Annotated in this window: 54 protein-coding genes (2 of these 54 only partly in view); 35 read left to right on the top strand and 19 right to left on the bottom strand. The window is 65.4% G+C overall.

The genetic code is table 11. The features are described from left to right. The 6 genes from U0042_RS29625 to U0042_RS29600 all read right to left on the bottom strand — a co-directional run. On the bottom strand, positions 1–140 hold the 5' portion of the coding sequence (locus tag U0042_RS29625; RefSeq protein ID WP_114811238.1) for an anti-sigma factor family protein. Its footprint begins 700 nt before the window's first position; 140 of the gene's 840 nt are visible here — the first part of the coding sequence; its start codon is at positions 138–140; its stop codon lies off the left edge, out of view. Further along, positions 137–670, bottom strand: coding sequence for an RNA polymerase sigma factor (locus U0042_RS29620; RefSeq protein ID WP_114811239.1), 534 nt, complete (start codon positions 668–670; stop codon positions 137–139). Before U0042_RS29620 ends, U0042_RS29625 begins: the two co-directional genes overlap by 4 nt. A 209-nt stretch (positions 671–879) precedes the next feature. Next, positions 880–1680, bottom strand: a complete 801-nt coding sequence (locus U0042_RS29615; protein WP_114811240.1) for an ATP-binding cassette domain-containing protein — start codon at positions 1678–1680, stop codon at positions 880–882. Next, positions 1680–2678, bottom strand: a complete 999-nt coding sequence (locus U0042_RS29610; RefSeq protein WP_114811241.1) for an ABC transporter permease — start codon at positions 2676–2678, stop codon at positions 1680–1682. The genes U0042_RS29615 and U0042_RS29610 overlap by 1 nt, the downstream gene beginning before the upstream one ends. Continuing rightward, entirely contained in the window at positions 2678–3769 is a 1092-nt protein-coding gene (locus U0042_RS29605; RefSeq protein ID WP_114811242.1) for a sugar ABC transporter substrate-binding protein, read from the bottom strand. The genes U0042_RS29610 and U0042_RS29605 overlap by 1 nt, the downstream gene beginning before the upstream one ends. A gap of 493 nt (positions 3770–4262) precedes the next feature. Continuing rightward, positions 4263–5315 (bottom strand): aldo/keto reductase, encoded by a 1053-nt coding sequence (locus tag U0042_RS29600; protein WP_114811243.1) that lies wholly within the window; start codon positions 5313–5315, stop codon positions 4263–4265. A 180-nt stretch (positions 5316–5495) separates the two neighbouring features. Between U0042_RS29600 and U0042_RS29595 the strand changes: the two genes are divergently transcribed. The 8 genes from U0042_RS29595 (at position 5496) to U0042_RS29560 (ending at position 11680) form a co-directional block, all read left to right on the top strand. After that, positions 5496–6410 carry a LysR family transcriptional regulator gene (locus U0042_RS29595; RefSeq protein WP_114811244.1) on the top strand — a complete coding sequence of 305 codons (915 nt, stop codon included), beginning with the start codon at positions 5496–5498 and terminating at the stop codon, positions 6408–6410. 444 nt (positions 6411–6854) lie between these two features. Further along, positions 6855–7694: a transporter substrate-binding domain-containing protein gene (locus tag U0042_RS29590; RefSeq protein ID WP_114811245.1), complete on the top strand. Its 840-nt coding sequence runs from the start codon at positions 6855–6857 to the stop codon at positions 7692–7694. A gap of 33 nt (positions 7695–7727) precedes the next feature. Then, on the top strand, positions 7728–8453 hold the full coding sequence (locus tag U0042_RS29585; RefSeq protein WP_114811246.1) for an amino acid ABC transporter permease: 726 nt from the start codon (positions 7728–7730) through the stop codon (positions 8451–8453). A 13-nt stretch (positions 8454–8466) separates the two neighbouring features. Beyond that, complete coding sequence (locus U0042_RS29580; RefSeq protein ID WP_114811247.1) at positions 8467–9114, top strand: amino acid ABC transporter permease; 648 nt, start codon at positions 8467–8469, stop codon at positions 9112–9114. Continuing rightward, positions 9111–9863 carry an amino acid ABC transporter ATP-binding protein gene (locus U0042_RS29575; RefSeq protein WP_114811248.1) on the top strand — a complete coding sequence of 251 codons (753 nt, stop codon included), beginning with the start codon at positions 9111–9113 and terminating at the stop codon, positions 9861–9863. Before U0042_RS29580 ends, U0042_RS29575 begins: the two co-directional genes overlap by 4 nt. A 76-nt stretch (positions 9864–9939) precedes the next feature. Then, entirely contained in the window at positions 9940–10722 is a 783-nt protein-coding gene (locus U0042_RS29570; RefSeq protein ID WP_419150482.1) for an IclR family transcriptional regulator, read from the top strand. A 34-nt stretch (positions 10723–10756) separates the two neighbouring features. Then, positions 10757–11158, top strand: coding sequence for a RidA family protein (locus U0042_RS29565; protein ID WP_114811406.1), 402 nt, complete (start codon positions 10757–10759; stop codon positions 11156–11158). 99 nt (positions 11159–11257) lie between these two features. Then, complete coding sequence (locus U0042_RS29560) at positions 11258–11680, top strand: hypothetical protein (protein ID WP_114811249.1); 423 nt, start codon at positions 11258–11260, stop codon at positions 11678–11680. Positions 11681–11714: 34 nt separating this feature from the next. Here the strand turns inward: U0042_RS29560 and U0042_RS29555 are convergent, their stop codons facing one another. Both U0042_RS29555 and U0042_RS29550 read right to left on the bottom strand, forming a co-directional pair. Further along, positions 11715–11876, bottom strand: a complete 162-nt coding sequence (locus U0042_RS29555; protein ID WP_232833392.1) for a hypothetical protein — start codon at positions 11874–11876, stop codon at positions 11715–11717. Positions 11877–12202: 326 nt separating this feature from the next. Further along, the gene (locus U0042_RS29550; RefSeq protein WP_114811251.1) at positions 12203–13150 is read right to left on the bottom strand and encodes an SAM-dependent methyltransferase; all 948 of its coding nucleotides are present in this window, start codon (positions 13148–13150) and stop codon (positions 12203–12205) included. A 317-nt stretch (positions 13151–13467) separates the two neighbouring features. On the opposite strand from U0042_RS29550, the gene shiA reads away from it, so the two are divergent. Continuing rightward, a complete protein-coding gene (gene shiA / locus U0042_RS29545) occupies positions 13468–14772 on the top strand; it encodes a shikimate transporter (RefSeq protein WP_114811252.1) in 1305 nt (434 codons plus the stop codon). Positions 14773–14842: 70 nt separating this feature from the next. Continuing rightward, the gene (locus U0042_RS29540; protein ID WP_114811253.1) at positions 14843–15613 is read left to right on the top strand and encodes an IclR family transcriptional regulator domain-containing protein; all 771 of its coding nucleotides are present in this window, start codon (positions 14843–14845) and stop codon (positions 15611–15613) included. A gap of 116 nt (positions 15614–15729) precedes the next feature. Here the strand turns inward: U0042_RS29540 and U0042_RS29535 are convergent, their stop codons facing one another. Beyond that, on the bottom strand, positions 15730–17754 hold the full coding sequence (locus U0042_RS29535; RefSeq protein ID WP_114811254.1) for a putative bifunctional diguanylate cyclase/phosphodiesterase: 2025 nt from the start codon (positions 17752–17754) through the stop codon (positions 15730–15732). Positions 17755–18319: 565 nt separating this feature from the next. On the opposite strand from U0042_RS29535, the gene U0042_RS29530 reads away from it, so the two are divergent. The 9 genes from U0042_RS29530 to mctP all read left to right on the top strand — a co-directional run bounded on the left by U0042_RS29530 (position 18320) and on the right by mctP (position 30421). Continuing rightward, positions 18320–19897: an ABC transporter substrate-binding protein gene (locus tag U0042_RS29530; protein ID WP_114811255.1), complete on the top strand. Its 1578-nt coding sequence runs from the start codon at positions 18320–18322 to the stop codon at positions 19895–19897. Between the two features lie 171 nt (positions 19898–20068). Further along, entirely contained in the window at positions 20069–21022 is a 954-nt protein-coding gene (locus U0042_RS29525; protein ID WP_114811256.1) for an ABC transporter permease, read from the top strand. Positions 21023–21075: 53 nt separating this feature from the next. Further along, entirely contained in the window at positions 21076–22011 is a 936-nt protein-coding gene (locus U0042_RS29520) for an ABC transporter permease (RefSeq protein WP_114811257.1), read from the top strand. A gap of 1 nt (position 22012) precedes the next feature. Beyond that, positions 22013–23908, top strand: coding sequence for an ABC transporter ATP-binding protein (locus U0042_RS29515; RefSeq protein ID WP_114811258.1), 1896 nt, complete (start codon positions 22013–22015; stop codon positions 23906–23908). Between the two features lie 70 nt (positions 23909–23978). Next, positions 23979–26036 (top strand): hydantoinase/oxoprolinase family protein, encoded by a 2058-nt coding sequence (locus U0042_RS29510; protein WP_114811259.1) that lies wholly within the window; start codon positions 23979–23981, stop codon positions 26034–26036. A 31-nt stretch (positions 26037–26067) separates the two neighbouring features. Continuing rightward, positions 26068–28071 carry a hydantoinase B/oxoprolinase family protein gene (locus tag U0042_RS29505; protein WP_114811260.1) on the top strand — a complete coding sequence of 668 codons (2004 nt, stop codon included), beginning with the start codon at positions 26068–26070 and terminating at the stop codon, positions 28069–28071. A gap of 77 nt (positions 28072–28148) precedes the next feature. Then, positions 28149–28319: a hypothetical protein gene (locus U0042_RS29500; protein WP_198665318.1), complete on the top strand. Its 171-nt coding sequence runs from the start codon at positions 28149–28151 to the stop codon at positions 28317–28319. A gap of 396 nt (positions 28320–28715) precedes the next feature. Continuing rightward, positions 28716–28928, top strand: a complete 213-nt coding sequence (locus U0042_RS29495) for a DUF3311 domain-containing protein (protein WP_017777364.1) — start codon at positions 28716–28718, stop codon at positions 28926–28928. Continuing rightward, on the top strand, positions 28925–30421 hold the full coding sequence (mctP, locus tag U0042_RS29490) for a monocarboxylate uptake permease MctP (protein ID WP_114811261.1): 1497 nt from the start codon (positions 28925–28927) through the stop codon (positions 30419–30421). Before U0042_RS29495 ends, mctP begins: the two co-directional genes overlap by 4 nt. Before the next feature lie 105 nt (positions 30422–30526). Here mctP and U0042_RS29485 read toward each other — a convergent pair whose 3' ends face one another. From U0042_RS29485 to U0042_RS29460, 6 genes are all read right to left on the bottom strand, one after another. Continuing rightward, the gene (locus U0042_RS29485) at positions 30527–31516 is read right to left on the bottom strand and encodes a M14 family metallopeptidase (RefSeq protein WP_232833393.1); all 990 of its coding nucleotides are present in this window, start codon (positions 31514–31516) and stop codon (positions 30527–30529) included. A gap of 64 nt (positions 31517–31580) precedes the next feature. Continuing rightward, positions 31581–33062: an NAD-dependent succinate-semialdehyde dehydrogenase gene (locus U0042_RS29480; protein WP_114811262.1), complete on the bottom strand. Its 1482-nt coding sequence runs from the start codon at positions 33060–33062 to the stop codon at positions 31581–31583. Between the two features lie 94 nt (positions 33063–33156). Then, positions 33157–33639 carry an Lrp/AsnC family transcriptional regulator gene (locus tag U0042_RS29475; RefSeq protein ID WP_017777368.1) on the bottom strand — a complete coding sequence of 161 codons (483 nt, stop codon included), beginning with the start codon at positions 33637–33639 and terminating at the stop codon, positions 33157–33159. A gap of 172 nt (positions 33640–33811) precedes the next feature. Beyond that, entirely contained in the window at positions 33812–35194 is a 1383-nt protein-coding gene (locus U0042_RS29470; RefSeq protein ID WP_114811263.1) for an aspartate aminotransferase family protein, read from the bottom strand. Positions 35195–35422: 228 nt separating this feature from the next. After that, positions 35423–36358, bottom strand: coding sequence for a 2-hydroxyacid dehydrogenase (locus U0042_RS29465; RefSeq protein ID WP_114811264.1), 936 nt, complete (start codon positions 36356–36358; stop codon positions 35423–35425). A 42-nt stretch (positions 36359–36400) separates the two neighbouring features. Further along, positions 36401–37222, bottom strand: coding sequence for a GNAT family N-acetyltransferase (locus U0042_RS29460; protein WP_114811265.1), 822 nt, complete (start codon positions 37220–37222; stop codon positions 36401–36403). A 360-nt stretch (positions 37223–37582) separates the two neighbouring features. Here U0042_RS29460 and U0042_RS29455 point away from each other — a divergent pair, with 360 nt between their 5' ends. The 7 genes from U0042_RS29455 (at position 37583) to U0042_RS29425 (ending at position 44836) form a co-directional block, all read left to right on the top strand. Beyond that, on the top strand, positions 37583–39064 hold the full coding sequence (locus tag U0042_RS29455; protein ID WP_114811408.1) for an aldehyde dehydrogenase family protein: 1482 nt from the start codon (positions 37583–37585) through the stop codon (positions 39062–39064). A gap of 464 nt (positions 39065–39528) precedes the next feature. Then, the gene (locus tag U0042_RS29450) at positions 39529–40197 is read left to right on the top strand and encodes a haloacid dehalogenase type II (protein ID WP_114811266.1); all 669 of its coding nucleotides are present in this window, start codon (positions 39529–39531) and stop codon (positions 40195–40197) included. 52 nt (positions 40198–40249) lie between these two features. Beyond that, positions 40250–41527, top strand: coding sequence for an NAD(P)/FAD-dependent oxidoreductase (locus U0042_RS29445; RefSeq protein WP_114811267.1), 1278 nt, complete (start codon positions 40250–40252; stop codon positions 41525–41527). A gap of 33 nt (positions 41528–41560) precedes the next feature. Next, positions 41561–41869 (top strand): (2Fe-2S)-binding protein, encoded by a 309-nt coding sequence (locus U0042_RS29440; RefSeq protein WP_114811268.1) that lies wholly within the window; start codon positions 41561–41563, stop codon positions 41867–41869. Beyond that, positions 41851–43296: an NAD(P)/FAD-dependent oxidoreductase gene (locus U0042_RS29435; protein WP_114811269.1), complete on the top strand. Its 1446-nt coding sequence runs from the start codon at positions 41851–41853 to the stop codon at positions 43294–43296. The genes U0042_RS29440 and U0042_RS29435 overlap by 19 nt, the downstream gene beginning before the upstream one ends. After that, on the top strand, positions 43293–44465 hold the full coding sequence (locus tag U0042_RS29430; RefSeq protein ID WP_114811270.1) for an NAD(P)/FAD-dependent oxidoreductase: 1173 nt from the start codon (positions 43293–43295) through the stop codon (positions 44463–44465). Before U0042_RS29435 ends, U0042_RS29430 begins: the two co-directional genes overlap by 4 nt. An 8-nt stretch (positions 44466–44473) precedes the next feature. Further along, positions 44474–44836, top strand: coding sequence for a helix-turn-helix domain-containing protein (locus U0042_RS29425; protein WP_114811271.1), 363 nt, complete (start codon positions 44474–44476; stop codon positions 44834–44836). Positions 44837–44915: 79 nt separating this feature from the next. Here U0042_RS29425 and U0042_RS29420 read toward each other — a convergent pair whose 3' ends face one another. Beyond that, positions 44916–45704 (bottom strand): aldolase, encoded by a 789-nt coding sequence (locus tag U0042_RS29420; protein ID WP_114811272.1) that lies wholly within the window; start codon positions 45702–45704, stop codon positions 44916–44918. Between the two features lie 358 nt (positions 45705–46062). Between U0042_RS29420 and U0042_RS29415 the strand changes: the two genes are divergently transcribed. The 9 genes from U0042_RS29415 to U0042_RS29375 all read left to right on the top strand — a co-directional run bounded on the left by U0042_RS29415 (position 46063) and on the right by U0042_RS29375 (position 55600). After that, positions 46063–47157, top strand: a complete 1095-nt coding sequence (locus tag U0042_RS29415; RefSeq protein ID WP_114811273.1) for an HlyD family secretion protein — start codon at positions 46063–46065, stop codon at positions 47155–47157. A gap of 30 nt (positions 47158–47187) precedes the next feature. Continuing rightward, positions 47188–48762 carry a DHA2 family efflux MFS transporter permease subunit gene (locus U0042_RS29410; protein WP_114811274.1) on the top strand — a complete coding sequence of 525 codons (1575 nt, stop codon included), beginning with the start codon at positions 47188–47190 and terminating at the stop codon, positions 48760–48762. Positions 48763–48772: 10 nt separating this feature from the next. Further along, positions 48773–50254 carry an efflux transporter outer membrane subunit gene (locus tag U0042_RS29405; RefSeq protein WP_114811275.1) on the top strand — a complete coding sequence of 494 codons (1482 nt, stop codon included), beginning with the start codon at positions 48773–48775 and terminating at the stop codon, positions 50252–50254. Positions 50255–50268: 14 nt separating this feature from the next. Beyond that, positions 50269–50703 (top strand): MarR family winged helix-turn-helix transcriptional regulator, encoded by a 435-nt coding sequence (locus U0042_RS29400; protein ID WP_114811276.1) that lies wholly within the window; start codon positions 50269–50271, stop codon positions 50701–50703. Positions 50704–51201: 498 nt separating this feature from the next. Continuing rightward, entirely contained in the window at positions 51202–52569 is a 1368-nt protein-coding gene (locus U0042_RS29395; RefSeq protein ID WP_157977831.1) for a hypothetical protein, read from the top strand. 168 nt (positions 52570–52737) lie between these two features. Further along, complete coding sequence (locus U0042_RS29390) at positions 52738–53028, top strand: EF-hand domain-containing protein (protein ID WP_114811278.1); 291 nt, start codon at positions 52738–52740, stop codon at positions 53026–53028. Between the two features lie 131 nt (positions 53029–53159). Beyond that, complete coding sequence (locus tag U0042_RS29385; protein ID WP_114811409.1) at positions 53160–53873, top strand: response regulator; 714 nt, start codon at positions 53160–53162, stop codon at positions 53871–53873. Positions 53874–53893: 20 nt separating this feature from the next. Beyond that, complete coding sequence (locus U0042_RS29380) at positions 53894–55327, top strand: ATP-binding protein (protein ID WP_114811410.1); 1434 nt, start codon at positions 53894–53896, stop codon at positions 55325–55327. 54 nt (positions 55328–55381) lie between these two features. Continuing rightward, complete coding sequence (locus U0042_RS29375; RefSeq protein ID WP_114811279.1) at positions 55382–55600, top strand: hypothetical protein; 219 nt, start codon at positions 55382–55384, stop codon at positions 55598–55600. Positions 55601–55613: 13 nt separating this feature from the next. Here the strand turns inward: U0042_RS29375 and U0042_RS29370 are convergent, their stop codons facing one another. The 3 genes in view from U0042_RS29370 to U0042_RS29360 are tightly spaced (at most 26 nt apart) and all read right to left on the bottom strand, a layout consistent with a single transcriptional unit that may run on beyond the window. After that, positions 55614–55898 carry a gamma-butyrobetaine hydroxylase-like domain-containing protein gene (locus U0042_RS29370; RefSeq protein ID WP_114811280.1) on the bottom strand — a complete coding sequence of 95 codons (285 nt, stop codon included), beginning with the start codon at positions 55896–55898 and terminating at the stop codon, positions 55614–55616. Next, on the bottom strand, positions 55895–56899 hold the full coding sequence (locus tag U0042_RS29365) for a HEAT repeat domain-containing protein (protein WP_114811281.1): 1005 nt from the start codon (positions 56897–56899) through the stop codon (positions 55895–55897). Before U0042_RS29365 ends, U0042_RS29370 begins: the two co-directional genes overlap by 4 nt. A 26-nt stretch (positions 56900–56925) precedes the next feature. Then, positions 56926–56942: the end of a 4Fe-4S dicluster domain-containing protein gene (locus U0042_RS29360; RefSeq protein ID WP_114811411.1), read on the bottom strand. It continues 238 nt past the right edge of the window; only the last 17 of its 255 coding nucleotides appear in the window; its start codon lies off the right edge, out of view; the stop codon is at positions 56926–56928.

The following is a 56942-nucleotide window of genomic DNA, read 5'->3' as shown; positions in this document are numbered from 1 at the left end:
AGGCACGACGCGCGCAACGCCGCGACGCGCGCCGACAGATCGGGCGAATGCGCGACGGCGGCTTCCACCTCGGCGCGCTGCTCGGGCGGCAGTTCGCCGTCCACGTACAACATCAGCAACGTATCGTCGACGTTGGTCATAGTGCTTCCCCCTTGCGGGCGGAGGCTGGCGCCTGTACCCCGAATTGTTGTCCGACCGTCAGCCGGGCGCGCGAGAGCCGGCTCATGATGGTGCCGATCGGCACGTCCAGTACCTCGGCGGCCTCGCGATAGCTGAGCCCTTCGATGGCCACGAGCACCATGACCACACGCTGCGCGTCCGGCAGCGATTCCACCGCGCGAATGACCTGGCGGTGCATGAGATCGACTTCCGGGTTGTGCCCCGAGGGGTCGGCGAACGACTCGATCTCGTCGTCCTGCCAGTCCATGCTGCCCCGGCTGCGAATCGAGCGCGAGCGCAATTCGTTGAGCCACGTCGAATGAACGATCGAAAACAGCCAGCTGAGTGCCGACGTGCCGGGCTGAAGCTGATTTCTCCGTTCGAGGGCGCGAACGCAGGCGCGCTGCACGAGGTCTTCGGCATCGTGCTGGTTCTGCGTGAGGCGCAGCGCAAACCGCCACAGCCGCGGAAGCAGCGTGGGCAGCACGGCTGGCAGGTCGTCGTCGTTCATCAATCGCTCCGGTATCGGTCGCGCGCGTACCGGAATAACAGACAGGACGAGGAATTATTCCACGCGTGCCGCGAAATTTTCGGCACGGACTTCGTGAGGCTCGTGAGGCGAAGGGCCCGACGGCGAGCGGAGAAATGAAGGGCAGATGTAAGGACGATTCAGGCGCGCGGGCACAACCGCGCGCTGCCGCGCCGAGCGCCGATAACCGCTCAGCGCGTACCTGTGCGCATTTCGCGATACTCGCGGCGCACGATGTCCATCAACTCCGCCACGGATGTGCTCGCGCTGTCGCGTTCGTAAGTCACTCGCCCGCGCTGCATGAGCATGATGCGATCGGCGATGTCGAGCGTCTGCGCGTAGTTGTGCATGATCATCGCGATCGAAAGGTTGCCCTTTTTCTTGAGCCGCATGATGAGGTCGATGATGAGTCCCGCCTCGCGGGCGCCCATGGCGGCGAGCGGTTCGTCGAGCAGCAGGATGCGTGCGTTCGAATTGACCGCGCGCGCCACGGCAATGGCCTGGCGCTGGCCACCCGAAAGCTGCTCCACAGGCAGGTCCACCGAAGGCACGTGTACGCCGATATCTTCCAGGCACTCGGCCGCGCGCAGGCGCATGGCGCGGTTATTGAGCAGACGCAGCGGGCCGCGATGCACGATCTCGCGGTTCAGGAACATGTTGTGATAGATGCTCAGCGAGTTCGCAAGCGCGAGATCCTGGTAGACGCATTCAATGCCGAGCGCGCGCGCGTGGTCCACGGAGCGCAGCTCCGTTTGCTCGCCGTGCACGAAGAGCTTGCCGCTCGTCTGCGGATGAAAGCCCGTGAGGATCTTCATGAGCGTGGACTTGCCCGCGCCGTTGTCGCCGAGAATGCCGAGAATCTCGCCCTGGCCGAGCCGGATGTTCACGCCGTCCAGCGCCGTAACGGCGCCGAAGCGCTTCACGATGTTTTCGCCGCGCAGCGCGTCCACCGTTGCCGCTGCTGTAACCGGCGTTGCAGTCGTGTCCGTCATTACAGCTCCCCTTTGCGCGCAAGCCGCATGACGTGGATGTTGATGATCATCGCGGCCAGAATGGCGGCGCCCAGAATCATGTTGAACGTGAACGCGTTGATGCCGATGAGCGTGAAGCCGTCGTTGAGAATGCCGAGCACGGCCGCGCCGATGAAGCCGCCGATGATCGTGCCCGAACCGCCCGCGAGCGGCGTGCCGCCGATCACCGCGGCCGCTACGGCAAGGAACATGATCTGGTTGCCGCCGGCCTGCGGGTCGATGGAACTGATGCGAAAGCCTTCCAGAATGCCCGTCAAGCCCGCGAGCAGCGCCGCGATGACGAAGTTGCCGAGCTTGAGCCGACGGATCTGGATGCCGGCCTCGCTCGCGCCCAGCGGATTGGCGCCCGCCGCAATGGTGTGCAGACCCCACCGCGTGTAGCGCAGCGTGACGTGCATCACGAGCACGATCGCGACGGCCCAGATGATCTCGCTGTAGCCCCACGCACCCATGAACGAAGCGAAGGCTTCGCCCTCGGGCGGTGTCACGGGCGTGCCGCGCGAAATGGTCAGCGTGAAGCCGTTGACGAAGAAGAGCGTGCCGAGCGTGGTGACGAAAGACGGAATGCGCAGATACACCGTCATGGCGCCGTTCACGAAGCCGACGCCCGCGGCCGCGAGCACGCCGGCGAGCGCCGCGGCCCACGCGGGCGCCCCGGCCTCGCTCGCGAAATGCATGACGAACGGCGCAAACGCGAACACCATGCCGGCGGAGAGATCGATCTCGCCGCCGATCATCAGCATGATTTCACCGCACGCGATGATGGCGGCGGGCGCGATGAACTGCGAGAGGTTCTGCAGGCTTGCACCTGTCAGAAGAAAGTCGCGGTTCATGAATTCGAAGTAGGCGCTGAGAATCAGCGCCACCACGAAGATGCGTGTTTCGCTCGAACGTGCAATCGCGCCCAGCCGCCGTTGCGGACGGGCACTGCTGGTGTGTCTATCGGCCACGGAAGACATTACGACTTGATCCCGCCGCTGCGCGGCACGATTTGCGCCTTCGTGCTCTTGCCTTCATAGCGCGTCGACGTATTGAGATAAGGCTCCACCGTGCCCTTCGTCACGAACTTGAGACCGGTATTGATGTTGGCCGGGCCCACCAGTCCACCGGACGCGAGGAACACGAACGCCTCCAGAACAGTATAGAAACCCTGCACGTAAGGTTGCTGGTCGATCGTGAAGTCGAGCACGCCTTCATGAATCAACTGCACGGTGCGCGGCAGCAGATCGAAGCCGCCGCCATGAACACCCTTCGACTGAAGATTCGATTCCTTCATGACTTCGGCCACGCCCTGCGTGCTGCCCGCGTCGACGGCGAACATGCCTTTCAGGTTCTGGTGGCCCAGGTAGAACGACTTGATCTTCGAGAGTTCTTCGTTGACGGTCGCGCCCGTGGCGATGGTTTGCGCGTCGATGTTCTTGCCCGACTTCTTGATGGCGGCCATCGCGCCGTCGAGGCGCGGCTGGATATTGAGCTGCCCGGGGGTGGCGATGAAGAGCGCGACGAGCCCGCTGTCGATCAGGCTCACGATGCGCTCGCCCATCTGATACCCGGACAGATACAGATCCTGCCCGATGTACGCAAGACGCGGATTCGTCGTGCCCGAAGGGGCGTCGGCGTTGTACGCGAACACCGGGATGCCGGCGTCGAGTGCGTTCTGAATCGGTTTGTCGAAGGCTTTCGGGTCGACGATGGGCACTGCGATCGCATCGGCTTTCGCTGCCACGGCCGCGTTAAGCGCATTCACCATTTCGCTGACGTCGGCATTCGCGGACCCGGTCCATTGATAGTCCATGCCGAACATCGCCGTCGCGTCCTGAATGCCGTATTGCGTCGGCACGAAGAAAGGATTCGTCGTGACGTGATTGACGAATACGATTTTCCACCGCTTATGTCCCGGAAAGGGCGCGGCTTCCGCCGCCTGTGCCGGCGATATTGCGCCGCCAAGCAATGCCATTGCCGTGGCGAGTCCTGTTCCGAGTGCGGCTCCCTGCAATAGTCCGCGCCGGGAGTCGTTCACCTGATCCGCGTCGTCGCGCTTTTGCGCCATGATGGTCTCCTGTTTCCGTCGTGTTGAGTTTCGTGTCATCAACGGCGGCGCAGGCTCGAACGGAGCCGGCACCGGGCATCACAACTTCCTGCGGCGGCCGCCTGGTGTGTCGTTCACGCGTGGGTGGCAAGGCGGGCTGCGGCGTGGAAAAAATGCTATATCAGGCGGTTTTGTCTAATAATCGCGGTATACCCTTAACTAGTCGGACTATTTTTACGCCATTTTTTATATAGTGGGCTTTGCGTATTTCGTTTCCATGCAATGGTAATACTATAGGTCTTTTTCTAAATATTGGGAAAATGCAGGAACAAGTCGATTTTCATGTATGCCATTTTAATGGGGCTTTCGAAATGAAATAAACGGTCTGGAATAGGCGACACATCACTTCCGGATCGGTATTCGCGTTTGCGCAGCGCTGGTAAAGAGGAAGGGCCGGTGCCGCGCTATCGGCATAGCGCGGCACCGGCCCTTCCTGTGAAACGTACGTGCGTCGTTACTTCATATACGGCGCAATCAGCGAGAGGTCTGCGGCACCCAGGCGATCGCTTGCCGTTTGCATCTGGTGCCAGTACGGGTAGAGCAGCGGCGGCTGGCTGACCTTGTCGAGCCGCTCGCGTTCTTCCGCGCTGAGCTTGAGGTTTGCCGCGCCCAGGTTGTCGCGCAATTGCGCTTCATTGCGTCCACCGATGATGACCGACGCCACCGCAGGGCGACCCAGCAACCACGCCAATGCAACCTGCGCCGCCGAAACGCCGCGTGCGCCGGCAATGTCGACGAGCACGTCGACGATGGACCACAGCCGTTCCTGATCGCGGATGGGCGGCTCCTTCCAGCCCGCCAGCTGACGCGTGCCTTCGGGCGTCACGTCGCGACGATGCTTGCCCGACAGCAGTCCGCCCGCGAGCGGGCTCCACACCAGAATGCCGAGCCCCTGGTCGAGCGAGATGGGCACGAGTTCGTATTCGGCTTCGCGCGCTTCGAGCGTGTAGTGAATTTGCTGGCTCACGAAGGCCGGCAGGCGGTCGCGCGCGCTCACGCCGAGCGCTTTCATCAGATGCCAGCCGGAGTAGTTCGAGCAACCCACGTAGCGCACCTTGCCCTGGCGAACGAGCAGATCCAGCGCTTCAAGCGTTTCTTCGAGCGGCGTGACGCCGTCCCATTCGTGCACCTGGTACAGGTCGATGACGTCGGTCTTCAGGCGCCGCAGGCTTGCCTCGCAGGCCTCGATCAGATGATGGCGCGAGAGGCCGCGATCGTTGGGGCCATCGCCCATCGGAAAGCGCGCTTTGGTCGCGATGAGCACGCCGCTCTTGCGTTTGCCGCCCAGCGCTTCGCCCACGATTTCTTCGGAGGCGCCGTTCGAGTACACGTCTGCCGTATCGATCAGGTTCACGCCTGCGTCGAGACACATATCGATCTGGCGGCGCGCTTCGTCGAGGCCCACTGTGCCGACGTTCGCGAATTTGCCCTTGCCGCCCATCGTCATCGTGCCGAGTGTGAGACTCGATACCTTGAGGCCGGAGCGGCCCAACTGGCGATATTCCATGATGAAACTTTCTCCGCTTGAGGGTTACCGTGATTGCGGCCGGAATGCAGCCGATTACGCAAGGAATTCCATGACGATATAGAACATCGACCTATCGTTCCAATGGAAAAATGTGCTTAAATTAAGCGCCATTTACGATTAATTCCGCATTCATTTCGCTTTCACTTCGCGAGGCGCAGCGTGGACCTGAAGCAGCTGGAGCACTTCGTTGCCGTGGCCGAGGAGCGGCATTTCACGCGCGCGTCCCAACGGGTGAACGTGGTGCAGTCCGGCCTTTCAGCTTCCATTCGTGCGCTGGAAGAAGACCTGGGTGGTCCGCTCTTCGTGCGCAGCACGCGCCGTGTTGCACTCACGGCTGCGGGCGAAGTCCTGCTCGAAGAAGCACGTCGCGTGCTCGCGGCCGCACGCGAGGCGCGCAATGCAGTCACGCAGGTGCATGGGCTCGCGCGTGGGCGGCTCAGCATCGGCGCCATTCATGGTCTTGCCCCTTTCATCGATTTGCCCGCATCGCTGGGCCGTTTTCGCGCGGCCTTCAGCGGCATCGACATCGAGCTGACGCTCGACGGCTCCCGCACATTGATCGACGACGTTCGCGAGGGCCGCATGGACATCGCGTTCACGCAACCCGCCCTGCCGATTCCCGACGATCTCGGTCAGCGCATGTTCGCGTGCGAGGGCATGGTCGTGGTGTGCGCGGCGCGCCATCGCCTCGCCGGTGCGCATGGAATGCGTTTGTCCGATCTGGCCGGAGAGACCTTCGCAGACCTGCGTCCCGAATGGAGCATGCGCCGGCTCGTGGACCGCACCTTCGCGGCCGCAGGAATGCATCGGCACATCGGTTTCGAGGTCAACGACATTCCCATGCTGCTGGATCTCGCGGCCGAGGGGCTCGCTATTGCGATGGCGCCCGAGTCCGTTGCCGCGGCGCGAATGCGCGAGACGCGTGGCGCGCCCATTGCCACGGCAACGCTCAACGAAGCCGACGAGCCGTGCTGGGAGCTTGCGGCCGTGTTCAAGGGCAAAGCGGGCGAACCGGCCACGCCTGTGGCGCGCGCTTTTCTCGACATGCTCGGGTTGCCCGAGGTGCCTGCTTAATCGCACTGATCGCGCGGCTCGCACGGTTCCCATTACGCGCAGCGTTTTTCGCTCACGCATTTCGCCGGATTGGCCGCGGCATCTCCGGCCGTACCTCCGTCGATACCCGATCCACACCACACGTAGCCGCTCGTGCATGTGCCGCTCACACGCGTGCGCGCCACGCATCGAATCCGTAGCCGGCGAGCTTCGCCGCAATCTTCCGCGCACGGATTACACGTCGCGCTTCCCTCAGCCGTGGTCCACGTATTCCCCATTGCAGCGGTTTTTTTTCCATGAAACACTGCGCCTCATCTGCTGTACCGGACGATGTTCCGGTATATCGGATAGCGTGACGGCCGACCTTCACCGCGTCGCCGAACGCCTCGTGTGCCTCATGCCGCGGCCTGCTTGTGCCGGTTTTTTTGCACGCATGGGATTCGTTACTCCGTACAGGATCGAAAAATGAAACACGTCAGAGTGAGCGCGAAGTTCGCCGGTTTGTTCGTCGTTGCGGGTCTGCTCGCGCTGGCAGGCTGCACGAAGGTGGCCGGTCCGGGCGAAGGCGCGGCCGCGGCGGGCGGCTCGGCATTGCAGGGCGTCTTGCAGCGCGGCACGCTGCGCGTGGGCGATTGCCTCACGTTCGCGCCGTTCGGCTTCTACAACAAGGACGGACAGCCCGACGGCTACGACGTCGACCTCGCTAAGGAACTGGCGAAGGAAATGGGCGTGAAGCTCGAGATCGTGAACACGACGAGCGCGAACCGCATTCCGAATCTACAGACCGACAAGGTCGACGTGGTCTTCTGCAATTTCACGCGCAACCTGGAGCGCGCGAAGGAGATCGCGTTCACCACCCCCTACGTGGTGGCAAGCGAAGCATTGCTCGTGAAGAAGAGCAGCGGCATCAAGTCGGTGAAGGACATGTCGGGCCGAACGATCGCCACTGTGAAGGGTTCGACGAACGGCGACGAAGTGCGCGCGCTCAACATCCCCGTCAAGATCCAGGAGTACGACAGCTCGCAGGCGGCCATTCTCGCCGTGAAGCAGGGCCAGGCCGATGCGATGATCGAAGACAACAACTTCCTCGCGTATCAGGCGAAGCTCGACCCGGACCTCGCAGTCACCGACGAAGCTCTCGTGCCGCTCGAATACAACGCGTTCGGTGTGAAGGCGGGCGACCAGCAGTGGCTCAACTACCTGAACCTGTTCCTCTTCAACATCAATGCGTCGAAGCTCAATGCGCAGTTGTACAAGAAGTGGTTCGGCGTCGATCCGCGCTATCCGCTCAATCCGCAGTTCTGAGCATTCAGTGCGGCGCGCGCAGAGGGAGGCGAGATGAGTTACCAATGGCTGACGCTATGGGGCTACGTGCCCGAGTTCGTGCGGGCCGCATGGCTCACGCTGCAGGTGACGCTGCTCGCCTTCTGTCTTGCTTTGGCGTTGGGCCTCGTCACTGCGCTGGCGGCCGGTGCGCGTGCACGCGTGCTGCGTTTTGCCGCGAGTGCCTATATCGAGGCGATCCGCAATACGCCGGTGTTGTTGCAGATCTTCATCGTGTTCTTCGGCCTGCCGTCGCTCGGCGTGAATCTCGATGCCTATACGGCGGGCGTGATCGCGCTGGGCGTGAACGTCGGTGCCTATATGGCCGAGGTATTTCGCGCCGGCATTCAGTCCGTGCCGCGCGGGCAGATCGAGGCCGCCGGCATTCTCGGGCTCGCGCGCACGCAGATTTTCGTGGAAGTCGTGCTGCCTCAAGCGGCGCGCGCCGTGTATCCCGCTATCGTCAACAACCTGATCCAGCTCTTGCTGGGCACGTCGTTGCTCTCGGCCATCGCATTGCCCGAACTCACGGGCACGGCAACCGTCATCAACTCGCGCACGCTGCTTTACATCCAGACGTTTTCGGTAACGCTGGTGGCGTATCTCGTGCTCAGCAACGCGCTTTCGTGGATTGCGGAGCGCATCGGCGCCCATCTGTTCCATCCGCCGCTCGTGGCTCCCCGTCGCGCGCGCCGCGTGCTGCCGCTGCTGCGCGAGTCGAACCGCACCCGAGCGGGCTAAACGGAGACACGACATGTCAGCCGATCTGTTGACGTCCAGCCTTTCGATCCTGCTGCAAGGCCTCTTCATGACGCTCGCGCTTTCGGCCGCATCCATTGCGGGCGGAACGGCGATCGGGCTCGTCGCGGCCGTGTTGCGCGCGTTCGGCCCGTGGGGCACCGCGCGCGTCGCGAAGCTTTACGTCGAACTCTTTCGCGGCACGCCGATACTCATCACGCTCATGTTCATCTACTTCGGCGTGTCGTACTTCGGCTATGCCATCGACGTATTCGCAGCCGGCGTGGTGGGCCTGAGCATCTATCAGGGAGCCTACATTGCCGAGGTGTTTCGCTCGGGCATCGAAGCCGTGCCGCGAAGTCAGTGGGAGGTCTCGCAGATTCTCGGACTCACGAAGACGCAGGCGTTCTTCTCCGTGGTGCTGCCACAGACAGGCAAGATCGTGCTGCCGCCGCTCGTGGGCCAATATCTTTCGCTCATCAAGGACACGTCGATCGTCAGCATGATCGGCATGTCGGAACTCATGCACGGTGGGCAGGCCATCGTGGATCGCATCGGCCAGCCCGTGCAGATCTATGGCCTTGTCGCCGTGCTCTATTTCGTTGTCTGCTTCCCGCTCTCGCAGTGGGTGCGTCGCCACGATCGAAGGAGGCTGCCGTCATGACCACCGCGACTGCATCGAAACCTGTCATCAATCTCACGGGCGTCAGCAAGTCGTTCGGCGCGACGCAGGTGCTCAAGGACGTGAATCTCGACGTGCGGCCCGGCGAGGTGCTCGTGCTCATCGGCGCGTCGGGTTCGGGCAAGAGCACGGTGTTGCGCATCATGAGCGGCCTCGAAACCGCGGATGCCGGCGAAGTCTGGGTCAATGAAGTGCCGCTGCACGACGCGCGCCGCGCGAAGGAAATTCGCGGGCACGTGGGCATGGTGTTTCAGCAGTTCAACCTGTTTCCGCACAAGACGGCGCTCGGCAACGTGACGCTCGCGCTCATCAAGGCGCGCGGCATGAATCGCGAAGAGGCGAACCGGCGCGGCATGGAAGCGCTGGACCGCGTGGGCCTCGCGGACCGCGCGGGACACTATCCGAGCCAGCTTTCGGGCGGGCAGCAGCAACGCGTGGCGATTGCGCGCGCGCTCGCGGTGGAGCCCGGCATCATGTTCTTCGACGAAGCCACCTCTGCGCTGGACCCGGAACTGGTGGGCGAAGTGACCGACGTCATGCGCGGCCTCGCGCGCGACGGCATGACGATGGTCGTGGTCACCCACGAAATGGGCTTTGCGCGCAAGACCGCGGACCGCGTGGTGTTCATGGACAAGGGGGTGATCGCGGAGCAGGGCGCACCCGAGCAGATTTTCGTGAACCCGCAGAACGAACGTACGCGGCAGTTTCTGCACCGCGTGCTGGACCACTGAAACGGCGCGCCGCCCATGCGCGTGCCGGGCGCTGCGGGCAGGCGCCTCGACAACATCGAATCGATACACGACACACATGGCCGAGAAAGACGAAGGAATTTCCACGCCCGCGACGTCGCGGGCAAGAGGCGTGGAACGCATCATCGACATCTTCAGGCAACTGCACGCTGCCCGGCGACCGATGACCATGCGCGAGCTGATCGTGGCAACCGGTGCGCCGCGTTCGAGCATCTACGAACTTGTGGCCATTTTTTCCGAGGCCGGCTGGCTCGAAACGAGCGGCGATGGCAGCGTGTTCTTCGGCCGCGAGATGCATTATTTCGGGGCCGACTACGCCGCGCACAACGACCTGATCAGCCGCGCGCATCAGTCCATTTTGTCGCTGGTGCGCAAGCACGATGAAACGGCGCAGCTCTGCACGCTGGAAGGCAACAAGTACACGGTGATGCTTTCCGAGAGCAGTTCGCGGCCGTTCAACATCAGCTCCGACATCGGCGTGAAGGTGCCCATTCCGTGGACCGCGACGGGCCGTCTGCTGCTTGGTCACCTGAACGTGAACGAGATTCGCGCGCTGATTCCAGACGAAGACTTCGTGCTGGAAAACGGCACACGTATCGCGTTCGACGACTTCCTGCGCGACGTACAGTACGCCGACGCGCAGGGATATTGCTGCACGGAAGGCCTCTCGCATACGTTCCGGCTCTGCATGGCCGCGCCGATTCGCGACCGCTCGGGCGTCGCCGTTGCAGCGCTTTGCTTCATGACGAGCCGCGACACCGACCCGAAGAAGCGCGAACTGATGCTCGACGATCTGATCAAATCGGCAAAAGCGCTATCGGAGCCTTACTCACGGCTGTAGCATGCATCCACATCGAGCAATGGAGCGCAGCGACATGACAGATACGACGCGGTTCTGGATGGTGAAGGGCGCCCCGACGCCCGTTGGCCCTTTCTCTCATGCGACGGAAAGCGACGGCTGGATATTCGTCACGGGCCAGATGCCCACTTCGCCCGACGACGACAACGCGCCGTTGCCCGACGGCGTCGTGGCGCAGACGCGGCGTGTCATGGACAATCTCGTCATCGTGCTCGAAGGGCTGGGGCTCGGCCTCGAACACGTGGTGTCGGCCCGCATCTTCCTGACCGAGTTCAAGCGCGACTACGCCACCATGAACGCGACTTACGCCAGCTATTTTCCGAAAGGGCGATTGCCGGCGCGGACGTGCATCGGCGTGACGGGTCTCGCGCGCGATGCGCTGGTCGAGATCGACTTCATCGCACGCCGGCCGGGGTGACGGCGCGTCCGGCAGAGGCGCTTCACGCGTAGGCCGCCATTGCGGTATCGCTTGCGCCCATTCCGCTTTCCACCTGAAGTCCATTGAAGAGAGGCGAACATGGATGACGCCTGGCAGTTCCAGCTCAGACTCACGGTTTCCGAGGCGCTGGCGCCCGAGCTGCGCGGCGATCCGTCCGCGCGTGCCTATGCGCCGTTGCACGACGTGCTGCAACGGCATGGCGCGTCGTTGGTGTGCCAGTACGATGCCTTTGCGGGCTACGTCAGCGAGGCCGAAGAGCAGGGCGTCGAACACTATCCGCTTTATCAGTGGACGAAAGACACCATCGAAAACCCGGAGAAGCAGGCGAAATACCTGAAGTCGTTCACGGTGTATGTGAACGGCGACGAGGTGTACGGCAAGGACGTGGCGGACGCGCTGGAGCGCGAGCTACAGGCACTCGCGAGCGGGAATGGCGGGATCGAGCGCGTGGCGAAGTTCGATACGAATCCGGCCAACAATCCGCAGCCGCCTCAACGCTGACTGCGGATTGCACAAGTGCGGCACGGCAAGCGTGCTACGAGCGGCGAGTCGAGCTCTTGCGCACGGTGGCATCGAACAGGGCCTGCGCCGCGGCTAGCTCTTCCAGCGCCTGTTCGAGTTCCAGCACGGCGCGCGAGTGGTCGCGCTGCGCGCCGTCCGTCGCGGACGACTCTGCACGCGTAGCGCGAAATGCCATATCGACCTTGCGGGTTGCCCAAACGAATCGCTCTGCCGCGCTTGCTTCGCGCGAATGCGAACTCATTGCCATAGCACTCTCCATTGTTCATCGTCGTCGCGGTGTATGGACCGCGAGTCAACGTAGAGAGATAGCTTGCCAGGAAGCGCGCACAAACACCAGGACAATGTTGTGAGCAGCACACGCAAAACGTGCGTCGTGTACACACCGTGCACGTACCGCTGTTAACTTTGCGCGAGCGGTGTTAACCTTGCCGTTTTTTTCGCGCTCGACGGCGGCGCTCACACCGCTTTGCCGCGTCACCGCGCTGTTTGTTCGCGCCTCGTTCAAGCCGGTTTTCGCGCGATAATAGTGGGGAACATCCGCGCATCGTCGTCGATGAATTCGACGTTCGTAAAGCCCGCTTCTTCGAGTTGCTGCGCCGTTTGCGTATGCGTGCGATACGCGCTCCACTTCGCATCGATCATCCGCACGAACAACAGGTATTGCAGCTGAAGCAGGGCGGGCTGCGTCTTCGTCATGTCCCAGGGCGAGTCGGGGGACATCGTGGGTGCGGGCGTGAGAAAGCTCGTAACGAGCGTGCCGCCAGGCTTCAGCGCCTGGAAGAACGAGCGGTACAGCGCGACGACGCGCGCGTCGTCCGGCTCGTAGATGTTCAGGCCGTTGCTGGTCAGCACGTCCACGGCGTTTTCGAGCGACAGCGCCCAGGCGTCTTCGCGGCGCAGCGTTACGCGCTCGCCCAGCCCGCGCGTTTCAGCGAGTTGCCGCGCGGCATCGAGCGCCTGCTGATCCAGATCGATGCCCGTCAACGTGACGTCTTCGAGCCCCGTGTAATCGAGCAGCAACAGTTCGCCCATCAACCCGCACGGCACCGATGCCAGGGCCATGCCGGGTGCAAGCCGCTTTTGCAACTGCGCGCGGAAGATGCCGAAGCGCTGGCGCGTGGCGAGCGTGGCCGGCAATGCCTCGAACACGCGGCGCTCCAGGTCGGTGAGAGAGTCCGCGCGTGCCGCAGACGGATCGTAGGTGACGAGCTGATGCGTCCACCACGCATTGAGCCCGCGATTCACCAGCAGAAAGCGGCCCAGTTCGAAGCCGGCGAGTTCGTCGAGCAACGCGAGTTGCTGGTCGAGCGTGACGCCCGGGAGGGCAGGCGCTGCGCGCAAACGCGACCTTGCCGATTCCAGCACCGCCTCGAAGCTCGCTTCTTCGCCGGGCCCGTGAGAGATCAGCCGGTCTTGCCCGGCGCCTGAAAGCGGGGTGGTTTTTTCCATGACTTTTGCTCTTGCCTTGCGTTGACCGATGGGGCCGATGGGTTTCAGCGGGACATGGCGAGCACAGATGGCGGTGCCTTGCCTTCGCGATGCGCGATGGCGCCTGGTGCTAACCCGAGGAGCGTTCGACTATTGCACGCACGCGTGCGATCATCGCACGTCGACATTTCCTGGCCGATTGCTCTTGCGCCATCCCCGCCACTATCCTGCAAGCCACGGACAATATCACCGTGGCGCGCACCATGGCGGCGAGCCGCGCAGCACTCGCCGCCGCGCCGAAAGAGACATACCTAGATAGAGAGTTCAGGAGACACATCATGCATTCAGCTGTCGATTCATCGCGCCTCGCCTACGGGGACACCACGCGCAGCGAAGCCCGGCGTGCGGCGCTCGGCAGCTTTGTCGGCGCGGTGGTGGACTGGTACGACTTCCTGCTGTACGGCATCGTCGCGGCGCTCGTGTTCAACAGCGCCTTCTTTCCGAACGTGAGCCCCACGATGGGCACGCTCGCGGCCTTCGCGACGTTCGGCGTCGGCTTCCTGTTCCGGCCGCTCGGCGGCATCGTATTCGGCCACTTCGGCGACCGCCTCGGCCGCAAACGCATGCTCGTGCTCACGGTCATGATGATGGGCCTCTCCACCATGTTGATCGGCTTCTTGCCTACCTTCGCGAGCATCGGCTGGTGGGCGCCCGTGCTGCTCGTCACGCTGCGCGCCATTCAGGGCTTCGCGGTGGGCGGCGAGTGGGGCGGGGCGGCGCTGATGGCCGTGGAATCCGCGCCCGCGAAGAAGAAGGCGTTCTACAGCAGCGGCGTGCAGGTGGGCTACGGCGTCGGGCTCGTTCTGGCTACCGGCTTCGTTTCGCTGCTCAGCCATTTGCTCGACAATGCGGCGTTCAAGTCGTGGGGCTGGCGCCTGCCGTTCGTGTTCAGCGTGGTGCTCGTGCTGGTGGGCTTGTGGGTGCGCTCCAGCATGGCGGAGTCGCGGGAGTTCGTGGAGAAGGTCGAGAAGGGCCACCGCCAGTTGCGCATGCCCGTGATGGAGGCGTTGACCCGGCATCCGAAGGCGTTTCTGCTGATCGTTGCGCTGCGTCTTGCCGAGCTCTTCTCGATGTACATCGTGACGGCGTTCGCGCTCAGCTACTCCACGACGAACCTCGGTATGCCGCGCGAGTTCTTTCTCAACGTGAGCCTGCTCGTGGGCGCCGTGAGCTGCGTGACGATTCCGTGCTTCGCGTGGCTCGCGGACCGCTTCGGCCTGCGCCGCATCTACATGATCGGTGCGCTGATCGGCCTGGCGTGTGCGGTGCCGTTCTTTCTGGCCATGGAGGCGCGCTCCGTGGTCTGGATCACCGTCTTCGCCGTGCTGCTCGCCAACATGGCACACGACATGGTGGTGAGCGTGCAACAGCCGCTCTTTACCGAGCTGTTCGGCGCCGAGTACCGCTACAGCGGCGCGGGCGTGGGCTACCAGTTCGCGAGCGTGGTGGGCGGCGGCTTCACGCCGTTCATCGCGGTCGCGCTGGTGAGCTTTGCCGGCGGTTCGTGGCATCTCGTGGCCGCCTATCTCTGTGCCGGCTGTGCGATCTCGCTGATCGTCGCCGCTTTCATGAAAAAGGCGTGATTCGCAGCATGTCGCGTCGCGGCACCCCAGCCGCGCGCGCAACGATCGACCGGCCTCGGCCTCCACACGCATGAGCAAGACACCGCTGGCAAGGCGCGACTGGATCGCGGGTCTCGAAAAGGGCCTCGCGATCCTGGAAGCCTTCGACGACGCCCATCCCCGCATGACCCCCACGCAGGCCGCCGAGCGTACGGGCCTGACCCGCACCGCCGCGCGCCGCTATCTGCTCACGCTCGAGCATCTCGGGTATCTCTATACCGACGGCAAGCTCTTCGGACTCACGCCGCGCGTGCTGCGCGTCGGCTGGTCGTATTTCGATTCGGCGCGCCTGCCGCGCATGGTGCAACCGTATCTGCAGCAGTTGAGCGCGGCGATTGGCGAAGGCGTGTACGTGAGCGTGCTGGACGAATGGGAGCTCGTGTTCATCGCGCGCAACAGCCCCTCGCGTGTGATGACCACGGGCTTCGTGCTGGGCGCGCGCGTGCCGGCACCGCTCACGTCGCCGGGCGTCGTGCTGCTCGCATTCGAGCCGGACGAGCACGCCGTGGTGGACTGGCTCAACTCGACGCCGCTGCGCCCCTTCACGCCGCACACCATCACCGACCCGGCGAAACTGCTGACCAGCATTCGCCGCGCCCGCGCGAAGGGCTACGCGATCATCGAGCAGCAGTTGCAGGTGGGGGTGAGAGGCATCGCCATTCCGCTGAAAAACCGGCACGGCCAGGTGGTGGCGGCACTGAGCACCAACATGCCGATAGGCGACGAGACGGCCGACGCGTCGCTCAAGCGCGTGCTGCCGCACATGCAGGAAACGGCGCTGGCGATGCTCAACGTGCTTTGAATCGCTAAAGGGGGCGGGCCGTGCGGTCGACCGCGTTGGTCTCCCGCGCCCTACGCCGGCCATTCAGCCCACCATTCACACCGCCGAAAGGCCGCCCGAAAAGCCGGCCCCGCAACTCACGCCGCCTGAATCGTCGTCTCCCGGCTGAGCAGCGCGCAGGCCGCGTCGCCCGCCATCGGCCTGCCGAACAGATAGCCTTGCATCTTGCGGCACCCCAGCTCGTGCAGAATGCCCACCTGCTCCTCGTCTTCGGCGCCTTCCACCACGCAGTCCAGATCGAGGTTGCGGCACAGGTCCACGATGGACTTCACCACGCTTTGCCCCGTCGCGTTGTGCACGATGTCGCTCACGAAGCTGCGGTCGATCTTGATCTTGTCGAGCGGCAGCCGCTGCACGTAGGTGAGGCTCGAGAAGCCCGTGCCGAAGTCGTCGAGCGCAATGCGCACGCCTAGTTCCTTGAGCAGCCGCAGCGATTCGCTCGCCACGTCGAAGTCGCTCACCAGCGCCGTTTCGGTAATCTCCATCTCGATGCGGTGAGGCGGCACGCCGCTCGCGAGCACGATGTCGGCGATGCGTTGCGTCGCTTCCGGCGAACCGATGTCGCGCGCGGACAGGTTGAACGACACCCAGGTGTCGTCGGGCCAGCGCCGCGCTTCGGCCAACGCCTTCTTCAGCAGCACTTCGCTCACCTGCAGGATGCGGTTCGAGCGCTCCGCGCACGCAATGAATTCGGCGGGCGGCACCTGGCCGAGCCGTTCGTGGGTCCAGCGCGCCAGCGCTTCGAAGCCCAGAATGCGATGGCTCGGCAACTCGACGATAGGCTGGAACGCCACCGAAAGTTCGCGCACGAGGTCGGCGTGCGCGAGCGCCTGTTCGATGAGCCCCATGCGGCGCCGCTCGCTTTCGTGCGCGTGCGAGAAGATGACCGGTTCACCGCGCGCGTTCTGCTTGGCGTAGTAGAGCGCGTGGTCGGCCTGCTCGAAGAGCAGTTCGGGGCGCTCGAGAGGGCCGTCCGGCGACGCCGCAAAGCCCACCGATGCCGTGAGCCGCAGCGTGAGCTCGCCCAGTTCGTACGGTTGTTGAAGCAGCCGGCAGAGGGCGCGGCCACGGGCCATCAATTCGTCTGTAGAGAGATTTTCGCGCAGCAGCATGCCGAATTCGTCGCCGCCGAGCCGCGCGAAGAACACCGGGTTCGTGCTGATGTCCAGCAAGCGGCGGCCCACTTCGGCGAGCACGCGGTCGCCGGTGCTGTGACCGTAGGCGTCGTTGACCAGCTTGAAGTCGTCCAGATCGATGAGCCCGATCACGATGGAGCGCGTGCCCCGCGCGCGGGCTGCGTGATGGCCGCTCGCATGCGCCGCCATGCTGTCGACGTGTGCAAGAAACGCCCGCCGGTTCGGCAGCCCCGTGAGCGAGTCGAGATTCGCGAGCCGGAAATTCTCGTCGCTCAGGCGCTGCGTTTCGGCCTGGCGCAGCCTGAGCGTCACGGTGGATTCCACGAGCCGCGCGAAGTCGCGGTAGTGCACGAGCAGCACGAAAATCATCGCGACCCACACGAGCAGCAGGTTCGCCGCCATCAGCATGAACACCAGGTTGCCCGTGAGCGAGAAGAACACCGCGAACGGCAGGATCACGATGGCAGCCAGCATGAGCGCGGCGCCGCGCAGGTGCATGAGGCAGAAGATGCAGCCGATCACCGTGATCGCCATGTAGAACGCCACGTGCGCCTGGGCGTAGGCGTCGCCGTACCGGTAGAGGTTGAAGCCCCAGGCGGTGAACAGCACGCCGAGCACGGGCACGAGGCGCAGCGTGAGGCGCAACCGCCTCAGGTGCGTGGCCGTATCCACTTCGATATGGCGAATGCGACGCCACCAGACGAGGCGCACGATGCAAAAGCCGCACAGGGCACCGGGCGTCCAGACCGTCATCCACGCGGGCGCCGAGTGCAGATGCGTGAGTGCGAGCGCCACGCTGTTGGTGACGAGGATGAAATACAGCAGAGGAATCTGCGTGGAAAGCGCAGCGGATTGCGAGCGAATGAGCTCGGGATTCTCCGCCGGTACCGCGAACAGCCTCGCGCATCTTTCGACGGCGCGCCTGCAGCGGAGTGTCCATGCGCGATGAACCGGACGACTTGTCATGATGTCCCGCTGACGTATTCAGAAACGACTTCAATGTAGCAATGTGCGTGCAGTCTCCTTGCGGCTTCGCGCGAGGCGCGGACCTGGAAGCCCGCGTCTCGCGCGAAGCCGCGTGCTGCTACCCCCGTAAACGGCAGCAGGCGCGCCTGGCTTGAGTATTTTTGGGGTTTGCCCGCATGCGCGAACTGCGCGTCTGGACAAATCCTTGCCAATTATTGCCGCACGTCACGCGTTGCCCTGGCACACCGCGCGCTCTAGGGTGTAACCCCAACCTCCGGCCCTCGTGCGGAGGGTGCTGCGGCGGCCATAGCAATTCCTGCTGCGGGAGCCCATCAAAACGGCGACTTTCGACTGCGCGCCATCGCGAATCAGGACATTCCATTAATTTGGCGATGCTTAAATTCATTCAGCACGCAGGCGGTGAGCTTTGCCGGACACGGCAGGCACGGACCCCGGCGGGCGCAGGAGACCTTGCAGGCGACCAGCAAAAGGCGCGGCGAGCGATACCAGGAGCGGCAGCATAAAACACTGCGGTCACTTTCCCTTTGTCCGAGGAGCAGGTTCCATGAACGACGATGAAATCAAACAGGGTGGTTTCAGCCGCCGCGACATGATGCGTGTATTGGCTCTGGGCGGCGTACTGGCCTCGGGCGCGGGAGGGCTGCTCGCGGGGGCAAAGAGCGCCTTCGCCGCGGATGCGCCCAAACGCGGCGGCAAGGTGCGCGCGGCTTACGAGTCGATATCCACATCCGATACGCTCGATCCTGCGAAGGGCTCCTCGGGCTCGGACTACATCCGCTTTTTCATGATCTACAGCGGGCTCACGCAGTTCGACCCGAGCCTCACGCCGCAGCCTGCGCTGGCCGAGTCGCTCGACACGACGGACGCGAAGACCTGGGTCATCAAGCTGCGCAAGGGCGTGACCTTTCACGACGGCAAGCCGCTCACGCCGGCTGACGTGGCGTACTCGCTGCTGCGCCACAAGAACCCGGCCACGGCGTCGAAGGTGAAGTCCGTGGCCGACCAGTTCGCCGACGTGAAGGCCACTGGCCCGAACGAGGTGACCATCACGCTCACGCAGCCGAATGCGGATCTGCCCGTCATCCTGGCCACGCCGCAGCTCGTCGTCATTCGCGACGGCACGACGGATTTCACCACCGCCGTGGGCACGGGCCCCTACAAGCTCAAGACTTTCAAGCCAGGCGTCACCACGGTCGGCGTGCGCAACGACAACTACTGGCGCCCGGGCAAGCCCTACCTCGACGAGGTGGAACTGATCGGCATTTCCGACGACGCGGCGCGCGCGAACGCGCTGCTCTCGGGCGACGTGCAGTTGATCAACGGCGTCGATCCGCGCGCCACGCAACGCATTGCGTCCACGCCGGGCTACGCGATCCAGGAAACGAAGTCGGGCCTCTACACCGACCTCATCATGCGGCGCGACAACCCGCTCACCGGCAACCCGGACTTCGTGGAAGGCATGAAGTATCTGTTCGATCGCGATCAGATCCGCACGGCCGTGTTTCGCGGCTTCGCCGTGGTGGGCAACGACCAGCCGATTCCGCCGGGACACCGCTACTACTTCGCGGGCCTGCCGCAGCGTCCCTACGATCTGGACCGCGCCAAGTTCCACCTGCAAAAGGCAGGCGCCATCGGCGCGGCGATTCCGCCCGTCTTCGCCACCTCGGACGCCAACGGTTCGATCGAAATGGCCGTGCTCATGCAGCAGAGCGCGCAGAAGATCGGCATGAACCTGCAGGTGAACCGCGTGCCCGCGGACGGCTACTGGTCGAACCACTGGATGAAGCATCCGCTCGGCTTCGGCAGCATCAATCCGCGTCCCAGCGCCGACGTGCTCTTCACGCAGTTCTTCAAGTCCGATGCGCCGTGGAACGAGTCCGGATGGAAGAACCCGAAGTTCGATCAGCTGCTGCTCGCCGCGCGTGCCGAAACCGACGAGGCCAAGCGCAAGCAGATGTACGCCGACATGCAGGTGCTGGTGAGCAAGGAAGGCGGCATCGGCATTCCCGCGTTCCTCAGTCTGCTGGATGGCTACGACAAGCGCCTGAGGGGCCTGGGTTCCATCCCGACCGGGGCAATGATGGGCTTTTCGTTTGCCGAGCACGTGTGGTGGGATGCCTGATGCTCGCAGGCACGAGCGCGCGTTGATGCGGCGCGCGCCGTGCTTTCGACGTTGTTGGAGCGCATACGACAGGCCGGCCGCGCGGTGGCACGCGCGGCCGGTGTCGTCGCAACCGCGCGGTTGGGCTGTTGTGGGCTGTTGGGCATCTAGCCGTTCTACCGGGCAGGAACCATGAACCAGACCGTTGCTTCGTTGATCGTGCGGCGCCTCGCGCTGACCGTGCTCATGCTGCTGATCGTGTCGCTCATCATCTTCACGATCACTAACCTGCTGCCCGGCGACGCGGCGCAGCAGGCGATGGGCCAGGCCGCCACCGCCGAAACGGTGGCCGCGCTGCGCCAGCAGTTCGGGCTCGACCAGCCCGCCTGGCTGCGTTATCTCCACTGGCTCGCCGGCATTTCACACGGCAACTTCGGCACGTCGCTTTCGGCGAGCCTGCCCGTTAGCGAACTCATTGCGGGCCGCCTGCCGAAGTCGTTGTCGCTGGCTGCCATCACGACGGTGGTGTCCGTGCCGTTCGCCATCGGGCTCGGCATTCTGGCCGCGGTGAAGCAGGGCACGCTGCTCGATCGCATCGTGAGTCTCGGCACGCTGTCGCTGGTGGCCACGCCCGAATTCCTGATCGCTACGTTCGCGGTGCTGATCTTCGCCGTGAAACTGCGCTGGCTTTCCGCGCTGTCGTATGGCGGCGAGATCGAAACGTTCAACCAGTTCTTGCGCGCCTACGCGATGCCCGTCATCACGCTGTGCTGCGTGATCGTGGCGCAGATGGCGCGCATGACGCGTGCCGCGGTGGTCGAGCAATTGCGCGCGTCGTACGTGGAAATGGCGATTCTCAAAGGGGCGCGGCCCGCGCGCGTCGTGCTGCGCCACGCGTTGCCCAATGCGATCGGGCCCATCGCGAACGCGGTGGCGCTGAGCCTGTCGTATCTGCTGGGCGGCGTGATCATCGTGGAAACCATCTTCAACTATCCGGGGCTCGCGCGGCTCATGGTGGATGCCGTGAGCAATCGCGACATTCCGCTCGTGCAGGCGTGCACGATGCTGTTCTGTCTTGCGTATCTGATACTCGTCACGCTCGCGGACCTCTGCGCGATCGTGTCCAACCCGAGGTTGCGCACATGAACCGCCAGTCTTTCCTGCGCCGTTCGCCGGTCGCGCTGACAAGGAGCGCCAGCATGTCTTCATCTTTTCCGGAGCCCGCATCCGGCGGTGCGAACGGGGCCGGCGGTTCAACAGGTTCGGCGGGTTCCGCACCGCCTGCACGCCGCGCGCGGCGCAAGCTGCGGCTTTCGACGAGCGGACGCATCGGTCTCGTGATGGTGGCGTTCATGCTGTTCGTCGCGGTGGTCGGCCCGTGGCTCGCGCCGCATTCCGAAGGCGCCATTGTGTCGCCGGACGTGTTCGCGGGCTTCAGCGCGAAGCTGCCGCTCGGCTCGGATTACATCGGCCGCGACATGCTGAGCCGCATCATTCACGGCACGCGCCTCACGGTGCTGCTTGCGCTGGCCGCGGCGTCCATGGCGGCCTTCGTCGGCACGAGCCTGGGGCTGCTCGCCGCCGTGGCGGGCAAGGCGGTGGACGAAACGATGAGCCGCGTGCTCGACGCCGTCAGCTCGATTCCCACCAAGATGTTTGCGCTGATGGTGGTGGCCGCGTTCGGTTCGTCGCTGCCGCTTCTGATTCTCACGGCCGCCGTGAGCTACACGCCCGGCGCCTATCGCATTGCGCGGGCGCTGGCCGTGAACATCAGCTCGCTCGAATACGTGCAGGTGGCGCGTGTGCGCGGCGAAAGCGCGATCTACATCTGTTGCTTCGAAATCCTGCCGAACATGATCCACCCCATGCTCGCGGACCTGGGGCTGCGCTTCGTGTTCGTGGTGCTGCTGCTGAGCGGCCTTAGTTTTCTGGGCCTCGGCGTGCAGCCGCCGTACGCGGACCTGGGTTCGCTCGTGCGCGAGAACATTGCGTGCCTGGGCGACGGCGCACCAGTCGTGCTGATGCCGGCCATTGCGATCGCGCTGCTCACGGTGGGCGTGAACCTGCTGATCGACGGCCTGCGCGGCAGCACGGGCAACCGTCTGCGTGCGCGCCGGCCGGTGGGGGGAGCGTGAGATGAACACGAACACCGGCAACCTGGTGGAAGTGCGCGGCCTGCGTGTCGTGGGCTCGGCCGACGGCGGCGCCGAAACACCCATCGTGCGCGACATCGACTTCGACGTGGCGCGCGGCGAAGTGCTCGCGCTGATCGGCGAATCGGGCTCGGGCAAGACGACCATCGCGCTTTCGCTGATGGGCCACGCGCGCAGCGGCTGCCGCATTGCGGGCGGCTCCACTCGCGTGGGCGGCTGCGACGTGCGTTCGCTGTCGCCCGATCAACTGGCCGGGCTGCGCGGCCGCAAGGTCTCGTATATCGCGCAGAGCGCCGCGGCCGCGTTCAACCCGGCACGCACGATTCTCGATCAGGTGATCGAAAGCGCGCTGATTCACGGTACGTTGAGCAAGAGCGCGGCGCGGGCCAAAGCCGTCGAACTCTTTCGCGCACTCGCGTTGCCCGACCCCGAACGCATCGGAAAACGCTATCCGCATCAGGTCTCGGGCGGGCAGTTGCAGCGGCTGCTTGCGGCGATGGCATTGATCACCGACCCCGAACTCGTGATTCTCGACGAGCCCACCACCGCGCTCGACGTCACCACGCAGATCGACGTGCTGATCGCGTTCCGCAAGGTCGTGAAGGAGCTGGGCACGACGGCGGTATACGTGTCGCACGATCTTGCCGTGGTCGCGCAGATGGCCGACCGCATCGTCGTGCTGAGCGACGGCGAGATACGCGAAGTGGGCAGCACGGAACAGATCCTGCACGCGCCCGCGCATCGCTACACGCAGAGCCTGATCGCGGCCATTACGCCGACACCGCGCGGCGTGCGCGAGGGTGCCGCTGGCGGGGCTGCACCGGTGTCAGGCGTTGCTTCCAGCGCCGCGCAGCAACGGCCGCTGCTCGAAGTGCGGCGCCTCGTGGCCGGCTACGGACGCGTCGACGCCAAAGGGCTGCCCGCTACGCGCATTCTCGACGACGTCGATCTCGTGATTCATCGCGGCAAGACGGTAGGCGTGATCGGCGAATCGGGCTCGGGAAAGACGACACTCGCGAAAGTTATTGCCGGGCTCGTGCCGGTGGGAGGTGGGCAACTGTTGCTGGACGGCGAGCCCATGCCGGCACGCATGGAGCAGCGCACGAAGGAGCAGTTCCGGCGCATTCAGATCGTGTTCCAGAATGCCGACACGGCGCTGAATCCGTCTCACACCATCGGCCAGATTCTGGCGCGGCCGCTGGCGTTCTATCACGGCATGAAGGGCGAGCGCGCGCGGGACCGCGTGGCCGAGCTGCTCGAACTCGTGCGCCTGCCCGCCGCGCTTGCGACGCGGCGGCCCGCCGAACTCTCGGGCGGGCAGAAGCAGCGCGTGAATCTGGCGCGTGCGCTCGCGGCCGAACCCGACCTGATTCTTTGCGACGAGGTGACGTCCGCACTCGATACGGTGGTGGGCGCGGCCATTCTCGACCTGCTCGCGGACCTGCAGCGCAAACTCGGCATCTCGTATCTCTTCATCACGCACGACATCGGCAAGATGCGTTCGATCAGCGACGACATCGTCGTGCTCTACGCGGGGCATCGCGTGGAAGCGGGCGACCGCACGGCGCTGTGCGAGCCGCCGTTCCATCCGTACGCGGACCTGCTCATCTCGTCCGCGCCGGAGTTGCGCGCGGGCTGGCTCGATGAAGCGTCGGCGCGTTGTCACGGCGAGCTGCCGCCGATTGGCACCGTCGCACAAGACGTGGAGCTCTGCACGTTCGTCGGGCGGTGCCCCATGCGTGTGGACGGACTGTGCAATACGACCGCTCCGTCGCGGCGGCAGCTTTCGAACGGGGCCGTCGTGCTGTGCCACCGTTCGGAAGACGACCTGATGCGCCTGCAACACGGCGCGGCGCTGGGCGAAGGCACGATCGTGTGACGCGACGCGGGCACGGCGAAGCAGCCGATAGTCCGCCAGGCCCGTTATTTCGTTGTATTAAGGAAAACGCATGGCAACAAGAATCGGAGTGGACATTGGCGGATCGTTCGCGGACTTCGCCGTGCTGGACGACGAGACCGGCGAGCTGAAGACGCTGAAGGTGTTTTCGCGGCCCGAGAGCCCAGGCACCGAGGTGCTGCGCGGCATGGAAGGGCTGGCCGAGCGCTACGGTGTCGATCCTCGCGAGGTGGTGTACTTCACGCACGGCACCACCGTGGGCGTGAACGCCGTGGTACAGCGCAAAGGCCTGCGGCTCGGGCTCATCACGACGCGCCACTTCGAAGACGTGCTCGATATCGCACGCCTCAAGGGACCGGACATGTACGACCTGCTCTCGAAGCGTCCGGCCCCGCTCGTGCCGCGCGAGCGCGTGTTCGGCGTGACCGGGCGGCTCACGGCAGACGGCACGGTGGAAACGCCTGTTGACGAAGCAAGCGTGCTCGCGGCCGTGGAAGGACTGCGGCGCGCGGGCTGCGAAGGCGTCGTGATCTCGCTGCTGCATTCGTATCGCAACCCGGCGCACGAGCAGGAGGTGAAGGCTATCGTGGAGCGCGAGATGCCCGGCTTCTTCGTGTCGTGTTCCAGCGACGTGTGGCCCATCATCCGCGAATACGAGCGCACGTCCACGGCCGTGATTGGCGGCTACGTACAGCCGAAGGTCTCGCACTATCTTTCTTCGCTGCAACGCGCGCTGCGGGAAACCGGTATCGGCGCGGACATGAAGGTGACCAAGTCGAACGGCGGCGTGATGAGCGCCGAGGCCGGCAAGAGCAATTGCGTGCAGATGATTCTCTCGGGCACGGCCTCGGGCGTGATCGGCGCGGCATACGTGGCGCAGTTGTGCGGGCTGCGTCACTGCATGAGTCTCGATATCGGCGGGACCACGGCGGACGTCGCGCTGATCGTGGACGGCGAGCCGCAATACGCGACGGGCGAGTACATCGGCGACTTCCAGATTCATATTCCTTCGGTGTCCGTCTCGTCGATTGGAGACGGCGGCGGCTCTATTGCCTGGGTGGACGAATTCGGTGTGCTCAAGGTGGGCCCCGAAAGCGCGGGCTCGAATCCGGGGCCCGTCTGCTACGGCAGGGGCGGCACACGTGCAACGATTACGGACGCCTTTGCCGTGATGGGCGTGATCGGCAACGCGAGCCTCGGCTACAACGCCGTGAAAGTGGATCGCGATGCGGCCTGCCGTGCGGTCGAGGCACTCGCGGCGAAGCTGGGCAGCGACCCGTATCGCACGGCGGAAGCTATCGTCGAGGTCGCCGTGTCTGGCATGTATGCGGGCGTGAGCCGCATCGTGTCGCGCTTCGGCATCGACCCGCGCATGTTCTCGCTGCTGCCGTTCGGCGGCGCGGGGCCCATGCTGGCCTGCCACTTCGCGCGCGCGCTCGGCATGGAGCAGGTCGTGGTGCCCACTACGCCGGGCGTATTGAGCGCACTGGGCGGCCTGATTGCGGACACGAAGAACGACTTCGTGAAGACGACGTACTACGATCTCGACGCCGCCTCGCTGCGTCAGTTGCGTGACGACGCGCAGGCGCTGAGCCGCGCGGCGCACGCGTGGCTGGCAGGTCAAGCGCAGGGGCAGGAGGGCGAGGCACGTCTCGCCGTTTCCGCGGACATGCGCTACAAGGGCCAATCGTTCGAGATCGACACGCCGCTCGAATTGCGCTGGCTCGAAGAAGAGAACATCACGGCGCTGAGCGAGGCGTTCCACCGCGAACACGCGCGGCTCTATGGCCATAGCGATCTGGACGCGCGCATCCAGGTGGTGGCGCTGCGGCTCGTGATTTCGTCGGCCACACCGAAGCCTGCGCTGCGGCACATCGATGCCGCTACGTCGCCAGCCCAGCCAGACACCACCGTGAAGGTCTGGATGGACGGCGCCTGGCGCGACGCCGCGCTCTTTCAGCGCGCGAAGCTGCTGGCGGGACACCGCATCGAAGGCCCGGCCGTCATCGCTCAGGACGACTGCACGACCTGCGTGCTGCCCGGTTTCTCGGGCGAGGTGGATGCCTACGGGAACCTGATCCTGCTGCAGCGTCTGCAAGGAAGCCGCTGAGCCACTGAGCCATTGATACGGAGCCTCGCAAATGCAATTCGACAAGGCAGTGCTGCAGATTTTCGCGAACTACTGTGTGGCCGCGGCGGAGAGCATGGCCTACACGCTCGTGCGCACCGCGCATTCCACGTTCGTGAAGGAAACGGAAGACTTCTCGTGCGCCATCATGACGCCGGAGGGCCACACCTTCGCGTCGCCCAAAACGCTTGGCGCCACGTGGTACGTCGGGCTCGACTACGGTCCCGTGATCGGCATGATCGACCACTACGAGCCCGGCGACATCGGCATGACGAACGACACGTATAGCGGTTTCGTCGCCACGCATACGCCCGACATCGTGCTGTGGAAGCCGGTGTTCTACGAGGGCGAGATTGTCTGCTTCGTGGGCGGGCACATTCACAACACCGACATGGGCGGCGCCGTGCCCGCGTCGCTTTCGCGCACGCTTACCGAGATCGAGCAGGAAGGCATCCGCTTTCCGCCCACCAAGATCGTGCGCGCGGGCGTGCTGGACGAAGACCTGCTGCGCATCATGGCGGCCAACGTGCGCGTGCCGGACCAGAACGTGGGCGATCTGCACGCGCAGCTTGCGTCGTTGCATACGGGCGAGCGACGGGTGCTGGAAATCATCGAGCGCTTCGGCGTCGAGTCCTTCAGGGCCGGCATGTACGCGTTGCTCGATTACGCCGAGGAGCAGGCACAGACCCTCATTCGCGACATTCCGGACGGCGACTATTTCTTCGCCGAGTACGCGGACGAAGACTCCGTGCGCGGCAAGCCCATGCGCGTGGCGCTCACGCTGCGCATTCGCGGCGGGGCGATCGAATTCGACTACACGGGCAGCGACCCGCAATTGCAGTCGTCGCTCAACATGCCCACGGGCGGACGCGAACGGCATGCGCTCGCGCTGGTCGGCTTTGTTTACGTGCTCTACACGCTCAATCCTTCCATTCTCCTCAACAGCGGCCTCTTGCGCGTGGCGCGCTGCATTCTGCCGCCGGGCACCGTGGTGAATGCACAGCGGCCCGCGGCGGTCGGCATGCGCAGTCTCACGAGCAAGCTGCTGCACCTGCTCACGTTTGGTGCATTTGCACAGGCCATTCCCGACCGGATGCCCGCGTGCCCCGCAGGCGGCCTCTCGATTCTCAGCGTGAAGACGCTGGACCGCGACGGGCGCACGGTGATGGCATCGATCGGGCCGATTGGCGGCGGCGCGGGCGGCATGTCGCTGGACGACGGCGAAGACGGGTCCGGCGCCAACAACGCGTTCCTGCGCAACACGCCCGTTGAAATCAACGAGGCCGAGGTGCCGATCCGCATTACGCGCTATGGCGTGGCGCCCGGCTCGGGCGGTGCGGGGCAGTTCCGCGGCGGTCAGGGGCTCGTCATGGAGTTCAAGGTGTTCGCCCCCAACACGCTGGTGACCGCCCGCAATCGCGACCGCACGCACTTCGCGTCGTGGGGCCTGCGCGGCGGCAGCGCAGGCGCGAATGCGCGCTTCACGAAGAACCCCGGCACGCCGCACGAAGAGCAACTGGGCAACAACGATCTGGTGGTCTGCAATCCGGGCGACGTGATCCGGCTGGTGGGCGCAGGCGCGGGCGGTTATGGCCGGCCCGAGGCGCGCGAGATCGAGCGTGTGCGCGACGACGTGCTGCGCGGCTACGTTACGGAACAGCAGGCACGTGAGGTGTATGCCGTCGCCATTGCAGACGGCGAGGTCGACGAGGCGCAAACGCGGATGCTGCGCGAAGAAGCGCGTCGGCGGCTCGCGGGCACGCAGCCCCCGGCCTTCGATTTCGGCCCTTACCGCACGGCATTCGAAGCGAAGTGGACGCGCGAACGTTATGCGGCGCTCACGCGCATTCTCGCGGGCGTGCCGGTGCAATGGCGCTACTTCGTGAAACACCGCATATTCGAGGCGCTCGACGAACGCATCGCGGCCAACGACCCCAGCGTGACCCGCGCCGACCTGATCGATTCGATCTACGCCGAGCTGGCTGCTTCGCTGCCGGAGCTGCGCAAGGCCGGCTGAACGAGCGCGCTGCGCAGCGGGTCCGGCGCTTGCTACTTCGCTCCGTATCCGTATTAGCCGACGCTCTGGAGCTTGCCATGGCCACCACCGGACACGACACGACGCCGGACCCGCAGCATCCGAAACCGCCGCGCCACAGCGACAACGAGAAGAGCAAACTGCCGCCGTCGCGCGACGCGGCAGACAATTCGAGCCCCGCCGACAAGCCCGGCAAAGCGCCGGGCGAAGGCGAGCCGCCTGTCGGCTGAAGCGGCGGGGCGCGGCGCGTGTCCCCACCCGCGCGCCGCCATCGCTTACGTTTTCCCCACGCGGCCCCGCGGCCGCCCGCGCGCGCCCGAAAGGATTGCAAGCCGCCTATGTAGAACTACGTAGATTGCCTACGTGGTTCCACGCTTGTGATGCGTGGTGAGTTTGGGGATACTCGTCCCGCAAAAGAGTTCGACCATCCGGCCCGCGGCGCCCATCGTCGCGGCCAGTCGAACGAGAACAAGGACGGAGACCTCGGCAATCCTGGCAGCCTCGCATCGCGCTTTGCGTGCGCCCCCCTTCCTGCCAGCATTTCTCGCAGTCCCGGTTCGTGCGACATGCGCTGCCTGCGCGGCGCATGGCGTCCCCTTTCGACCAGAACCATGGAGAAGAGACCCATGACTGAAATGCCTCGTACGGACGAGGGACGATCCGGCCGCAGCTGGCGCTGGATTCTCCTGCTGCTTCCCTATGCCGCGCTGTTGTGGCTGCCGTTCTACAACGACAGCCGGCCTTCCTTCGCGGGCTTCCCGTTCTTCTACTGGTATCAGCTGCTGTGGGTGCCGCTGACTTCGCTGCTGCTATACGCCGTCTATCGGGGCACCAAATGAACGATCTGAATCCCGTGAACCCGGTAGCGATGACCGTCTTCATCGCCTTCTTCGCGCTCGTGACCATCGTGGGTTTTCTGGCTGCGCGCTGGAAACGCGGCGACCTCACGCAGCTGCACGAGTGGGGCCTGGGCGGCCGCCAGTTCGGCACCGTCATTTCGTGGTTTCTCGTGGGCGGCGACTTCTACACCGCCTATACGGTGATCGCCGTGCCGGCGCTCGTGTATGCGGTGGGTGCGTATGGCTTCTTCGCGTTGCCGTACACCATCATCGTCTACCCGTTCGTGTTCGCCGTCATGCCGAAGCTGTGGAAGGTGGCGCACGCCAAAGGCCACATCACCGCGGCGGACTACGTGCATGGCGAGCTGGGCGGCAAATGGCTGCCCGCAGCGGTTGCCATCACCGGCATTGTCGCGACGATGCCGTACATCGCGCTGCAACTGGTGGGCATGCAGGTCGTGATCAAGGGGCTGGGCGTGTCGGGCGAACTGCCGTTGATCGTCGCGTTCCTGATTCTCGCGTTCTACACGTACACGAGCGGCCTGCGTGCGCCGGCCATGATCGCGTTCGTGAAAGACATCATGATCTACATCGTCGTGATCGCAGCCGTCTGCCTGATTCCCGTGAAGCTGGGCGGCTACAGCCACGTGTTCGACGCGGCCGACACCTACTTCAAGGCGAAGGGCGGCGCAACGGGCATTCTGCTCAAGCCGTCGCAGTTCACGGCGTATGCGTCGCTGGCGCTCGGCTCCGCACTCGCGGCGTTCATGTATCCGCACACGATGACGGGCGTGCTTTCGTCGGCGTCCGCGGACACGGTGAAGAAGAACGCCATCTTCCTGCCGGCGTACACGCTGCTGCTCGGGCTGATCGCGCTGCTCGGCTACATGGCGATTGCGGCCGGCATTCACGTGAAGTCGGCGAGCGACGTGGTGCCGGCGCTCTTCGGCACGCTGTTCCCGTCGTGGTTCGTCGGCTTCGCCGCGGCCGCCATCGCGATCAGCGCGCTCGTGCCCGCGGCCATCATGTCGATTGGTGCGTCGAACCTGTTCACGCGTAACCTGTGGCGTCCGCTGGTGTCGCCCTCGATGTCGCCCGCGGCTGAAGCATCGACTGCGAAGATCGTCTCGCTCGTCGTGAAGTTCGGCGCACTGATCTTCATCGTGGCATTGCCCACACAATTCGCCATCGACCTGCAACTGCTGGGCGGCGTGTGGATTCTGCAGATCTTCCCGTCGGTGGTGTTCACGCTCTACACGCGCCGGTTCAGTTCCACGGGCCTGCTGTGCGGCTGGCTGGTGGGCGTGGTGATCGGCACCGGGCTCGCCGCTTCGCAAGGGCTCAAGCCGGTGTTCGCCTTGCACGTGGGTGGTGCGGTGTATCCGCTCTACATCGGGCTCATCGCGCTGGCCGCGAACATCGTGGTCACGTTCGTGGTGTCGCTCGCGACCCCGGCGCGGCAGCGCGAAGGCGAGCGGCAAGTGGCGGCTTAAGCTTCGCGATCTTCTGGAATCGCGGCTTGTTTCATGGAAGGCAGATGCGCTGGGGTGGCGCATCTGCCTTTTTTATGGCGATGCCGAAGCGCGATAGGTACTGAGTCACGCCACCACTTGTCCCAACCTCACCACCGTCACTCCCGGCCTCAACTGCCGCAGCGACGGCATGACGAGTACGCAGTTATCGTACGGCGTGACCACAGGTTCGCCATCGTTCCACGCGATGACGGTGCCCGCCTTCTCGAAGGTTTCGAGCCCTGTGTAAGGGCCTGCGAAGCGAAAATCCATGCTCTTCGCGACAACGGGCTCGGTCACGCGGATCACGCGCACGGCGTCGGGCTTCGGCGCGAACCAGCCGGCGGGCAAGTCGGATTCGTCGAGCACGCCCGTGAGCGCGAGAAAACGCGCGGTGCAATCTTTCGCGACCGTGACGGCCGAGGGCTCCCAGTGTTGTCCGCATTCCACGAGCAGCGCATTGCGCGCGCTGCGCGGGTCGCCGAAGTCGGCGTAGTCGCGCATGCGCCGGCCTTCGGGGTGGCCTTCGTCGCTGATCACGGTGGCAGGCGCGCCGAGTTGGCGAGCGAGCGCAATGCCTTTGTCGAGGGGCCCGGAAAGCGCGAGCGGGGCGCTTTTTTCATGCATGGAGTGCAGGTCGAGCAGCATGTCCACGGTGTCGATCACGGGCTGCATGGCACGGGCGCGCCGCAACTCCGTGGAGTCCACGGACCGGTCGTTCAGCTTCGCGGCGCTCCACACGCGGTTGAAGTCCTGATCGACGAAGCGCGACGCGTCCGGCTTGCGGCGGTCGAACGTGAGGTACGCATCCACGTTGGCGAAGGCCAGCGTCAGCCGGCCCTTGCGCGGGCGCACGCCGGCATCGAGCAGCGCTTTTACCGCGATCGCACCGCACACTTCGTTGCCGTGCGTGAGCGCGTTGATCATGACGTGCGGGCCCGCCATGCCGCTGTCGAACGTGTAGACGTAGGGCACGCCGGCGTTGCCCGCGGCGTAGGGCGCGAGGTCGGGGAATTCGACATCGACGGGATAGGCGTCGGCGGCGTTCATGTGGGTCTCGTCGGCGTGGGTGGTCATGAGAAAGCCTGCATTCATCATGCGTTGATCGATTCGAGCCTGGGTTGGAAGCTCGTTTTGCGGCTCAGTTCAACCCGCCCTGGCACAGATACTTGATGTGCTGATAGTCGTCGAGCCCATAGCGCGAACCCTCGCGGCCATAGCCCGACTCCTTTACGCCGCCGAACGGCGCGGCCTCGCTCGCGAGCGCGCCTTCGTTGATGCCGATCACGCCGCTTTCCAGCTTCGCCGCCACGCGCCAGATGCGCCGCACGTCGCGCGAATAGAAGTAGGCGGCGAGCCCGAAGGGTGTGTCGTTGGCGTCGCGAACAACGTCGGTGTCGCTCTCGAAACGGAAGAGCGGCACGACCGGGCCGAATGTTTCTTCGCGGAACAGCGCCATCTCGCGGTTGGCCTCGCCGAGCACGGTGGGCGCGTAATAGTGCGGACCGTCGAGCCCTTCGCCTTGCAGACGCCTGCCGCCTGTGAGCACCGTGGCGCCATGCGCCACCGCGTCCTGCACGTGCCGTTCGATCTTGGCGACGGCGCGCGCGTTGATCATGGGGCCGATCTGCGAGTCGTCTCGCGTGGCGGGCCCCACACGCAGTGCCGCCACGCGCGCCACCAGTTTGCGTGCGAACGCATCGTAGACGCCGGCATGCACGTACACGCGATTCGGGCACACGCAGGTTTGCCCGCCGTTGCGGAATTTGGCGGCCATGAGGCCGTCCACGGCGGCGTCCACGTCGGCGTCGTCGAACACGATGAACGGCGCGTTGCCGCCCAGTTCCAGCGAAAGCTTTTTGAGCGTATCCGCGGATTCGCGCGCGAGGTGCTTGCCCACGGGCGTGGAGCCCGTGAACGTGATCTTGCGTACGCGGACATCCGCGAGCCAGCTGGAGACGGTGGCCGGCGTGTGGTCGCGCGACGCCGTCACGACGTTGAGCACGCCGGGCGGCAAGCCCGCTTCTTCGGCGAGACGCGCGAGGGCGAGCGCCGTGAGCGGCGTGTCTTCGGCCGGCTTGGCGACCACCGTGCAGCCGGCCGCGAGCGCCGGCGCGATCTTGCGCGCGATCATCGCGAGCGGGAAGTTCCACGGCGTGATGGCCGCCACCACGCCCACCGGTTCCTTCACGGCCATCATGCGTTTGCCGGGCATCAGGGCCGGGATCATGTCGCCGTAGCTGCGCACGGCTTCTTCGGCAAACCACTCCACGTACGAGGCGCCGTAGGCCACTTCGCCGCGCGCTTCGGCAAGCGGCTTGCCCTGTTCGCGCGACATGAGGCGAGCAAGGTCTTCGGTGTTGGCCACGATGGCGGCGTGCCAGCGCTTCAGGAGCTGGGCGCGCTCGCGGGCGGTGCGTTCGCGCCAGCTTTCGAAGGCGGCATGGGCGGCATCGGCTGCGGCCTGGGCATCTTCCGGGCCGCTGTCGGGCACGCTCGTGAAGGACTTGCCGGTGGCCGGATCGCTGACGGGGTAGCGTGCGCTGGAGGCTGCGTCGCGCCATTGCCCGGCGATGAAGTTGCCGGTGCGCGCGAGTTCGGAGCGGTCGAGGGTAAGGGGCATGGCGGCACTCGAAAGACGTAGTAAGGAAGCCGAAATAAATGGTATGGACCGCACGTCGGGCGCAGAAACGGCGCTGCCATGCAGCGCGACGCGATCAGTCGGTCAGCGGAAACAGGGTTTCGATCGGGTAATGGTTCTTCACGAAGGGCGACTTGATCACCACATAGCTGAAGTACTTCTCGATGCCGATGTTGCGTTCCAGCAGGTTCTCCATCACGGTCTGGTAGTGCACCACGCTGCGCGTGACGAACTTGAGCAGATAGTCGTAGCCGCCGCTCACCAGGTGGCATTCGGCGATTTCGTCCACGGTGCGGATGCTCGCCTCGAACTTCGCGAAGTCTTCGCGGCGATGGTCCTGCAGCGTGACTTCCGTGAAGACGAGCTGCACGTCGCCCAGCTTGTTGAGCTGCAGATGAGCGCCATAGCCCGCGATGTAGCCGGCCTTTTCGAGCCGCTTCACGCGAATCAGACACGGGCTGGGCGAGAGGCCCACCGCGTCTGCGAGGTCGACATTCGTAATGCGGCCTTTCTTCTGCAGTTGCGACAGAATGCGAAGGTCGATACGGTCCAGCTTCATCGAATTGCTTGCTTGAGTTGACACGGCGCGCGTTGACCTCGGGTACCTGGAACGGGGCTATCGTAGCACGGCGCAGAAGCGGAAAATTACGCGGCTAACCCTTATCCAGCAAGCCTTCCAGCGGCCCGGCGCAGGTTTCGCAACGGGCCTTCCATGCAGTTGTGCGCCATCCTCACGCCACGGCGGCGCGCACTTCGGGCAGCGCCAGCACGTCGTCGAGCGTGGTCTTCAGGCGTACGAACATCGTGTCGAATTCCTCTGCCGTATAGCAGAGCGCGGGTGCGAAGCCGAGGATGTTGTCGGCGAACGCGCGGAAGATCAGACCATTGCGCCACGCCGACGCCGCAATCTTCTCGCTGAGGTTGAGCGCCGGGTCGAAGCGGCGGCGCGTCGCCTTGTCCGCGACGAGTTCGAGCGCGCCGAGCAGGCCGCGGCTGCGCGCGTCGCCCACCAGCGGATGGTCGAGCAGCGCCTGCAGGCCGGCTTCGAAACGCGGCGCCTGGGCCATGCCGTTCGCGAGCAGCCCGCCTTCGTGATAGAGGCGCAGCACCTCGAGTCCGATGGCGGCGCTCACGGGGTGCGCGGAGTAGGTCTGACCGTGGCCGACCACGGCCGAGGTACCGGCGCCGTCCGCGATGCCGGAGTAGACGCGCTCGGACATCAGCAGCGCGCCCATCGGCGCGTAGCCTGCGGTGAGGCCCTTCGCGACCGTCATCAAATCGGGCTCCACGCCTTCCGCCTCGCAGGCGAAGAGCGGGCCGGTGCGGCCGAAGCCGGTGATGACCTCGTCGGCCACGAACAGGATGTCGAGTTCGCGGCACGCTTCTCGCATGGCCTTGAGCCAGCCCTTCGGCGGCACGATCACGCCGCCCGAGCCCTGCACCGGCTCGCAGAAGAAGGCGGCGACGCGTTCCGGTCCGCCCAGCGCTTCCACCTTGGCCCGCAGCGCGACCACGGACGCCGCGATCAGCGCGTCGGCATCGTGGCCGTACTCGCTGCGATACGGATACGGCGAGGCAATGTAGTGCTGGTTCGGCAGCGGCAAATCGAAGTGCTGATGAAACGCGGGCAGCGCCGTGAGCCCCGCACCCACGGACGACGAGCCGTGATACCCGCGCTCGAGCGAAATGAACTGCTTCTTCTGCGGGCGCCCCGTCGCGTTGTAGTAGTGCGTGATGTAGCGGATGGCCGCGTCCACGGCGTCGGACCCGCCCAGCGTGAAGTAGACGCGCGTGAGCGAAGCGGGCGCAAGTTGAACGAGCTGCTCGGCGAGGCTTATGGCCGGCTCGCAGCCGAAATGAAAGTAGCCGGTCGCGTAGGGCAGGCGGCTCATCTGTTCCGTGGCCACACGCACGATGCTTTCGCGGCCGTAGCCCGTATTCACGCACCAGAGTCCGGAAAAGGCGTCGAGCAGTTCGTTGCCTTCGATGTCGCGCAGCCACGCGCCGCGTCCCGATTCGAGAATGGTGACGCCGCGCGCTTCATGCGCACGCAGGCTGACGACAGGATGGATGAGGTGTTGGCGGTCGGATTCGATCAGTGCGGAAGTCGACATGGCGTGAGCGTTCAATCGTTCGGTGGCGTAGCGCAATGTGCAGAAAGCGCGTGCAGAAGGCGCGTGCGGAAGACGCATGCTGCGTTCGGCACGTACCGCTTGCAGACGATCTTAGCGGGACACAATCGACGATGACGTTGAGAATCGCCGTGGCCAACAGGCGGGAAATGGCTTTTTTTCGGGCCTCGCAGCATTTTGTGCTGCGGGCCGTTTCCACGGGCAAGGCGCTCAGTAGCCGCGCGTGCGATCGACGAGCCCGATAAGCGGCAAGCCGTCACGATGCCGACGCAGGTTATCGAGCACGACATCCACGGCGCTGTCGGGCTGCGTCATGCTGGCCACGTGCGGCGTGAGCATCACGCGCGGGTGGCGCCAGAGCGGATGGCCCGGCGTGAGCGGCTCGGGCTCGGCCACGTCGAGCACGGCGGCGTCGAGTTGGCCCGAGTCGAGTGCATCGAGCAGATCGTCCTGCTGCAGATGCCCGCCGCGTCCCACGTTGACGAGCGCGGCGCCGCGCGGCAACTGCGCGAACAACTCGCGGCACAAGATGTGGCGCGTGGCCGGGGTGAGCGGCAACAGGCACACGAGGATGTCGGTGCGCGCCAGAAACGCGGGCAGCGAAGCGGTGCCCGCGAAGCATTCCACGCCGCCGATTTCATGCGCCGATCGGCTCCAGCCCGCGCAGCGAAAACCGAAGCCCGCCAGTTTGGCGAGTACGGCTTGCCCGAGCACGCCGAGACCCAGCACACCCACGCGGCGTTCGTTCGCCGTACGCGTGCGCAGCGGCTGCCAGCGTTGTTCGCGCTGCTGCGCGGCATACGTGAGCCAGTCGCGATGCAGCGCGAGCACGGCAAGCGTCGCGTACTCCACCATGCCGGCCACGATGCCCGGCTCGATCATGCGGACCACCGGCACGTGCGAAGGAATGGCGGACAGGTCGAACTGATCGATGCCCGCGCCCACCGAAAACACGAGCTCGAGATTCGGAAACGCGGTGGCGAGGTGGGCGGGCGGCTCCCACGTCGCGAGGTAACGCACGTCGCGTGCGTGCGCGGCGTCGCTGCCTTCGGGCCAGATATGGAATGGAATGTGGGGCGCCTTTTCGGCGAATAGCCGCGCCCATTGCGCCCCGCGTACGGGGTCCGCCTTGTAGAGGAACGTCATGGTGGCGCTTATTCCTGCACGGCGCTGCGCGTGTGTCTCATGTCAGCCCAGCGCCTGGTTGGTGACGGCGTACACGCGCGCCTCGCCGTCGAGCTGGGGCGGCGTGCCGCGTGCCATGGTGACGACGGAGTCCACGAACGCGAGGCCCAGGTCGTCGAGCCATGACGAGAGGCCCGTGTCGCCGCCCACGTCGATGCGCACGAAGCGCCCGCTTTGCGAGCCGACGCAATGGCTGATCAGCGCCTGTGCGCCTTCGCGATGCGGCGCGACGAGCGGGCCGATCACATGGCCGCGTCCGAAGCGGCGCATCAACGCAAAGCCGACGGGCTCGCCCTCGCGATCCAGCACGACGCCGTCGGCCACGGAAAGCAGGGCGCCGATGAGCGGCGTGCGGTCGTAGCCCGCCGCGCGTGCCAGCAGCGCCGCGAGCCGTGCCGGGTCGCGCGAGCCGAGCGGACGGATGCGCTCGCCCGGCGCAAGCTGCACCGCGGGCGGATGAACACCCGCCATGCCCTGGTGCTGATGAATGCTGCCGATGGCGGCGAAGCCGAACTTCTCGTAGAGCGGCAGGCCCGCAGGCGTCGCATTGAGGAACGTGGTGCGGGTGCCGAGCGCTTCCATGGTGCGCGCCATCAATTCGCGGCCAATGCCGCGCCCCTGCTGATCGGGCGACACGATCACCATGCCGAGCGACGCATGCGCCTCGCCATATTTCCAGTGCAGCGCGGTGCCGAGCAGACCGGTGTCGTCTTCGGCGGCAATGCCGGTGCCCAGATTCAGCGCGAATTCCCAGTCTTCGCGCCGATGCGGCCATTTCACTGCGAGCGACAGGTCGTGAGCGGCGGGCAGGTCGGCCGCCGTCATCGGGCGAAACCGCACTTTGGCTCCAGCGATCGGTTCGGTCACTTTCCACTCCTTTTTATTGCGCCTGGCTACTGTTGCACCGAACCGGCGCGCGTGGCTAGGACGATCTTATTGCGGCGGCGCACGGTACGGCCCGCACCGGCCGGCTTCTGCTCTGCCGCACGGTGCGCTGCATGAGCGGCGCACAACGCGCGGTTTCTCCGGTCGCGCCCGCGTATCACGGCAGCAAATGCTGCGGCATCGCCCGTACCATGAGCCGCATTGCATGCTTCGTTGTCCCTTCTTCTTTTCGCCGATCCGCGCTCGCGCAACGACATAGACGGCAATGCGCCTCGCGGAACGGCCCACTGGAACGACCTCATGGAAAGCTTCGATCCCGCTCTCGTTTCCGTGCGCAGCGCGCACTTCATCGGCGGCCGCTATGTGAGCGGTCCCGTCGCGATGGACGTGGCGCGCCCCTCGGACGGCGCCGTCTACGCGGACCTGCCCATCGCCGGCGCCGACGAAGTGGACCGCGCCGTGGAGAACGCCTGGCAGGCCTTCCGCACGAGCGACTGGGCCCGTCGCGCGCCGCGCGAACGCGCGCGCGTCATGCGGCGCTGGGCCGAACTGATCGAAGCTGACGTCGATACGCTCGCGCGTATCGAATCGGTGGGCTCCACGCGCCCCATTCGCGATGCCGCGGCGTGGGACGTGCCGTTCACGGCCGAGTGCATCCGCTTCTACTCGGAGTTCGCGGACAAGATCGGCGGCGAGGTGGCGGCCACGCGGCCGGACCATCTCGGCATGATCGTGGCGGAGCCGTATGGCGTGATCGGCGCCATTGCACCGTGGAATTTTCCGCTCGTGATGGCGTCGTGGAAGGTCGCGCCCGCGCTGGCCGCGGGCAACGCCGTGGTGCTGAAGCCCTCCGAACTCACGCCGTTTTCCGCGCTGCGGCTTGCCGAACTGGCCGTCGAAGCCGGCATGCCGCCGGGCATCTTCAACGTGATCCAGGGCGACGGACGCACGACGGGCGATGCGCTCGTGCGGCATCCGCGCATTGCGAAGGTCACGTTCACGGGCTCCAGTCAGACGGGCGCCGCCATCATGGCCGCGTGTGCGCAGAGCGGCACGAAACCCGTCACGCTCGAATTGGGCGGCAAGAGCCCGCAGGTCGTGTTCGCCGACGCGCCGGACCTCGATCTCGTGGCGCGTCGCGTGGCCGGCGCGATCGCCGGCAACGCAGGGCAGGTGTGCGTGGCCGGCTCGCGGCTGATCGTCGAAAAACGCGTGGTGTCGCGTCTCGTGGACGGCATCGCCTCCGCATTCGCCGCGCTCAAGCCGGGGCACACCTGGGCGCCGGGCACCACGTTGCCACCCATCATTTCGTCGGTGCAGGCGCAGCGCATCGAAGGCATCGTGAAGCGTGCCGTGGAGCAGGGCGCGCAGATCGCCGTGGGCGGCGGCCGCCTTCCCGTGGCGGGCGCAGGCGCGTTCTATGCGCCGACCATCCTGACCGGCGTGAGCGCGAGCAACGAGGCCGTGCGCGAAGAAGTCTTCGGCCCCGTGCTCACGGTTCAGACCTTCGAGAGCGAGGCCGAAGCGCTGGCGCTCGCGAGCCACGAAAAGTACGGCCTTGCCGCGGGCGTTCATACCGCGGACATCGGCCGCGCACTGCGCGCGATGCGCGCCATCGAGGCCGGCACGGTCTGGATCAACCGCTACGGCCGCACGGCCGACTTCGTGATTCCCACCGGCGGCTACAAGCAGTCGGGTCTCGGCAAGGACCTGGGACGCCAGGCGTTCGAGGCGAACCTGCGCTTCAAGAGCGTGCTGATCGACCTGAACCAGGGCGCCTGAGTTTCCTTGCGCCGCCTCGCGAAACCGTAGGAGGAAAGGCAGCGGCACGCGCAGCACGATCTGCTGCCAGCCGCTGTTCTTGCGATGCTTTCGAACGGCCGCGCCGGTTTCCGGCGCGGCCGTTTTGTTTCGACGCCTCTCTCGCGAGTTGTCCTGCCGCTTTCCGGCACGAGTCCGTGAAAACCCTCACGGAGCCCGTCCCAGCGGGCGCTGGCCCCCGCATCGCGGCCCTCGTTCGTGTGCCGGGACGCCGTGCGCGGTCGGCCTGAAGCCGCTTTCCGGGAGGCACAGGACAGCGCCGCATAGTCTGCTGTAGAGCCGCCAAAAAACGGCCGATTGTGTGTTCACGCAAGGCCAATACACGACAACCCGTATTTTTTGCGGTGATGTAATTCATTCCAGCAAGAACGACTGTCGCCCTCACCGGCACGCCACCGACCTCCTTGACTACCACAGGACCCGCCATGACCCGCTTCCGACCGAAATACATCACGTTCGACTGCTACGGTACGCTGACCCGCTTCCGCATGGGCGACATGGCGCGCGAGATCTTTGCCGGCCGCGTGGCGCCGGAACAGATGGAGCAGTTCGTGCGCGACTTCGCCGCGTATCGTCTGGATGAAGTGCTGGGCGCGTGGAAGCCGTATCAGGAAGTGGTGAAGAACGCGGTGCGTCGCACGCTCAAGCGCTGGAACCTCGCTTACGACGACGCCGAGGCGCAGCGCTTCTACGACGCGGTGCCGACGTGGGGCCCGCATGCCGACGTGCCGGAAGGGCTCGCGAAAGTGGCGAAGGAATTCCCGCTCGTGATTCTCTCGAACGCGTCGAACGACCAGATTCACAGCAACGTCGAAAAACTGGGCGCGCCGTTTCATCGCGTGTTCACGGCGCAGCAGGCGCAGGCCTACAAGCCGCGTCTGCAGGCGTTCGAATACATGCTGGACAACCTGGGCTGCGGCCCGGAAGACATCCTGCACGTGTCGTCCAGCCTGCGCTACGACCTCATGTCGGCGAACGATCTGGGCGTGAAGAACAAGGTGTTCGTCGCGCGCGGCCACGAGCCTTCCACGCCGTACTACAACTATCACGAGATCAAGGACATCGGCGGCCTGCCCGGCGTGGTGGGTCTGTAACGGGCCGCGGGTTCATGAACGACTGCCCGCTCTGCGCGAGCGAAGGACTGCGATGAAGTTCGAATCGTACTGGCTCGATACCCGTCCGGCGTTCCGGCACGGCGACCCGGGGCCTGTGGAAGGCACGGCCGAGGTGGTCGTGATCGGCGGCGGGTTCACGGGTTTGTCGGCGGCGCTCGCGCTCGCGAAGAAAGGCGTGCCCGTGACGGTGCTGGAAGCGGGCAGCGTGGCGAGCGAGGCGTCGGGGCGCAACGGCGGGCAGTGCAATACGGGCCTCGCGCACGACTACGCGACGCTGGCCGAACGCATTGGCCGCGAGCAGGCGCTGCGCTTCTATCGCGCCTATGAGAGTGCGGTGCAGTCGGTGCGCACGATCGTGACCGAAGAACAGATCGATTGCGACTTCGTGGGCGGCGGCAAGATCAAGCTCGCCGCGAAGCCGCAGCATTTCGCGAAGCTCGCGAAGACCTACGAAACGCTGGTGCGCGACGTTGATCGGGAGATCGAACTGATTGCGCCGGAACGCATCCGCGACGAAGTGGGTTCGAACCGCTTCTTCGGCGGACTCGTGCAGCGCAACGGCGCCCAGATGCATATGGGCAAGTTCGGCGTGGGGCTGGCCGAAGCGGCGGTGAAGCGCGGCGCGCGCATTTTCGAGGACTCGCCTGTTACGGCGTTGAAGCCTCTCGGCGGCGAGCGCTACGACGTGGTGACGCCGCGCGGCACGATTCGCGCCGCACGCGTGCTCGTGGCAACGGGCGCATCGCGCGTGGGACCGCTTCAGTGGTTCCGGCGACGCATCGCGCCGGTGGGCAGCTTCATCGTGGTGACGGAGCCGCTCGGCAAGGAACGGCTGGACGCGCTGCTGCCTACGCGGCGCGCGTACGTGACGACGCTCAATATCGGCAACTACTTTCGCGCCACGGCGGACAACCGCCTGCTGTTCGGCGGCCGCGCGCGCTTCGCGATGTCGAACCCGCGTTCGGACGAAAAGAGCGGCCGCATTCTGCGCGCGAGCCTCGCGCACTACTTTCCGCAACTCGCCGACGTGCGCCTTGACTATTGCTGGGGCGGTCTTGTCGATATGACGGCGGACCGTCTGCCGCGCGCGGGTCAGCACGAAGGCCTTTTCTACTCGATGGGCTATAGCGGCCACGGCGTACAGATGTCGGTGCACATGGGCCGCGTGATGGCCGACGTGATGTTCGGCGCAGCCTCGCGCAACCCGTGGGGCGAACTCGCATGGCCGGCCATTCCGGGCCACTTCGGTCACGCATGGTTTCTGCCGTTCGTGGGCGCGTGGTACCGCTTTCAGGACATGATTCACTAGCCGCGTGGCATCGCGAACGCAAGGAGCAGCAGCATGGGCGGACGATTCGTCCGGCTTGGCGAAACGGGCCGGGAAACAGTGAAGCTACGCATAAACGGTGCCGACGTGGAGGCGCTCGCGGGCGACACGTTGCTCGTGGCGATGCTCTGCGCGGTGGATCACGTGCGCCAGTCGGAATTCGGCGACGAGACGCGCGCCGGCTTTTGCCTGATGGGCGCGTGCCAGGACTGCTGGGTCTGGACGGAAGCCGGCGAACGCCTGCGCGCCTGCACGACGGAAGTACGCGAGGGCATGCAGATCGTCACCACACAACCGGAGGTGCAATGGGCCAACCTCGCGTAATCGTCGTGGGCGCGGGTCCGGCCGGCGTGCGCTGCACGGAGACGCTGCTCGCAGCCGGCATTGCGCCTGTCGTGATCGACGAAGGCCGCCGCGACGGCGGCCAGATCTACCGGCGACAGCCCGAGAACTTCGGGCGTCCTTACGAAAAACTCTACGGCACCGAGGCGAGCCGTGCGGCTCACCTGCACTCGACGTTCGAGCGTGTGCGCGCCCAGGTCGACTACCGGCCCGACACACTCGCATGGAACGTGAGCAAGGGGCACCTGTATGTGCTGCATCGCGGCCAGTCGCATGCGCTGCCTTACGACGCGCTCGTGCTGTGCCCCGGCGCGACCGATCGCCTGATGCCGGTGAAGGGCTGGCAACGCGCGGGCACGTACAGCCTGGGCGCATCGCAGATTGCGCTGAAGGCGCAGGCGTGCTCGATCGGAAGTCACGTCGTGTTCATGGGATCGGGGCCGTTGCTGTATCTCGTCGCGAATCAGTACGTGCGTGCCGGCGCACGCGTGGCGGCAGTGCTCGATACATCGCCCGCCTCCGCGCGGCTGCGGGCGCTGCCCAAACTGATCGCGCGACCGGACGTGCTGAAGAAGGGCGCGGCGCTCGTCTCTGCGCTGAAGAAGTCCGGCGTGCATGTGGAGCACGGCATCGAGCCGCTCGAAATTCTGGGCACCGACGCCCACGGCGTGGAAGGCGTTCAGTACCGCGATGCGAAGGGCGAGGTGCGCCGGATCGCATGCGATGCCGTGGCGCTCGGCTACCACCTGCGTCCCGAAACGCAGCTGGCCGACCTCGCGCGCTGCGCGTTCCGCTTCGATGAAGGCACCCGCCAGTGGCTGCCGCAGATCGACGAGCTGGGTCGCAGCTCGCAGGCGGGCGTCTATCTGGCAGGCGACGGCGTTCGCGTGCTGGGCGCCGATGGTGCGGAACTGGCGGGACGGCTCGCCGCGTATGCGGTGTTGAGCGATCTGGGTCATACGGTGTCCGAAGCAACGCTCGCGCCTCTCAAAGCGCAGCAGCGCAAGATGGATCGCTTCCGCCAGGGCCTGGCCCAGGCCTTCCCGTGGCCCGCGGCACAGGCGGCGCGACTTTCCGACGAGATCATTGCCTGCCGCTGCGAAGGCATTACCGTGGGCGAACTGCGGCGCGTCATCAAGAACGAAGGCGCGTGCGAGGCGAATCGTGCGAAGGCGTTCAGCCGTGTGGGCATGGGCCGCTGCCAGGGGCGCTACTGCGGCCACGCCGCAGCGGAGATCATTGCGGCCGCCGCAGGCGTGCCGCTCGAACAGGTGGGACGGTTGCGCGGCCAGGCGCCTGTGAAGCCGCTTGCCATCTCGACCGTGGAAATCGTGGCGGACGCCCGCCCCGGCAGTGCCGCCGCGGCCGAAGCACCCCTTGCCAAAGGCGTCACGGAGGTTCACGAATGAAACGCGCTGAAGCCGATGTGATGATCGTGGGCGGCGGCATCATGGGTGCAGCCACGGCGTTTTTTCTGCGCCGCCGCGGGCGCTCCGTCATTTTGATCGAACGTGGTTTGATCGGGCAGCAGGCGAGCGGAACCAACTTCGGTAACGTGCGTCGTCAAGGACGTTTTCTGCCGCAACTACCGCTTGCGAACCGCTCCCGCGAAATCTGGGGCAAGCTGCCTGCGCTCATCAATCACGACGCGGAGTTCTTGCCGTCCGGGCATATTCGCGTCTGCTATCGCGAAGAACAGGCGCACACGCTCGAAACGTACGCGAAGGACGCGCGCCAGTACGGCCTCATGCTCGACGTCATGCGCGGCGAACAGATGCGCTCGCGCTTTCCCTTCCTTGGCCCTGAAGTGCTGGCAGCGTCGTATTCGGCGACGGACGGCCATGCGAACCCACGCCTCGCCGCGCCCGCGTTCGGACGTGCGGCCGCGCGGCTCGGCGCGCAGATCGAAGAGAACACCGAGATCGCGACGGTTGAAAAAGAGGGCGCGGCGTTCCGTGCGACGGCCGTGGACGGTCGCACGTTCCATGCGCCGGTGTTGCTGATTACCGCGGGCGCATGGGGCAGTACGCTCAGCGAGCAATTCGGCGAGCCGGTACCGCTTGCCGTGCACGGTCCGCAAATGGCCGTGACGGAGCCCGTGCCGTACGGCATTCGGCCCGTGGTGGGCGTGTCGTCGCCGCTGCTCGAAGAGGTGGTGTATTTCCGGCAGATCGAACGCGGCAACATCGTGTTCGGCGGCTGTGCGCGCGGGCCCGCGTATCCCGATCTGCGTCGCGCGTACGTGTTGCCGGAGAGCACGCTGCTGCAGTTTCGCCAGTTGCAGCGCCTCGCGCCCGCACTCGCGCGGCTCAACATCATTCGCGTGTGGAGCGGTATTGAAGGCTACGTCTCGGACGATATTCCGGTGATGGGGGCGAGCGGCAAGGTGAGCAACCTTTACTATGCGTTCGGCTTTTCGGGCCACGGCTTTCAGCTTGGACCGGGCGTAGGCGACACCATGGCCGAGCTGATCGACACTGGCGCCACCACCACGCCGCTGGGTCCGTTCCACATTGGTCGATTTGCTTCGTCCTCCCAGGAAGTGGCGGCAACCGCATCGGCCGGGGCCGCTGCATAGGAACACAGATGACTTCCCTCGACGATGCCAGCGACACGGGGACGGCGGGCGTGGCCACGCAGCCTATCGAGCGTGCTATCGAGTTCATCGAGCGTTCGTTCGCGCAGCCCGTCACATTGGCGACGCTGGCTGCGACCGCCGAACTAAGCGTGTCGCGTTTTGCGGCGCTCTTTCGCGCGCAGGTGGGCATCTCGCCGCATCGGTACGTGTGCCTCGTACGGGTGCGTCATGCGCAAAAGCTGCTGCGTGGAGGCGTGCCGCCATCGGTGGTAGCAACCGAAGTCGGCTTCTTCGATCAGAGCCACCTGGGGCGGCATTTCAAGCGTACGCTGGGCACGACCCCGGCGGCTTATCTCGCGGCGGCGGAGTAGCTGCCGCTTTCGCTTCGCCATGTGACGGGAGCGACGGCGGCGACGTCCATTTCCCGCCGTCTGTCGGCACCGCCATCCTTCAACGATCGAACGCGATACCGCACTCACGCAACTGCCGCACGCCGCTTTCCAGGTGAGCACGCGCGCTCTCGGCGTCGCCCGCACGTATCTGCTCGTAGGCGAGTTGTGCGACTTCGGCGGGAATGCACTTGAGCGGCCGGTTCGTGCTCATGGCCTTGAGTTGCACCTCGGCAGCGCGCTCCAGGTAGTAGAGATCGTCCCAGGCCTGCGCGATATCGGGCGCGGCCACCATCACACCGTGATTCTTGAGGAACAGGATGTCGGCGTCGCCCATCGCTGCGGCGATGCGGTCGCCTTCCGATTCGTCCAGAGCCAGACCGTTGTAATGCTCGTCCACTGCGGTGCGGCCGTAGAACTTCAGTGACGTTTGCCCCAGCCAGAGCAGAGGCGGGCCTTCCAGCAGACACAAGGCCGTGGCGTTCGGCATGTGCGTGTGAAACGCAGCTTTCACGCGCGGCATCAACCGATGCAGCCGTGCGTGAATATAGAACGCCGTGGCTTCGGGCTTGCCTTCACCTTCGATCACGTTGCCGTGGAAGTCGCAGATCAGGAGACGCGACGCGGTGATCTCGCTGAACGCGTAGCCGTAGGGGTTCACGAAGAACAGATCGTCGTGGCCCGGTACGACAGCAGAGAAATGATTGCAGACGCCTTCCTCGAAGCCGTTGAGTGCTGCGAGCCGGAAGCACGCGGCGAGTTCGACGCGGGCCTGCACGATGGCATCCGACGCGAGATCGAGGCGGCGCGAAGCGGCGGCGGACGGCGAGGTGGTGAGCGTGTGAGCCATGTTGAAGTTTGCCTGGGGCTTGATCGGAACGACGGATAGGTGGCGGGAGAGCGTGTGTTGTCGCGAACGTGATCTTCGCGCGAGAGCGGGGCGTCGTCCAGTCACGAATCCATTAAGTATTCCGTGAGTCGCACGGAAAGGCTTCTGCAAGGAACGAGCCTCGCGCTCCATTCCTTTGTTATCGGGATTGCAAAAACTCATTTCGTTCCGTATCACTTGTCGTGGTGCATATGCACAGGCAATATGGCGCGGTCGAACTGGAACGCGTGGTGGCGGGTGCCGATCCGTGCACGAACATGTGCACCGCCGTCCGGGTGCGGTTTTCCTTCATCTTTACGAGTGCATAAGCACAGAGATCATGAGTACGACATCTGCTCAAACTCCCGCAGTCGCCGGCGCCGTACCGGCAGCTCGTGTCCGCACGATTCCATGGATGCTGCTCGCCGTCATCGGCGTGGTGCTGGCGGTCTGTGCCGCGCTCGCCTACTGGTTCGTGGTGGGCCGCTGGGTGGAGTCCACGGACGACGCCTACGTGGGCGGCAACGTCACGGTCATTGCGCCGAAGGTAACGGGCTTCGTGGACCAGGTGCTGGTGCAGGACAACCAGTACGTGAAGGCCAACCAGGTGCTGATTCGCCTCGATTCGCGCGACTACGACGCGAAGCTCGCGCAGGCCATCGCGGAAGTGAACAGTGCCGCGGCCTCCGTCAACGAACTGAAGGCGAAGCGCGCGCTTCAGCTTGCCGTGATCGATCAGCAGGCCGCAGGCGTAACGGCGGCGCGCGCGGAACTGGTGCGCACGAACGCGGACCAGTTGCGTTACCGGCAGCTCGTGAAGGACGACGCCGTGTCCAATCAGCTGGTCGAACAGGCCGACGCAGCGTTTGCGAAAGCCAAAGCGGCGGTGGAGGGCAACGGTGCATCGCTGCTCGCGGCGAAACAGCAGCTCACCGTGCTCGACGCACAGATTGCCGATGCCGACGCGCGCGTCGCCAAGGCGCAGGCCGAGCAGCGCTATGCGCAGCTCAATGTCGACTACACGACGATACGTTCGCCCGTAGACGGCTACGTAGGCAATCGCACGGCCCGAGTAGGCCTGCTGGCTTCCGCGGGAACGTCGATGCTCACGGTGGTGCCCGCGCAGGGCTTGTGGATCGATGCCAATTTCAAGGAAGACCAGCTGAGGAAGATGCACGACGGCGACCCCGCCGAAGTGACGCTGGACGCTCATGCGGGCACGATACGCGGCACCGTGCAAAGCATTGCACCGGCTACGGGCGCGACCTTCAGCGTGCTGCCGCCCGAGAACGCCACCGGCAACTTCACGAAGATCGTGCAGCGCGTGCCGGTGCGCGTCGTGCTCGACGTGCCGAAAGATGCGCAGTACCTGCGCCCGGGGCTTTCCGCGACTGTGCGCGTGCATCTCGCGGGTGCGCGTCAGCACAACGGCTAAACCCGTACCCACGGCCGCGGAGACCGCATCATGACCTCACACGTTCCCGTCAACCCGATGGACCTGCCGCTGCGCACCAAGGTCACGGCATTCGCGTTGATGTGCCTCGGCTTCTTCATGGCGACGCTCGACATCCAGATCGTCGCTTCGTCGCTGCGAGACATCGGCGGCGGACTGTCGGCGAGCCAGGACGAGCTCTCCTGGATTCAGACGGCCTATCTGATCGCCGAGATCATCGTGATTCCGATGTCCGGCTGGCTCACGCGCGTGTTCTCCACGCGTTGGCTCTTCGCGGCTTCCGCGCTGGGCTTCACGATTGCCAGCATGCTGTGCGGAATGGCATGGGACATCAACTCGGAGATCCTGTTCCGCGCGCTGCAAGGCGCGCTCGGTGCGGCGATGATTCCCACGGTCTTTACAACAGCGTTCGTGCTGTTCCCCGGCAGGCAGCGCGCGCTGGCGGCCACCACCATCGGCGCGCTCGCCACGCTGGCGCCGGCCATCGGCCCCGTGATAGGCGGCTGGATCACCGACCAGTGGTCGTGGCACTGGCTCTTCTACCTCAACGTGGTGCCCGGCATTGCGGTGACGGTGCTGGTGCCGAAGTTCGTGCATATCGACGAGCCTGACGTGAGCCTGCTGAAGAAGGGCGACTATCTCGGCATTCTGCTGATGTCGGGCTTTCTGGGATGTCTCGAATACGTGCTGGAAGAAGGGCCGCGCAAGAACTGGCTGGGCGATACGACCATTCTGGTCTGCGTCTGGATATCGGCCATCTGCGGCTTTCTCTTCATCGTTCATGCGCTCACCGCGCGCGAAACGGTCGTCGATCTGCGCGCGCTGCGCATTCGCAACTTCGCACTCGGCTCCACGCTCTCGTTCATCACCGGCATCGGCATCTTCTGTACCGTGTTCCTGACGCCCGTATTTCTCGCACGCGTACGCGGCTTCAGTTCGATGCAAACCGGGTTCGCGCTGCTTTCGGTGGGCATCGCGCAGGTCGTGGCGCTCGTGGTCTATTCGCGGCTCTCCACGCGTATCGATCTGCGCTGGCTGAACCTGTTCGGCCTCGCGCTGTTCGGCCTCGGCTGCTATCTCTATGTGCCTGTGACGAGCGAATGGGGCTGGCGAGAGCTGCTGCTGCCGCAGGTGTTGCGCGGCATGGGCCAGCAGTTCTGCATTCCGCCCATCGTCACGATGGCGCTCGGTGCGCTGCCGCCCGCGCGTCTGCGTTCGGCAAGCGGGCTCTTCAATCTGATGCGTAATCTGGGCGGCGCTATTGGCGTGGCCGTGAGCAACACCATGCTGAACGACCGGCTCAATTTTCATTACCTGCGCCTCAACGAGCACGTCACGGACGGGCGGCCGGTCGTGGAGGCGCTGCTCGGGCGCGCGTCGGACCAGATCGGCACGGTGGCCGGGAACGTGCTCAGCGGTCCGCAGGCCGGCCTTGAACTGCTGCACAACGTTGCGATGCGCGAGGCGCTCACGCTCACTTTCTCCGATGCCTACTTCGCCGTGGCGTGCTGCTTTGTCGTGGCCATCGGCTGCGCGCTGTTCGTGCGCAGGCTCGACACCGCCACGCCACCCCCCGATGCTCATTGAGACCACCGCCATGCCCCCCCGCATCCGAACGACGCTGCTTGCCTTCGCGGTAAGCCTCGCGCTTGCAGCATGTGCCGTGCCGCCCGCCACGCACGCCGATCTTTCGCAACAGGTGCGCCAGATGGCGCCCACCGAATTCGACGTGGCCGTGCCGCCCGACAGCATGGACGCCGACGCCTGGTGGCAGCAGTTCGGCGATCCGGTCATGCACGACCTCGTGAGCACCGTGCTCGACCAGAATCTCGACCTGAAGGCTGCCGCCGAGCGCGTGCGCCAGGCCGAGGCGCAGACCACGGTGCAGCACGCGGCGCTGCTGCCCGAGCTGAACGCCAACGCCAATGCGAGCGATACGCGCATCATCGTGCCGCCGCCGCTCGGCTATGTACGGCAGGCGGGCTTCGGTCTGTCGGCCAGCTGGAACCCGGACGTGTTCGGCGGCGAGCGTCTCGCGCTGCTCGCAGCGAAGGCCCAGGCGACGGGCACGCGCGAGGCGCTGAACGAACTGCGTCTCGCGCTGGCGGCGAACACTGCGGACGCCTACATCGAATTGCGTTGGGCCCAAAGCGAGCTGGGCATTCTCGAAGATAACCAGCGAATTCGCGAGCGCACGCTGCGGCTCACGCAGGAGCGTCTGCATTACGGGCTTTCGACGAAGCTCGACGTGGCGCGTGCGCAAAACCAGCTGAGCGAACTGCAGGCGCGCATTCCACCTGTTCAGTCGCGAATCCAGCATCAGTCGAGCCTGATTGCGGTGTACACGGGGCGCACGCCCGAGAGCCTGAACACGGCCGTGTTCGGCCGCGGCGAGATACCGGTGCCGCGCACGTCGGCACCTTCCACGCTGCCTTCCGAAGCACTGTTGCGTCGCCCCGACGTGCGCGTGGCCTATGCGGCCGTCGAGCAGCGCGCGGCGCAGGTGGGCGCCGCCAGGGCAGAACGGTATCCGAAGTTCTCGCTGAATCTGAGCGACGGTTTGCTCGCGGCGTCGTATCTCGGCTTGCCCACGCTCACCGACAACCTGTTCAGCGCGGCGCTGGGCGCGACGAGCCCGATCTTCAACGCGGGCCGCATCGATGCCGACATCGCGAAGAGCGAGAGCCAGATGCGCGAGTCGCAGTTGAATCTCAACGGTGCGTTGCTCAACGCGTTGAAGGACATCGAAGATACGCGCAGCGATCTCGTGAGCGCGTCCGGTGCCGTGGAGCGGCTGGGCGCCGCGCTCGGTGCATCGGGCGATGCGCTGCGTCTTTCGAACGAACTCTACAAGGGCGGGGCGTCGAGCTTTCTCGACGTGCTGACCGCGCAGGAAAGCTATCTGCACGACGACGAATCGTTGAACGAAGCGAAGCGCGATCATGCGCTCGCGGCGGTCGCGATGTATCGCGCGCTGGGTGGCGGCTGGCGTGTCGAAGCGGGTGGCGACGCGGTGGCAGCAAACGCGTCGGCATCGGATTCGGCCAAGGGTGCCGTCGCGCACGGCGCCACGCCATAAGCGGGCAAATCATCATGAGTCACGCAGATTGCCTCGACGAATCCCATGGCTTCGCGATGCGTCAGGCTGCACGCTATCTCGCCAAACTCTACGAGCGGCACCTGAAGGCAGCGGCGCTTACGCCCACGCAGTTCGCCATTCTGGCGCGCCTGAGCCAGGGCGCAACGCTCACGTTCTGCGAACTCGCGGACGCGCTGTTGCTGGATCGAACCACGCTCGTGCGTGCTGTGAGCGCCTTGCGCCGCGCGCGACTCGTTCGGGCCGAGGCCGCGGGCGACGACGCGCGCACGCTCCACTTCGCGCTGACCGACGAGGGAAAAGCGGCGCATCGTGCGGCGCGGCCGCTGTGGGACGCGGCGCAACAGGAACTGGAACGCGATTTTGGCCGCGAGCGTGCAGAGAGTCTCAGGCACGAGCTGGTCGAACTCGCGAAGCTGGGGCGGCGATAGGCGAGCACGGTTCGTCACGAATTCATATCGCAGGCGCGGCACGGCAGCTGTTCTGTCACCCAATGAGGCGCGTCTGAAAGCGCCGGGTCCCTTGCAGAAAGAGCGACTGCTTTACTGATCGAGCGCGAAAACGGCGCAGTTTCGTACTGGTCGACGTGCGCTGAAACCTTTGCCGCGGCAGGGCGCCCGGTATCTCTTACCCGCCTCTGTGCGTCTTTCGAAAAAAACGGCAAATCCTCCTAAAGTCACACCAATCGACGCCGTTATACAGGCCGGCGTCGGAATGTTCGCTCCGGATTTCTCCCTCCAGCAACCGTCGGCCCCAACGGTCCCCATGCGGGCGGCGCGCGGCTCTCGCGTCCTTACCTCCCGAACGCTTCCTCTCTGAAGTCAGCGGCTTTTTTGCCGGTTCAGCACACGTATTCAGGTATCCGTATCATGTCCTCCAGAAATGTTTTGGTGCCGCGCGACGCACGCGGGCTTTCTATTGACGCGTCCGTGTCGCGACGGAAATTTCTGGCGGGCCTGCTGGCCGGAGCGGGCAGCATGGCGCTCGCCGCGTGCGGCGGGGGCGGGGGTGGGGGCAGCACCACGACGATGACGACCGCGTCGAATACGAGCGGATCGAACACGACGAACGCGGGCACGACCGCAACCAGCGCGACGACCGGCACGGCGGGTACGTCCACGACATCGAACAACGTCGCCACGAAGCTCGCGGAATCCACGTCGGGCACCACGTTGCCTCCTGCTACGCAGCTCATCGACGCGTCCGGCATGAACTGGACGATCTCGAATGGCCGCGTGATCTGCGGGCATACCAACACGCTGTGTCCCATTACGCCGAACATGCTGCTGTACTGGAACCACACCGTGTACGCGCGCAACGTGGCCGGCGTCTGGTACAAGAACCTGAACGGCATCTGGAGCATTGCGTCGGATCCGCGCAGCGCGCCGATCTTCTATGGCCTCAACGGGCATCCGCTGCAGACTACCGGCGCGTATGCCACGCAAACGCCCGCGCAGCAGATCGCGATGCTGGCCGACCTGGGCGCGACGGTGTATCGCCTCGACTGCTACGGCGCCACGAGCGACGCCCAGGCGCTCGCGCGCTATGCGCAAGCGGCTGTCGGCACGAGCGTCACGATCCTGCCGTGCCTCGCGTTCCATCAGGCCATGTTCACCACGACCGAACAGGACAACTACGATTGGGCGTTCCAGTGCGGCGTGAATACCGCCACGGCATTGCAGGCCTGGTGCCCGATCTACGAGATCGGCAACGAGATCGACGACTACTGCTGCATCGGCGTGGGCGAGACACCGTCTTCGTTCGACAACACGCGTTTTCAGCTGGTGCGCGGGCTGCTGCGCGGCGCCGCGGACGGCATCAGGTCCGTTCAGCCGGGCGCGAAGATCATTCGCGGCGGCGGCGTCACGACGCTCATCGGCTTCAACAACATGCTCTGGAACGGCACGCAGCCCGACGGCACGAGCGGCCACCCGCGGCTCACGTGGGACTACACGGGCTGGCACTGGTACGAAACGAGCGGCAACATCATGACGGCCTACGACGGCACGGTGACGCCGCTCAACATCCTGCAGAACCTGCAACAGTACGGCGTGCCGGTGTGGATCACCGAAGTGGGCTTCAATACCGGCGACACCGATCAAGGCGCCGCCTATATCACGCAGGTCTTCAACCAGTACTTCACGGAACGCTCCACCTACAACATCGCCGGCATCTGTTTCTACGAGCTGTTCGACGTGGCCGCCGAGAATACCTTCGGCCTTGTCAGTGCAGACGGCGTGACGAAGAAGCAGGGCTATACCGCGTACAAGAACTTCGCGACCGCCCATCCCGTCTGAGCGATGCCGGCGCAGCCGGGAGCAGTGGCAAGGGTGACATATCGCGACATGATTCCGTAGTCGCCTTCGTACGCGTACGCCCCTAAGATTCGCCTGCCCCTTCATCCCGCACGAGACGCCGCACGTTGCCGGCGCCGTGCCGCGGGGCGGAACGACACGGAGGACTTCATGAAACGCGTACTCGTCACGCTTGCCTTTTGCATCTTTTCCACGGCCGCGACGGCGCAGACCGCCATGCCGCCCGCAGGCGGCATGCGCATGCAACGCATGCTCCAGCAACTCGAGACCCGCTTCGCCAACGCGAACACCACGCATGACGGCAAGCTCACGCGAGAACAGGCGGCGAGCGGCATGCCCAGGGTCGCGCAGCATTTCGACGAAATCGATACGCAAAAAATGGGCTTCGTGACGCTGCCGCAGATCGAAGACTTTATGAAGCAACGCGCGGCGTCGCGTTGAACGGCTTCGTCGATCGGCCGGATTCAGCCTGTCGCGCCGCCAGAACCCGAACGCGGAGTCACGTGGAACGCGCGCGCATGCCCGCGGAGTTGGTGCACAATCGCGACGAGGCACAGACCCGGAGAGGCGGCATGGAGCGGGCAGAGAAGATCATCGTGCTCGACGACGAGGCGGAGCTGCGCAACATGCTGCAGCGCTTCCTCACGCAGCACGGCTTTCACGTGCGGGTGGTGCCGGACAGCCGGCGTCTCGACCGCTATCTGCAGCGCGAGCCGTTCGACCTGCTCGTGCTCGACCTCATGATGGAGCCGGAAGACGGGCTCTCGGTATGCCGCCGGTTGCGCGCCGAAGGGTACACGCTGCCCATCCTCATGCTCACGGCGAAGGGCGACCCCGTGGATAGAGTGGTCGGCCTCGAGACCGGTGCCGACGATTACCTGGCCAAACCTTTCCTGCCCGGCGAGCTGGTGGCCCGCATTCGCGCGTTGCTGCGCGGACGAAAGATGGCGGCGGGCGACCCTGTCGTGGCTGCACAGGCGCTGCGCTTCGGCGAGTTTCGCTTCGACGTCGGCAGGCAGACGCTTACGCGCGCCGGTGAGCCGGTCGAGGTGCATTCGGCGCAGATGCTGCTGTTGCAGGCGCTGGGGGCGTCGCCGAACCGGCCCGTGAGCCGCGAAAATCTGCTGGCCCGCGCGCGCGGGCGCGATCACGAAGCCTTGGACCGCAGCATCGACGTGCAGATTTTGCGGCTGCGGCAGATCGTTGAGAGCGATCCGTCGAAGCCGCGTTTCATTCGAACGGTGTGGGGCGTTGGCTACATGCTCGTGGCCGACATCGAGTCATGATGCGGCGCACGCCGGCCGCGATGGACCATGCACGCAACGTGGCACGGGCGCGCTCGCTGTCGCCGCGTTCGCTCCTCACTCGCAACATCGTGCTGCTCGTTGCGCTCGTGGCGTTCACGCAGATCTGCTCGCTCACGGTCCTGCTGCATTACGTGCAGCGTCCGCGCGTGGAGCGCGCGGCAACGGCGTTTGCGGACTACGTGCAGCGTATCGACCGCACGCTCGCTCCCTTGCGCGCCGACGAAGGTCGTGCCGCGGCGGCGCGGCTCGGTGCCGTGGAAGCGTTGCCGTCCACCCTCGACGACGAACCGCGCCGCGACCTCGTCCACTTCTATCGCATGATTCAGCGCAGGGTGTTTCTCGATGCGTTGCGGCGCCACCTGCCTGCCGACATGCCCGTCATCTGGCAGACCGGCCGCACACAGAAGCTGTGGATTCGCGTGCACGTGGCCGGCGCGCCGTACTGGATCACGCTGCCCTTGAACGAGGAAGCGGAAGTGAGCGGCGTGACTACGGCACTCGTGCTCTCCATCGTGCTGGCGCTCGCGGCCGCGCTGACGGGCTTTGCGATCCAGCGGCATATCAACCGGCCCTTGCGCGAACTTGCGCAGGCGGCACAGCAATTGAGCGCGGGCGAAGAGCCGGCACCGTTGCCGACGAACGGCCCAACCGAAATCGCGCAAGTGAGCGCGGCGTTCAACCAGATGATGGCGGCGCTGCGCCAGGCCGAGACAACGCGCGCGCTGATGCTGGCCGGCGTGTCGCACGACATTCGTACGCCGCTGACGAAGCTGCGTCTTGCCATCGCAATGAGTCCGTCCGGTGGCGAGCGCCGCGAAAGGGACGAAGGGGGCGAAGGGAACGAAGGGAACGACGACTCGCTTGCGGCATCGGCGCAGCGCTATCTGGACCAGATCGACACCATCCTCCAGCAGTTCATGGACTATGCGGGCAGCGGCGAGCGTGAAACTCCACAACCGGGTGACCTCAATGCACTGGTCAGCCAGCTTGCCGCGGATTTTGCGGGCCTTGGCCACGACTTCGAACTCTCGCTGGGCGAGGTGCCGGTGTTCGCGTTTCGCCCCATCGGCACCCTGCGCATGCTGATGAACCTCATGCAAAACGCCGTGGCCTATGGACGTACCGGCCTTGCGGTACGAACATGGACAGAGCGCGGCATGGCGTGGGTGGCGGTGGGCGATCGGGGCCAGGGACTCACGGCCGAAGCACTCGAGCAGTTGAAAGCTCCGTTCAGTCGCGGCAGCAATGCCCGTACGCTGTCGGCCGGCACGGGTCTCGGCCTTGCCATCGTGGAGCGGATTGCGCGCTTGCACGGTGGATCGCTACAGTTTCGCGCACGCGATGGCGGCGGACTGGAGGCGTTGGTGAACATGCCGCTGTTGCCTGCCGCCCCGCATTCGCAAGCGAGCGCGCAGCAGCGGAAGACGCGTTAGCTTTTCGAAACCTGTCCAGCGGTTAGCGCATCGCGAAGAAGCCAGGAGGCTGTGATGAAATTCGACTACAAGCAGTTTCACATCGACGCATCGCCCCTCGACGAAGGCGGCCACTTCTACGCGCGCGCGAAGATTTTCCGGCGCACGGGGCAGGGCAGCGCACCTGTCGAAGTGAAGTACTCCGGCGACCTGGGCGACTATCACTTCGACACCGACGCCGTGGCGGCCGCGCAAAAGTGGGCGATCCAGTGGTGCGACGAGCACGCCGAATGAGCCATGTGCGCGTTTACGCGCCGAGCTGTGCCAGATACGGCCACGGGTAGATGCCGCGCGCGTGGCCGTCGCTGAATGCGAGTTGCACACCGTAGTGGCCGACGGGTTGCACGTCGAGCAGTGTCACGTCCTGCGGCACGTGAACGGTCCCGGCAGTGAGCCGTGCGTGACGGCACGCGGCGCACGGGCAAGCCGCGCGCAACGCGGCGCAGTGAAGCGTGGCGGTTTGCGTACCGCTCCAGCGCAGCGTCAACGTGCGTGCAGCGCGGTTCAGCGTGACTTCTTCGGGCAGTTTCATCGCGCGGCACTTTCCAGCTGGTTTAGCGCAATGCGCACGGCCTTGCGTACGTCAGGATCGCGGTCGTCGAGTGCGGCCTGCAACGCGGGTATCGTGCGAGGGTCGCAGAGTTCGCCGAGTGCGAGCGCGGCTTCCTTGCGCAGGTTGCTGATGGCGTGCGCAAGCAGACTCGCCACGTTCGGTGCCGCAGCCGTATCGCGAAGCCGCCCGAGCGCGCGCACGGCGCGAACGCGAACTTGCCAGTAAGAATCGTCGAGTGCCTCAATCAACGCGTCGCGGGCGTTCGCGGGGCGCAGCTTGCCCAGCGTCGTGGCCGCTTCCTCGCGTACTTGCCATGCTTCGTCGCGCAGCGCGGTAAGCAAGGCCTCGATCGCGACGGCGTCTTCCGCAGCAGCGGAACCGAGACCACCGGCAGCGGCGCGGCGCACGTCGGCGTGGTCGTCCTGGGTGGCGAGTCTCGCCAGCGGCGCGAGGGCGCGTGCGTCACGCAGCCAGCCGAGCACGCCGACCGCTTCCAGCCGAACGTGCGCGTCGGCGTGATCGAGCGCACCCCGTGCCGGCGCGAACGATTCCGATGCCCGCAATTCTCGCAACGCGCGTAACACGGCGGCCAGCACGTGAGGCTCGGGGCGTGCCGCCCAGTGGCACAGTGTGGCCGCCGACGATGCCTGTTTCAACGCGGCAAGACTCTGCGCCGCGGCTTCGCGTACTTCATCCGCTGTATCGAGCAGTGCGTGGCACAGCGCATCCACCGTTGCCTCGTCTTCCCAGGCAATGAGGATGCGCGCCGCTTCGGCCCGCACGGCCGCGTCGGCATCATGGCGCAAGGCGTGGCGAACGGGCGGGACGAGATCAGTGTCTTCGAGGTCCGCGAGTTCGATGAGCGCGACGCGGCGCACGGCGGCATCCGTTGCGGACAGCCTCGCGAGCAGCGCCGACGTTTCGGCCGTGGAGGCGCCGGCAAGCAGGTCTTCTCGCACGGCGAACGGTTGAATGGTCATGAGAAGCAGGTCTCCATGCGGGCGCATCAACGCAGCAGATAGG

This window comes from Paraburkholderia kururiensis (assembly GCF_034424375.1).
In the GTDB taxonomy this organism is placed as follows: Bacteria; Pseudomonadota; Gammaproteobacteria; order Burkholderiales; family Burkholderiaceae; genus Paraburkholderia; species Paraburkholderia kururiensis_A.
This window is presented reverse-complemented; position numbering and strand designations above follow the sequence as displayed.

Bases quoted from the DNA above. Each gene is read 5' to 3' on its own strand.
- U0042_RS29560 (WP_114811249.1), top strand. From the start codon at position 11,258: ATGGATGACGCCTGGCAGTTCCAGCTCAGACTCACGGTTTCCGAGGCG.
- U0042_RS29610 (WP_114811241.1), bottom strand. From the start codon at position 2,678: ATGTCTTCCGTGGCCGATAGACACACCAGCAGTGCCCGTCCGCAACGG.
- U0042_RS29520 (WP_114811257.1), top strand. From the start codon at position 21,076: ATGTCTTCATCTTTTCCGGAGCCCGCATCCGGCGGTGCGAACGGGGCC.
- U0042_RS29470 (WP_114811263.1), bottom strand. From the start codon at position 35,194: ATGTCGACTTCCGCACTGATCGAATCCGACCGCCAACACCTCATCCAT.
- U0042_RS29390 (WP_114811278.1), top strand. From the start codon at position 52,738: ATGAAACGCGTACTCGTCACGCTTGCCTTTTGCATCTTTTCCACGGCC.
- U0042_RS29505 (WP_114811260.1), top strand. From the start codon at position 26,068: ATGCAATTCGACAAGGCAGTGCTGCAGATTTTCGCGAACTACTGTGTG.
- U0042_RS29550 (WP_114811251.1), bottom strand. From the start codon at position 13,150: ATGGAAAAAACCACCCCGCTTTCAGGCGCCGGGCAAGACCGGCTGATC.
- U0042_RS29440 (WP_114811268.1), top strand. From the start codon at position 41,561: ATGGGCGGACGATTCGTCCGGCTTGGCGAAACGGGCCGGGAAACAGTG.
- U0042_RS29405 (WP_114811275.1), top strand. From the start codon at position 48,773: ATGCCCCCCCGCATCCGAACGACGCTGCTTGCCTTCGCGGTAAGCCTC.
- U0042_RS29515 (WP_114811258.1), top strand. From the start codon at position 22,013: ATGAACACGAACACCGGCAACCTGGTGGAAGTGCGCGGCCTGCGTGTC.
- U0042_RS29460 (WP_114811265.1), bottom strand. From the start codon at position 37,222: ATGACGGCGGCCGACCTGCCCGCCGCTCACGACCTGTCGCTCGCAGTG.
- U0042_RS29445 (WP_114811267.1), top strand. From the start codon at position 40,250: ATGAAGTTCGAATCGTACTGGCTCGATACCCGTCCGGCGTTCCGGCAC.
- U0042_RS29485 (WP_232833393.1), bottom strand. From the start codon at position 31,516: ATGACCACCCACGCCGACGAGACCCACATGAACGCCGCCGACGCCTAT.
- U0042_RS29385 (WP_114811409.1), top strand. From the start codon at position 53,160: ATGGAGCGGGCAGAGAAGATCATCGTGCTCGACGACGAGGCGGAGCTG.
- U0042_RS29480 (WP_114811262.1), bottom strand. From the start codon at position 33,062: ATGCCCCTTACCCTCGACCGCTCCGAACTCGCGCGCACCGGCAACTTC.
- U0042_RS29400 (WP_114811276.1), top strand. From the start codon at position 50,269: ATGAGTCACGCAGATTGCCTCGACGAATCCCATGGCTTCGCGATGCGT.
- U0042_RS29590 (WP_114811245.1), top strand. From the start codon at position 6,855: ATGAAACACGTCAGAGTGAGCGCGAAGTTCGCCGGTTTGTTCGTCGTT.
- U0042_RS29535 (WP_114811254.1), bottom strand. From the start codon at position 17,754: ATGACAAGTCGTCCGGTTCATCGCGCATGGACACTCCGCTGCAGGCGC.
- U0042_RS29580 (WP_114811247.1), top strand. From the start codon at position 8,467: ATGTCAGCCGATCTGTTGACGTCCAGCCTTTCGATCCTGCTGCAAGGC.
- U0042_RS29370 (WP_114811280.1), bottom strand. From the start codon at position 55,898: ATGAAACTGCCCGAAGAAGTCACGCTGAACCGCGCTGCACGCACGTTG.
- U0042_RS29565 (WP_114811406.1), top strand. From the start codon at position 10,757: ATGACAGATACGACGCGGTTCTGGATGGTGAAGGGCGCCCCGACGCCC.
- U0042_RS29555 (WP_232833392.1), bottom strand. From the start codon at position 11,876: ATGGCATTTCGCGCTACGCGTGCAGAGTCGTCCGCGACGGACGGCGCG.
- U0042_RS29570 (WP_419150482.1), top strand. From the start codon at position 9,940: ATGGCCGAGAAAGACGAAGGAATTTCCACGCCCGCGACGTCGCGGGCA.
- U0042_RS29375 (WP_114811279.1), top strand. From the start codon at position 55,382: ATGAAATTCGACTACAAGCAGTTTCACATCGACGCATCGCCCCTCGAC.
- U0042_RS29425 (WP_114811271.1), top strand. From the start codon at position 44,474: ATGACTTCCCTCGACGATGCCAGCGACACGGGGACGGCGGGCGTGGCC.
- U0042_RS29605 (WP_114811242.1), bottom strand. From the start codon at position 3,769: ATGGCGCAAAAGCGCGACGACGCGGATCAGGTGAACGACTCCCGGCGC.
- U0042_RS29475 (WP_017777368.1), bottom strand. From the start codon at position 33,639: ATGAAGCTGGACCGTATCGACCTTCGCATTCTGTCGCAACTGCAGAAG.
- U0042_RS29420 (WP_114811272.1), bottom strand. From the start codon at position 45,704: ATGGCTCACACGCTCACCACCTCGCCGTCCGCCGCCGCTTCGCGCCGC.
- U0042_RS29585 (WP_114811246.1), top strand. From the start codon at position 7,728: ATGAGTTACCAATGGCTGACGCTATGGGGCTACGTGCCCGAGTTCGTG.
- U0042_RS29380 (WP_114811410.1), top strand. From the start codon at position 53,894: ATGGACCATGCACGCAACGTGGCACGGGCGCGCTCGCTGTCGCCGCGT.
- U0042_RS29455 (WP_114811408.1), top strand. From the start codon at position 37,583: ATGGAAAGCTTCGATCCCGCTCTCGTTTCCGTGCGCAGCGCGCACTTC.
- U0042_RS29365 (WP_114811281.1), bottom strand. From the start codon at position 56,899: ATGACCATTCAACCGTTCGCCGTGCGAGAAGACCTGCTTGCCGGCGCC.
- U0042_RS29620 (WP_114811239.1), bottom strand. From the start codon at position 670: ATGAACGACGACGACCTGCCAGCCGTGCTGCCCACGCTGCTTCCGCGG.
- U0042_RS29540 (WP_114811253.1), top strand. From the start codon at position 14,843: ATGAGCAAGACACCGCTGGCAAGGCGCGACTGGATCGCGGGTCTCGAA.
- U0042_RS29435 (WP_114811269.1), top strand. From the start codon at position 41,851: ATGGGCCAACCTCGCGTAATCGTCGTGGGCGCGGGTCCGGCCGGCGTG.
- mctP (WP_114811261.1), top strand. From the start codon at position 28,925: ATGAACGATCTGAATCCCGTGAACCCGGTAGCGATGACCGTCTTCATC.
- U0042_RS29410 (WP_114811274.1), top strand. From the start codon at position 47,188: ATGACCTCACACGTTCCCGTCAACCCGATGGACCTGCCGCTGCGCACC.
- U0042_RS29450 (WP_114811266.1), top strand. From the start codon at position 39,529: ATGACCCGCTTCCGACCGAAATACATCACGTTCGACTGCTACGGTACG.
- U0042_RS29575 (WP_114811248.1), top strand. From the start codon at position 9,111: ATGACCACCGCGACTGCATCGAAACCTGTCATCAATCTCACGGGCGTC.
- U0042_RS29500 (WP_198665318.1), top strand. From the start codon at position 28,149: ATGGCCACCACCGGACACGACACGACGCCGGACCCGCAGCATCCGAAA.
- U0042_RS29530 (WP_114811255.1), top strand. From the start codon at position 18,320: ATGAACGACGATGAAATCAAACAGGGTGGTTTCAGCCGCCGCGACATG.
- shiA (WP_114811252.1), top strand. From the start codon at position 13,468: ATGCATTCAGCTGTCGATTCATCGCGCCTCGCCTACGGGGACACCACG.
- U0042_RS29430 (WP_114811270.1), top strand. From the start codon at position 43,293: ATGAAACGCGCTGAAGCCGATGTGATGATCGTGGGCGGCGGCATCATG.
- U0042_RS29495 (WP_017777364.1), top strand. From the start codon at position 28,716: ATGACTGAAATGCCTCGTACGGACGAGGGACGATCCGGCCGCAGCTGG.
- U0042_RS29525 (WP_114811256.1), top strand. From the start codon at position 20,069: ATGAACCAGACCGTTGCTTCGTTGATCGTGCGGCGCCTCGCGCTGACC.
- U0042_RS29600 (WP_114811243.1), bottom strand. From the start codon at position 5,315: ATGGAATATCGCCAGTTGGGCCGCTCCGGCCTCAAGGTATCGAGTCTC.
- U0042_RS29510 (WP_114811259.1), top strand. From the start codon at position 23,979: ATGGCAACAAGAATCGGAGTGGACATTGGCGGATCGTTCGCGGACTTC.
- U0042_RS29615 (WP_114811240.1), bottom strand. From the start codon at position 1,680: ATGACGGACACGACTGCAACGCCGGTTACAGCAGCGGCAACGGTGGAC.
- U0042_RS29465 (WP_114811264.1), bottom strand. From the start codon at position 36,358: ATGACGTTCCTCTACAAGGCGGACCCCGTACGCGGGGCGCAATGGGCG.
- U0042_RS29415 (WP_114811273.1), top strand. From the start codon at position 46,063: ATGAGTACGACATCTGCTCAAACTCCCGCAGTCGCCGGCGCCGTACCG.